The sequence below is a fragment of the Pseudomonas sp. GXZC genome, assembly GCF_026967615.1.
In the GTDB taxonomy this organism is placed as follows: domain Bacteria; phylum Pseudomonadota; class Gammaproteobacteria; order Pseudomonadales; family Pseudomonadaceae; genus Aquipseudomonas; species Aquipseudomonas azotoformans_A.
Genome location: NZ_CP114115.1, coordinates 4,441,806 through 4,496,600, shown reverse-complemented (window position 1 = coordinate 4,496,600; position 54,795 = coordinate 4,441,806). Strand labels below are relative to the sequence as shown.

The window sequence follows — 54,795 nt, the reverse complement described above, 5'->3', positions numbered from 1 at the left end:
CCGGTGGTTTGCACCAGGGCAGTTCCCTGGTGCTCGACCAGCCGGTCTATACCCTCGGCGCCGACCTGGCGGCCGACTTGGTGCTCACCGATCCCGGCATTGCCGGCCTGCACCTGCGCCTGCGGTTTGAAGGCGACCAAGTGGCGGTCGAAGCGCTGGGCGGTGACGTGTTGCTCGCCGGCAATGTGCGTATTCCCCACGGCAACGGCCATCGCGCGCGATTGCCGTTGCAACTGCGGATCGGCACGGCGGGTGTGAGCCTGGCTGTGCCTGGTGGCGCTGAAAAACCGTCGGACGCCCCACGCAAAATCACCCCCTGGATTGTCGCGACCGTCCTGCTGTTTCTCTGTGCAGGGGCGCTGGCGGTTCGTAGCGAAGCGCCACTGGTGCCCGCAACGGTCGCGGCCGACGAGGTTGCGCCGCTGAAAAAACCGTCCCGCGAGCAAGCCAAAGCCTGGTTGGAGCAGCAGCTACAAACCGCCCGCTTGGATACCGTGAAAGTCAGTGACAGCAATGGCCAGCTCAGCGCCACCGGCACCTTTGAACAGTCGCAAAAGGCACAGTGGCTGGCCTTGCAGCAGGCGTTTGACCAGCGCTACGGCCAACAGGTCGTGCTCAACCCGCGTGTGACGGCCCGCGCCGATGCCGCCGCGCCGCGCGTGCGCTTCCAGGCCGTGTGGTTTGGCGCCCAGCCCTACGTGATCAACGACAGCGGCAAGCGCCTCTACCCCGGCGCAGCCCTGGCGGACAACTGGGTGCTGGAACGCATCGAAAACAACCAAGTGATCCTCGCCCGTGGCGAGGAGCGCTTCACCTTCACGCTGTGACCATGCTTTTAAGCTAAGGCCCTGGGATGAAAGTCGAACCCCGCCCGTTGATTCCCAGTGATGTGCGCAGTGCGCCGGTCGAAGCGGTTCGCCCGGTCAACTCGCGCCAGGCCACCGCCTTCGAAGCGGTGCTCAAGACCCGCAAGACCCAGACCCGTCGCTCCCTGCGCAGTGACCTCGAAGCACTCACCGCGGCCGCCGGCGTCGACTCGTTGCTGTTCGGCGGCGCGCGTTCGCTGGAGTTGTTGGAGCATGTGATGGAACACATCCTGCCCGGCCTGGACGCCGAGCCACACATCAAGGCACTGGCCATCGAGCTGATCGGCGAAGAGATCGAGATGCGCCGCAACCTCGAACAGCAACGCTCGGAGGTGCATACCTGATGGCCCGCGAAAACGACGACGCCGTGCAACTGCTCAAGGGCATTGGTGAACTGTATCGGCGCAATGGCCAGTCCCAGCGCGCCCTGGTGATGTTGCTGATTGCCGTCAGCGTCGCACCCCACGACGGTGTGTTGCTGCGCTCGCTGGTGCTGGCCTTCACCGACAGCGGCGACGCCGCCCGCGCCCTGAGTGCCCTGGATCGACTGGTGGCAATGGAAGGCGAATCTGCCAGCCTGTTGCTGCTGCGCGCCCGTGCCTTGTGGTACGGCGAGCGCAAGGACGAAGCGCGCCAATGCTTCAAACGCTACCTGGCCGCACGCAGGGCTGGCGCATGAGTGCACTCAACCGCCTGAACAACCTGGCGCGCCTCGCTGCGCAGCGTACCGACGTGATCATCGTCGCGTTCATGCTGATGGCGATCGTGATGATGATCATCCCGCTGCCCACCTACCTGGTGGATGCGCTGATCGGCCTTAACATCGCCCTGAGCATCCTGATCCTGATCGTGGCGTTCTACATCGGCCATTCGGTGGAATTCTCCGCGCTGCCGCCGCTGATCCTGCTGAGCACATTGTTTCGGTTGTCGCTGTCGATCACCACCACGCGTTTGATCCTGCTGCACGGCGACGCCGGCCATATCGTCAAGGCCTTCGGTGACTTTGTGATTGCCGGGCAAGTGGTGGTGGGCATGGTGGTGTTCCTGATCATTACCGTGGCGCAGTTCGTGGTGATCACCAAGGGGGCCGAGCGTGTGGCGGAAGTGGCTGCGCGCTTCACCCTGGACGCGATGCCCGGCAAACAGATGAGCATCGACAACGACCTGCGCAACGGCGACATCGATCAGGCCGAAGCCCGTCGCCGTCGCTCGCGCCTGGAGCGTGAAAGCCAGATGTTCGGCGCGATGGACGGCGCCATGAAGTTCGTCAAAGGCGATGCCATCGCCGGCCTGGTGATCCTTGCGGTCAACCTGCTCGGCGGCATGTTGATCGGCATGATCGAGCGCGACATGCCCTTCGGCGTCGCGGTGCACACCTACTCGTTGCTGACTGTGGGTGACGGCCTGATCGCGCAGATTCCGGCGCTGCTGATTTCCGTGGCGGCGGGCACTGTGGTCACTCGCGTCAACAGCGACGGCGAAGCGGGGGACCTGGGCAGCGAGATCATCAAGCAACTGGGCGCCAGTTACCGTGCGCTGGGCTTGACCGCCTTGATCATGATTGGCGTGAGCCTGCTGCCAGGGTTTCCGACCTGGGTGTTCCTCGGGCTGTCTCTGGTGTTTGGCGGTGCGGCGTTCATGATGTATCGCCGCCATCATCGCCAGCCAGAACTCGAAGCGCTGGTCGAGACGCCGGAACCGGTGGTCGAAGTGCAGGCCGAACTGGATGACAACCTGCTGCCCGATACCCGTGTGCTGTTGACCCTCGGCAGCGGTGTGTCCCAGAGCGCGCCGCGCCAACTGCTGCGCCAGCGCGTAGAAGCGCTGTGCCACGACCTGCGCACCGAACTCGGCGTGGACATGCCGGTGCCGGGCATCTACATGGAGGCCAAGGCCACGCCGGGCAGTTTTCGCGTGTCCCTGGAAGGCGTGCCGGTGAGCGAGGGCGAATTACCGATCAACTGCCTGCTGGTGCAGGACGATCCGGTGCATGTGCAGCTGCTGGACATCGCCACTGTGCAAGCCGATTCCCCCCTCAATGGTCGCAGCGCCCACTGGGTCGAACGCCAGCACGAAGACACCCTGCGCAACGCCGGCATCGGCTTCCTGCTGCCCGACGAAGTATTGCGCGGCGTGCTGGAACGTAGCCTGCGTCGCTATGCCGCCGACTTCCTCGGCATCCAAGAAACCCGTCTGCTGCTGGAGCGCACCGAGGCGACCTACGGTGAACTGGTCAAGGAGGCCTTGCGCCTGGTGCCGCTGCAACGGGTGGCCGAAACCTTGCGCCTGTTGGTTGGCGAGGGCGTGTCGATCCGCAACCAGCGCGCTTTGCTGGAAGCCATGGTGGAGTGGGGCGCCCGCGAAACCGACGCCGGGCGCCTGGCCGAACACTTGCGCGCCGCGCTGGCGCGGCAGATCAGCCATCAATACGCCGACCGCAACCGCGTGATCGGTGCGCTGGTGCTGGCGCCGGGCCTGGAAGATCAACTGCGTGCCTCCTTGCGTCGCCAGGAGCCGCAGCGCGAACTGATCCCCGAAGAAGTCAGCCGCGCCTTGCTCGCCCAACTGCGCCAGGCCTGTGACAACACCCGCGAGGTCAACAGTGCGGTGTTGCTGGTGCACCCGGAACTGCGTCGCAGCCTGCGCCGCCTGGTACTGCGCGGTGAGCTGGAACTGGCGGTGCTGTCGTTCCGCGAGCTGGCCACCGAGTACAACCTGCAAGCGCTGGTGACCATCAGCCTCACCGAAATCTCCAACCGCCGCGCGCCTGCCGCGGCTTCCGTCACCCCCCTGGCGTCCGCCTCATGATGCGTTTTTGTGTGCTGTTGCTGAGTGTTTTTGCGTGTGTGAGCCAAGCTCAGGAAATCGCGGCCGGTGCCGGGGGCTCGATTGCCCTGGCCTCCGGTGAAGGGCGCATCCTGCATTTTGTCGCGCCGGTGGATTCAGTACTGGTGGCCGAGCCGAATGTGGCCGACCTGCAAGTGGTGTCGCCGGGCACGATCTATATTTTCGGCAAGGCGCCGGGCAACACCAGCCTGATTGCCCTGGGCAGCGACGGCAAACAACTGGCGAGCCTGACCCTGGCCGTGAGCAGTGGCAGCCAGGCGGTGAGCACGCCTATGCAGGCGCTGCACCCCGGCAACGGCGCACAGATCAGCGGCGCCGGTAACCGCCTGGTCGCCAAGGGTACCCTGGGTTCGGTGGCGGAAGCGACCGACCTGAATGCCTTGCTCAACCCTCAGGGGCAAGGTTTCCAGAGCGCGATCAACACCACCGAATACGCAGGCTCCGCCCAAGTGAACCTGCGTGTGCGTTTTGCCGAGGTGTCGCGCTCCGAGCTGCTGCACTACGGTGTGAACTGGAACGCCATGTTCAACAACGGCACCTTCTCCTTCGGCCTGATCACCGGCGGACCACTGGCCGCTGCCACGGCAGGCGGCTTGGCAGCAGCAGGTGCCGGTTCAGGCAACGTGAATATCGACGGCATGCTCGATGCGTTGCAGGCCAACGGCGTGTTGCAGATCCTTGCCGAACCGAATATCACCGCCATGACCGGCCAGACCGCGAGTTTCCTTGCGGGTGGCGAAGTGGCGATCCCGGTGCCGGTCAATCGTGACCTGGTGGGCATCGAATACAAGTCGTTCGGCGTGTCGTTGTTGTTCAACCCGACCCTGCTGCCCAACGGCCGCATCGCCCTGCAAGTGCGCCCCGAAGTCAGCAGCGTGGTCAGCGGCGGCACCGTGGATTTCGGCAACTTCCACGTGCCGTCCTTCAGCGTGCGCCGCGCCGATACGCGGGTGGAGGTCGGCAGTGGGCAGACCTTCGCCATTGCCGGGCTGTTCCAGCGCGAAAGCAGCCAGGACATCGAGAAACTGCCATTGCTGGGCGACCTGCCGATCCTCGGCAACCTGTTCCGCTCCAAGCGCTTCCAGCGCAATGAAACCGAACTGGTGATCCTCATAACCCCATACCTGGTGGAGCCGGTGCGCGGTCGCACCCTCGCCACGCCCCTCGACGCACAACCGGCTACCGCAGCGGCCACCGGACCGCGCAGCGGCGGGGCGTTCGGTTTCTACATGAATTGATCAGGGGGACTGCCATGACTGCTTTACGCGTATTGATGCTGTTGCCCCTGGCGCTGATGGGTTGCCAGACCCACCTGGCGCCGACGTATTACTCGTCCGAGTACCGCGCGGATGGCTTGCCGACCCAGTGTCAGCAGCCTCCGGCCACGGACACCATCGGCGTGGGCGAAGACTTCAAGCCGACCCTGGCGTTGGGCTGCGCGAACAACCTGAACCTGATGCAAATGGTCGAGCGCAAGCAAGACCTGACCCAAGGCCGCACAACCGGCCCGGTGATGGCCGCGCCCGTGGGCCGCGCTGCCCAGGTGTACATCGAAGGTTTCGACCGCGAGCAATTGCAGCGGCGCAAGGACCAGCAGGAAGCCAAGGCCGGCGCAGCGGGAGGCCAGCAATGACCCGTGGTTTTCTTAATGAGCACGCTTCCTGTGTTGACCACGCGTCCTGTGGTGAGCGGGCTTGTCCCGCGCTGGGCTGCTTCGCAGCCCAGCGCGGGGCAAGCCCGCTCACCACAGAAATTTCATTCACCAGAGAAAGCCCATTCAAAACAGGTTGCCCACTCACCACACAACCCTCACTCATCACCGGCTCAACGCGGATCTACCAACCCCAACTCCCGAGCCTGCGCCACCGGATCACTGATAGCCTTGATGCGCTTGGCCTCCACCACCAACCGCTCCCGCTCGGCAGCAGGGATGTCATCCAGCGGCAACCCCGCCACCCGCTGCTCATAGCCCGCCAACACCATCACCAACAACTCATTACGCTGATGCCGGGGCAAGGCGCGGGGCGACTGCGCGACCGGTGCGATGGTCTCCAACGCCAGCTGCGACTGCCCACCCAACGCATACGCCAGGGCCAGGTTGCAGCGGTTGTCGAGGTCGTCGGGCTTGAGGCTCAGGCTCTTGGCGAACGCGGTTTGCGCCGCAGCGGCCTGGCCATTGAGGATCTGCGCCACACCCAGGCGGGTGTAGGCCACTGGCAACCCGCCAATCTCCGCCGCCTGGCCCAGGGCAGTGACGGCACGCTGGGTTTTGCCCAACTGCAATTGCGCGGTGCCCAGGCCGAGCAGGGCGTCGGCATTGTGCGCATCGAACCCCAGGGCTTGCTGGAAAGCCCGTTCGGCGCCCAGCGCATCCTTGGCGTCGAGCTTGGCTTGGCCGAGCTTGAGCCACAACTCGATGCCGGCACCGGGTTGCTGCGCCGCACGCTCGTACAGCGCGGCCGCACTGGCGTAGTCGCCGCGCTTGCTCAGGTCATTGGCCAGTTGCAACGACTTGTCGGAATCGGTCGCGGGCTTGCTGGAGCAGGCGGCCAGCAACAGGGTGCTGGCGAGCAGAAAATTCTTGGACATCGTCACAACTCGTCTGGCGAAGGCGGACGCCATGTAAGCATATTTTTGCTGGCTGTCCTATGCCTGTTCGGCAGCCGTTTTGCCAATGCCGCCGAAGAACCGGCGTGGTTCTCCCAGCCCTATGCCTACGTGCTGGTGGACCAGGATGTGCGCAGCGCCCTGGAAGAATTCGGCCACAACCTCGACGTGCCCCTGGTGCTTTCCGACAAGGTGCGCGGCAAGGCCCGCAGCACGATTCGCGGCGCCACCGCCGGTGAGTTCCTGCAGACCCTGTGCAGCACCAACGGCCTCACCTGGTACTTCGACGGCAACCTGCTGTACCTCAATGCCAGCGATGAAATCAGCACCAAGCTTTTCAAGGCCAACGCCCTGGACCTCGACCAGTTGCAGGCCTACCTCAGCAACCTCGATGTGTTCGGCCAGCAGTTGTCCATGCGCAACGGCCCCGAGGGCGATGAAGTGTTCGTGTCCGGACCACCGCCGTACCTGGCGTTGGTGCAGCAGCATGTGGATCACCTGCAACCCAAGGCCGTGGCCGCCCCGGTGGCACGCGAGCGCGGGGTGCGGGTGTTCCGTGGCGCGCAAGTCAGTACCGAAACCCCAACCCAGTAAAGGAGCAGCACCATGTCCGTAACGGCCGTAGACAGCAATCTCGCCCCTGGTGGCGCCAGCCCTGAAGCCAAGTTCAATGCCGCAGTGGATAACGCCAAGGCCGCCGACAAACCCAACGAAGCCGATGACCCCGAGTTCACCGATGCGTTGATCACCCAGGCGGTCACCATCGGCGGTCAGTTCATCATCATGCCGAAGATGCAGGAACTGCTGAACGACGCCATGTCCGATGACGACGAAGAGTAGGAAGCCCCTATGACTATCAGTCTCGCCGCCGGCGCTTCGGCGCTGCCGCCGTCTGCCGGCGCGGGGCCCGCCGGGGCCTCGCAGAACCTGTTCGAGCACATGGCCAACACCGCCAAGGGCATGCCCGAAGGCGCCAGCCCGCACCAGATCGGCTCGGGCCTGATGGAGCGCATGAACAGTTTCATCGACCGCACGCGGGCGTTTTCCGAGCGCGCCGATCTGCTCACCAACAACCCGTCGGCGCCGCCACCGGCTTCGGCAGAGATCCGCACCGCCAGCGCTTCACCTCAAGGCGAGCCGGGGAAAAAGGTCGGTGAGCAACAGGTCGACCAGATCGTCCACTCCCTGGGCAAGATGTTCGACTACTCCATCGAAACCCAGATGGTGGTGCGCGGTGCGACGCAGATTTCCGGTTCCGCCAACACACTGCTCAAGGGCCAATAACGCCATGCCAAGCCCCAACCGCGCCTTGCGCCTGCTGCTGATCGGCCTGCTCGCCAGCCTGTTGCAAGCCTGCAACACCGACCTCTACACCAACCTCAGCGAGCGCGATGCCAACGCCATGGTCGCGGTACTGCTGCGCGGTGGCATCCCGGCGGAACGCAAGGCCCAGGACAACGGCCAGCTCAAGGTGGTGGTCGATGAGTCACGCTTTGCCGAAGCCATGACCCTGCTCGACAACGCCGGCCTGCCGCAACAGAGCTTTTCCAACATGGGCGAGGTGTTCAAGGGCAACGGCCTGGTGTCGTCGCCGGTGCAGGAGCGGGCGCAGATGATCTATGCGCTGAGCGAAGAGCTGTCGCATTCGGTGTCGCAGATCGACGGCATCGTCGCCGCCCGCGTGCACGTGGTGCTGCCGGACAACGACTTGCTCAAGCGCGTGATTTCGCCGTCTTCGGCCTCGGTATTGGTGCGTTACGACCCAGGCACCGACATCAATACGCTGATCCCGCAGATCAAGACCCTGGTGGCCAACGGTATTTCCGGCCTGAGTTACGACGGCGTTTCGGTGACGGCAATCAAGGCCGCTGTGGCCATCAGCAATAACCCGGCACAGCCGCGCCTGGCCCGCTTCATGGGCCTGTGGCTGCTGGAAGACAACCTGCCCCAGGCGCGGCTGATGTTTGGTGCGCTTCTGTTGATCGCCCTCGGCGCCGTGGGAGTGCTGGCCCGTCAGCAATGGACGCGTCGCCAGTCCCAGGCGCTGTATGTGCTCAAGGAGGGTGAATGAGTCTGTTCGAGCGTTGGCAGGGGCTGATCGCCGAGCCCCTGCAGTTCGTGCGCGGGCCGAGCCTGGGCGCGTGTTTTGCCGATGAGTTGCCCGACGCCGTGCTGCAGGCGATGCACGGCCAGCCGCGTTTTCGCCAGCGCCTGGAGCAGTTGCTGGTCAGCCATTATCAACTGGCGCCCATGGACCAGTTGGTCACGCCGTTGGCGGCGGACTTGTCGGTCTTGCTGCTGTCACCCGCGCAGTTCGCCCGCTTGCCGAGGCTGTGCGGGGCGATCTGGCATGCCGCGACCCTGAGTCGGGAGATCCGCCGCGAGGTGGTCAATGAGCTGCGCGAAGGCCTGGGTGCTGAAGTCTTCGTTTCAGCCCTGGCCTTGCGCCAACTCGGCGGCGCAGCGGATTTACTGCGCGATCCCGGCGAATTGATCGAGGCCATCGACCGCGACGGCCAAGGCTGTGTCGCCGCCTGGCTGCACGCCCAGCATGCCGATTGGCAGGGCTGGTTGCGTTTGCGCTTCGCCTTCCCCCAGGGCCACAGCGCCCGAGTGCCCCGTGACCTGGAAATTGTCCAGGCCGCCGCCGCGTGCCTGCTGGCCGAGGAGATGACGCCATGAGCGAATTGCCGAGCCGTCCCACCGCACGCATCCTGCGCGCCGAAGATGCCGCGTTATGGAGTGACGGCTTTGCCTTCCTGCAAGCGGCCAAGCAACAGGCCGAACAGATCAAGGCCGACAGCGAACAATGGCTGAGCAGCGCCCGCGCCGAAGGCTTCGAAAGTGCCCGCCAAGCCGGGGCTGAGCAGGTCGCGCAGTTGCTGCTGCACACCCAGTCCCAGGTGCAGCACTACTTGAGCAGCCTGGAAGCGTCCCTGGCCGACCTGGCCTTGGGCATTGTGCGTGAAGTGCTGGGTGAACTGGACAACGCCGACCGCGTGGTGCGCAGTACCCGGCAGGCCTTGAGCGCGTTTCGCCAGGACCAGGCGTTGACCTTGTGGGTGCCGCCTGCGGAGGTCGATGCGTTGCGTCAACGCCTCAAGCTGGAAGGGCTGGCGATTGCCGTGGATGCAGACGAACAGTTGCACGCCGGCCAGGCGCGCCTGAACAGCCCGGCCGGATCAGTTGAACTGGGCCTCGAAGCCCAATTGCAAAACCTGCGCCGCAGCCTGTTGCCCTTCGCCGAAGAGGGCGTGGTATGAACCTGGAACAGCTGCTGCCACGCCTGTCCGGGCGCTTGGCGCAAGCACGCTTGCGCCCCATGCACGGTACGGTGTTGAGCATTCGTGGTGTACTGCTGCGAGCCAGTGTGGCCGGCGCGAGCATCGGTGAACTGTGCCAACTGCGTGATCCCGGCAGCGCCCGCAGCCTGAGCGCCGAGGTGATTGGCTTTGACGGTGACGAGGCGATCCTGTCGCCCATTGGCTCCATGGAAGGGCTGTCCACCCGCACTCAAATCACCGCCACCGGCGAGACCCTGGGTGTCGCCGTGGGTGATGCGCAACTGGGCAGGGTGATCAGCCCCATGGGCGATTTTCTCGACGGCGACGGCCTCCCGCCGACCGTGGCCCTGCAGCATTACCCGCTGCACGCCGAACCCCCGGCACCGTTTTCCCGGCAGTTGATCGTGCGTTCCATGGCGCTGGGCATTCGTTCCATCGACGGCCTGCTGACCCTGGCCCAGGGCCAACGCATGGGTATCTTTGGTGAGCCCGGCGTGGGTAAGTCTTCGCTGTTGGCCAGCATCATTCGCAACAGCGAAGCCGATGTGATCGTGATCGGCCTGATCGGCGAGCGGGGTAGGGAAGTGCGCGAACTGCTCGACGTGCAGCTCGACGCCCAGGCCCGTGCGCGCACCGTGGCGGTGGTTGCCACCTCGGATCGCCCGGCGGCTGAGCGGGTGCGCGCAGCGTTTGTCGCCACCACCCTGGCCGAATACCACCGTGACCAGGGCCGCAACGTGTTGCTGTTGATGGACAGCCTGACCCGCTTCGCCCGTGCCCAGCGCGAAATCGGCCTGGCCGTGGGCGAACCGCCGACACGGCGTGGTTATCCGCCGTCGTTTTTCTCGGCCTTGCCGCGCCTGCTGGAACGCGCCGGCCCCGGCCCCACCGGCAGCATCACCGCGTTGTACACCGTGCTTACCGAGGGTGATGCCGCCAGCGATCCGGTGGCCGAGGAAGCCCGTTCGATCCTCGACGGGCACATCGCCCTCAGCGCCGAGCTGGCCCAGCGCAACTACTTCCCGGCGGTGGATGTGTTGCGCAGCCGCAGCCGTTTGATGGAGCAGGTCGCCGGAGAAGAACACAAGCGCCTGGCGATGCGCATTCGCGAATTGATGGCGCGGTATGGCGAGATCGAAATGCTGATCCGCGTCGGCGAGTACTCCGCCGGCAGCGACCCCCTGGCCGACGAAGCGATCAACCGCCACGCCGCCATCGAAGCCTTCCTGCGCCAGAACGCAGGCGAGCCGAGCAACCTGGAACAGACCCTGGCCCATATGCGCCGGGTGTTGGCATGAACAAGGAGCAAACCCAATGAAAACCGAGCAACTGCGCACCCTGCAAACCCTGCGGGTCTTGCGTGAACAACGTGCCGCCAGCCAACTGGCCGCCCAGCAACAACGCTGCGAACAGACCCACGGCGTGCTCACCGACGCCAAGGAGCAACTGCGCCTGCACCGTGAAGCCATCGCCGAGGAAGCGCGGCAGGTGTATGCCTCGCTCACCGAAGGCCTGTCGGTGGCCAGCTGGCAGGCGGCCCAGGATCGGTTGCGCGGGCTGTCGGATGACCAGCAGCAACTGGAAAACGACGTGACTCACGTGTCCACCACGCTTGAAAGCCAGGAGCGCGAGCGCGACCTGTTCCGCCAGGAGCGCCTGAGCCGCCAGCGTCAATCCGACGCCTGGCAAAGCCTGCTGGAAGGACGCGAGAGCGATGAGCGCCGCGTGGGCGAGCTGCGTGACGAAGGCGTCGGCACATGATCGCAGCCCTTGCCGACCCGTTGTCGTCGTGGCTGACCCACTACGATCCAGCGTTGCTGGCCCTGCATAACCTATTGCATCGCCGCTGTCGCCCTTGGCAAGGCCGCCTCGCCGGGCAGGATCTGCGTGTGCGCTGGGCCACCGAACCGCAAGCCCTCGCCGCGCCGCGTGACGTGCTGCTGTTACTCGGCCGCGCACCCGCGCGCCTGCGTTTGTCCGCCGCAGCGATGGAGCAGTTGTTGCTGCCGCTGGCGCTGTCATTCGACGTGCAGCCGTTGCCCGCGCTGGCGCGTTCGCTGTTGCTGGAACTGGCACTGCTCGACCTGATCGAGACCCTGGAACCGCTGCTCGGCCATCCCGTGCAGTTGCTTGATGTGAGCGAAGGCCAAGACCCGTTTGCCGTGCACGTGGCGCTGGAACTGACTTTCGCCAACCAACCGCCTATGAGCGCCCAATTGGACCTGAGTGAAAGCGCCGCCGTGCTGTTGGCGCAGTTGCTCGCGCACTACGCCCAGCCCGAACCCGAGCCGTTGCTGGCCCTGCACCAGACCCTCACGGTGGTGGCGGGGCGGCAGTGGCTGAGCCTCGGCGAACTGCGCAGCCTGCGCCCCGGCGATGTGCTGATGCTGGACCAAGGCCCCGGCCTGCTGCTCGACCTCGACGGCCGCCTGCAGGCGCGCTGCCAATACCAAGGTGAAGTCCTGCGCCTGCAGGAAGCCTTGAAAGCCCCCTTTGTGGAACCGGAGAACCCCATGACTGATGTTGATGCCGCCGCGGCGCTGGATGAGTTGCCGTTGAAACTGGTGTGCCAGGTCGGCACGCTGGAGCTGACCCTGGCGCAATTGCGCGAACTGGGCGCGGGCAGCCTGTTGCAGCTCAATACGCCGGGCGTGGACAGCGTCGACCTGATGGTCAACGGCCGTCGCGTCGGCCAGGGCCAATTGGTGAAAATCGGTGACGGCCTGGGCGTGCGCCTGCTGAGTTTCGCCACCCCATGACCGGTTATCAGCCGAACCTGATCGAGATCATCCTGGTCGTTGCGACGATCGGGCTGATCCCGTTGGCGGTGGTGACGCTCACCGGGTTCATGAAGATCTCGGTGGTGCTGTTCCTGATCCGCAACGCCCTGGGCGTGCAACAGACGCCGCCGAACCTGGTGCTGTACGGCATCGCATTGATCCTGTCGGTGTACGTGACCACGCCGTTGATTGGCGACATGTACCGGCAAGTGGAGGGGCGCGACCTCAACATCGAGCATGTCGAGCAACTCAAGGATTTAGGCGATGCCTTGCGCCCGCCGCTGCAGGCGCACCTCAAGCGTTTCGCGAATGAATCCGAGCGCGGCTTTTTCGTGCAGGCCACCGAGACTATCTGGTCGCCGGAAGCCCGTGCCGACCTGCGCGATGATGACCTGGTGGTGTTGATTCCGGCGTTCGTCAGCTCGGAACTGACCCGCGCCTTCGAGATCGGCTTTCTGTTGTACATCCCGTTCCTGGTGGTGGACTTGCTGGTGTCCAACGTGCTGATGGCCATGGGCATGTCGATGGTCTCGCCGAACCTGATCTCCATTCCGCTGAAGATCTTTTTATTCGTGTCCCTGAGCGGCTGGTCGCGCTTGATGCACGGTTTGATTCTGAGTTACGGCTGAGGCACGACCCATGGGCCAGGACGTATTCCTGTCATTGATGAAACAGGCACTGATGACCGTGCTGATGCTCTCCGCGCCAGCGCTGGGCGTGGCAATTATCGTGGGGTTGAGCGTGGGCCTGTTCCAGGCGCTGACGCAGATCCAGGACCAGACCCTGCCCCAGGTGGTGAAGCTGGTGGCGGTGCTGCTGACCATTGTATTCCTGGGGCCAGTCCTCGCCGGGCAAGTAGCGGAACTCGGTGGCCAGGTGCTGGACAACTTCCCAATGTGGACGCGCTGACCGCCCATGGATGCCAGCCTGACCGCGCAGTTCCTGGAGGTCGCCTACCCGGTGATCAGCTCCGCCTCGCTCGCCGCCTGCCGCGCCATGGGCGTGGTGGTGATCACCCCGGCGTTCAACCGCCTCGGCCTCACCGGCATGATTCGCGGCTGCGTGGCCGTGGCCATTTCCATCCCGATGTTTTTCCCGGTGTTCGAAGCGCTGACCTCGATGCCCGAACACGGCAGCGTGTTTATCGCCGGGTTGCTGATCAAGGAGTTCCTCATTGGCATTTTGATCGGCCTGCTGTTTGGTATTCCGTTCTGGGCCGCTGAAGTGGCGGGGGAATTGATCGACCTGCAGCGCGGCTCGACCATGGCGCAACTGGTGGACCCGTTGTCGTCCGGGGAATCCAGCGTGATGGCGACGTTGCTGACGGTGATGCTGATCACGCTGTTCTTCATGTCCGGTGGGTTCATCCTGATGGTCGACGGGTATTACCACAGCTACCAACTCTGGCCGGTCACCTCGTTTACCCCGGTATTCGCCAGCTCGGCATTGCTGGCGGTGTTGTCGATCCTCGACCAGATCATGCGCGTCGGCGTGCTGATGGTCTCGCCGTTGTTGATCGCACTGTTGGTGACTGACCTGATGCTCGCCTACCTGTCACGCATGGCGCCGAACCTGCACATCTTCGACCTGTCGTTGCCGGTGAAGAACCTGTTTTTCACGATCCTGATGGTGATCTACATCGGCTTCCTGATCCCCATGATGCTTGATCAACTGGCGGAGTTTCGCGGCACCGTCGAACTGCTCAAGACCCTGGCCGGCATGGAGTAGCCCATGGCCGATACCAGCGAAGAGAAATCCCAGCCGGCCACGGACAAGAAGCTCCAGGACGCGCGCAAGAAAGGCCAGGTCGCCAAGAGCCAGGACCTGGTGTCGGGCATGGTCATCCTGTTCTGCACGCTGTGCATCTCGATCCTCGCGCCCCGGGCCAAGGCCCAGGTCACGGCGCTGATCGACCTCACCGCACAGATCTACATCGAGCCGTTCGCCACGGTGTGGCCACGGGTACTCGACCATGCCGAGCAACTGGTGATCGGCATCACCTTGCCGGTGATGGCGGTGACCACTGGCGTGGTGATCCTGACCAACATCATCACCATGCGCGGCTTTGTGTTCTCAGTGGACCCGATCAAGCCCGAGTTCAAGCGCATCAACCCGGCGGAGGGCATGAAAAAGATCTTTGCCCTGCGCAACCTGGTGGAGTTCATCAAGGGCCTGATCAAGGTGCATGTATTGGCGATCGCGTTCTATGTGGTCGGCAAGCATGCGTTGCAGGCCTTGATGGAGTCGTCGCGTTGCGGCGCCGAGTGCATGGAATCGACCTTCTTCCTGGTGCTCAAGCCGCTGGTATTCACCGTGCTCTGCGCGTTCATCCTGGTGGGCGGGGTGGACGTGATGATGCAGCGCTGGCTGTTCGGCCGCGACATGAAGATGACCCGTAGCGAGACCAAGCGTGAACGCAAGGACATCGACGGCGACCCGTTGATCAAGAGCGAACGCCGGCGCCAGCGCAACGAGATGCAGGCCTTGGCCACCAAGCTGGGCTTGAACCGCGCGTCGATGATGATCGGCACCACCGACGGCTGGGTGATTGGTGTGCGTTATGTGCGCGGGGAAACGCCGGTGCCGGTGATTGTGTGCCGGGCCATGCCGGAGGAGGCGCTGTTGATGTTGCAGGAGGCGTATGACCTGGGCATTCCCCATGCGCCGGACAAAGGGCTGGCGGCGGAGATTGCGCGCAAGACCGTGCCGGGTGATCCGGTGCCGGATGCGTCGTTCCAGGCGGTGGCGGATTGGTTGGTCGCCGCGCGCCTGATCTGATTCAACGCATTTGAGCGGTGGTGTGTCAGTGTGTTATGGCTTGTCTACATCGTGATAGTCGCCGCCATACCCGTCGCCAACCCGCCAGATGATGTCGTGGTTGTCGTTGGTCCACTCCGACGGTTTCAGCGAGTACTTGTAGTCTTCCGAATTGCGGTTGTTGCCGTCGCCAATGTAATCCGGGTGATCGCGCCGATGATCGCCGCCACGGATACTCGAGCGCGCATCCCATTCTTCCTTGCGAAAGTCAAAGATGCTCTGGTCCTGTGGTGCATCGCGCTGGCCCCAGTCGGACAGGTAAGTCTGCAGCCACACATAAGCCTCATCACCGTTCGGCTTGAGCAGCCCGTCCTGCTTGAAGTCCTGGATCTGGTCCCAGTTCTGCATCGAAATCTTGTGCAGCTTGTGCGACTGCACGGTGCTGAGGATGGCGCCGACAAACGACAACGCACCGGAAATCAGGAAGCCCACCGGCCCGAGAAACGGAATGATGCGCCCCGTGACGCCGAGGGTGGTTAGGACACCGCCGCCTGCCGCGACTAGGCTGCTCACGCCACCGGCCATCGACAATGAACCCGAGGCGATTTTCACCGGGTCTTTTTCGCGCACGCCATCACGCAGGGTGAAGGCCGCCTGCACCACACTGATCACGCCGCCGGCGACGTCGGTAGCCATGCCAATCACCTTGATTGCACTGCTGGCGAACTTGGCGCCAAAGCCCGCACCGGCCACGCCGCCACGGCTGGCGATGCCTTTTTCGATGCCTTCCTGGACCTTCTTCGCGCCCTCATCGCTCCAGCCGCCGCTGTTGAGCACTTTGCCCACGTCCTTGCCGTCATCCATGGCCTGGTCGACGATCTCGAAGTATTTCTTCTGCACCGCTTCGGCGTCCTTGGGCAGGGCGTGGTAACCCTCGCCAGGCTTGGCCCACAGGTCGGGCAGCGAGCGGTCGAAGCCCATCAGTTTGTAGGCGTTGGTGCCACGCAGCTTGTCGTAGACCTTCAGGCCCAGGGTGGCGAAGTGGGAGCCGGTGCCGAGGAAACCGAGGAAGTCGTTGGCGATCCCCAGGCGTTTCATCGGCGTGTCGGCCAATTTGCCGCCTTGCCCCGCCAGTTGGTAGACGATCCGGCCCATGCCGATGGCGCCACCCACCGAGCCGAGCACGCCGTTGTCTTTAAGGAAGGTCAGGTTCTTCACGAATGCGCTGCGGTTCTCTTCGCTGAGGCTCGGCATGATCTCCTTGCTCACCGCGTGTTCGATGTCGCTGAAGCTGATCACGCCGTTTTTCTGCCAGGTATCGCCCAGGGAGATCATCGCCTTGCCGAAGTCGGCAGCAGCGCCTTTGTCCTTGAGCAACTGGTCGACGAACTTGGAATACACCCCCAGCGCCTGGCGCGGCAGGCCATCGGCACCGCCCTTGAGCATGGAAAGGATGGCCATGGTGTTGTCGGTGGTGGCCAGGGCGGTGTTGTCGTCGCTGATCTTGCTTGGGTCGTCCATCAGTTTTTCGACGGCGTCGGTGTAGCCGTCAATCTGCAGGTTTTGCAGGAAGTTGTCGGCCTTGGCCGGGTCGATGTCGGCCAGGGCGGTGTAGGCGGTCTGGATTTCCTGGGTGGCCAGCTCGGTCTTGCCGTCGTCCTGCAGGGCCTTGATGTATTGGGTGAAATTCTCCGAGGAGGTACTGTCGATCAGCTTCTGATGCACCTCGTCGACCTTGGCCTGGCCGCCGTCGACTTTGCCCAGGGCCGCATCGTGGTTGGCCTTGATGTCGGCCTGGATAGTGGAGTCGCCCAGCAGTTCGCTGATGGTCTTGTCGATGGATTGGGTGTCGAAGATGTTGTCGCGCACATCTCGCGAGGTCACGTCGATGGGCGTGGTGGCGATGCCCTGGTTGCCGAAACCATGCTCGGGAATGATCGACATGCCGTTGTCGGCCATGCTCTTGGCTTCCACCGCGCGCAGGAATTTGGCGCGCGGGTCATCCTTGCCGATGCTGCCGTCCTTGACCCCGGCGCGGTAGCTGTCCACCAGGGTTTTCATCGACAGGTCCTGCACGCTCAACGGGTTGCCGCTTTCGTCTTTTTCAGTGGTGGCGAGGTTGTCGACAGATACGTCCTTGAGCGGTGGCAAGCCGTTGTCGGCGCGCAGTTTGTCGACGTCGGTGGTCTGTTGGGCGATGTCGGTGCGATAGCCCGAAATCTGTTCGAACATCTGCGGGTTGGTGTCTTCGCTGACGACAATTTTCTCTTCGGCGCCACCCGGTTTGTGTTGGGTGAAGGCGATCAACCCTGGGCCGTAATCGCCCACGCCGCCGACGCTCATGATGTCTTCGGTGGATGCCAGGTAAGCATCCGGCCCTGCCAGGCTGTAGCCGTCGCCCTTGGCTTTTTCGATACCGGCCAGGCTCTGGCCCTTGGTGGTGTAGGCCGCAAAGGCTTCGGGGGTGATGTCCTTGGACACCACCAGCAGTTTGCCGTCGGCACCGTTTACCACCAGGATGCCGTCCATGGGCGCGTCGACCTTGCTGATGTCGCCCAGCTTGAGTCTGGCTTCGTCTTTGCGCAGCAGTTCCTGGCCGGGCAGGGACTGCGCATTCTTGATGTAGTCGAACGCTGGGGTGCCTTCGCTTTTGTGCACCGCCTGCAGGAAAGTGTAGAGGCTGCTGCCGGCGTTGGGGTCGGGGTTGCTCAGGTCCGCGCCGGGCTGCGGCAGGGCGGCCTCGGACTGGCTGATCATGTATTTCTTGCCCTGGTGTTCGAACAGGATCACTCCGGACTTGGGGTCTTCGGACACCACTTTGAGCTGGCTGAAATCCAGGTCGCCGGGCAGACGGGTGACTTCTTCAAAGCCCTTGGCTTTGCCGTCGTTGAGGGCCTCTTTGGTCACGCCGGCGTTGTTGTAGCTGGCAAACGCCTCGTGCGTGAGCGATTCGGCGATCACCAGGGTCTGGCCGTTTTCCATCTCGACCTTGACGACCCCGTCCTTGGCTTCGCCCACCGACTTGATGTTGGCCAGGCGCACGGTGGGGTCGTCTTCGCGCAACAGCTGCTGGTCAGGGTTGCCCAGGGCTTCACGGATTGCCTTGCCGGCCGGTGTGTCCTGGGTCTCGGCCAAGGTGTGCAGCAGGTCGTAGAGCGGTGTGCCCTCATCCGGCCCACCTTGGTTGACCGGCGCCACGGCATGGCCGAAATGCAGGCCCTTGAGCAGGTCGAAGCCTTCCTGGACCTTGTCCGCGCCTTCGCGGGTGATCTTGAATTTGCTGCCGTCCTGCTCGAAATAGATCACCCCGGCGTCCTTGTCTTCGGACACCACCTTGAGCTTGTCGATATCCAGCTTGGCGGGCAGGGCGGTGACTTCCTTGTAGTCGTCCGGCTTGAGCTGTTGATTGCTGGCCCCGGTGGCCGCCAGGGTCTTGGCCTTGTTCAGCGCCGCATCAAAAACGCGCTCCGACGCACGGGTTTCACTGACGCGGGGCGAGGCGGCTTTCTCGGGTCGGTTGATCATTCTTCAGTCCATGTGAGTGGGGGCGCACGAGGACTCGATACTAGGTGTTGGCGGGGGGTAAAAAGACGGCTTTTGGCAAGATCGCACAAGCTTTCACAGCTGTGAAATACCCCTGTCATCTCTGTAGTGAACGGGGCTGTTGTGGTGAGCTGGGCTGTTGTGGTGAGCGGGCTTGCCCCGCGCTGGGCTGCGAAGCAGCCCCAATTCAGTCACCACATATTTCCAGTTAGAACCGGGCCGTCTTGTTTTAGGGCCGCTTCGCGCCCCAGCGCGGGGCAAGCCCGCTCACCACAACAGCCCCGCTTACCACAGAAAGCCCGCTCAAGGACATCGAGATACATCCAGTCACCAAGTGACACTGGCCCATCTCAAATCAGCCGCTAGCGTTAATGTTCTCAAGGACTTCCCCAGGAGCAACGGATTTGCGCCCAGCCCCTCAATCCCACCGCCTGCGTCACGGACGCTATTCGGAACACGGCCGCAGTTACCTCGTCACCATCGTCGTCCATAACCGCCAATGTCTATTTACCGACTTGTTCCTGGGGCGCTTGCTGGTTGCCGAATTCCGGAACACCCACGAGTTGGGCCTGATCGAATCCCTGGCTTGGGTCATCATGCCCGACCATATCCACTGGCTATTCGAACTGAAGCAAAAGACCCTGAGCGATGTAATTCGACGTATCAAGTCACGTAGCACGCTGACCATCAACCGTCGTCGACGAAGCAAGGAGCGTGTCTGGCAACCCGGCTATCACGATAGAGCGGTGCGCGTGGAGGATGATCTTCGCAAGATGGCCCGTTACATCATTGCCAATCCGTTGCGGGCAGGGTTGGTTGAGCGGGTTGGGGATTACTCGCTGTGGGATGCGGCTTGGCTTTGATTGAGCTCCAGTTGAGGGTGGTTGGGGCTTGAGGCTTGGGGCTTGTAATTGTGGTGAGTGGGGTTGTTGTGGTGAGCGGGCTTGCCCCGCGCTGGGCTGCGAAGCGGCCCCAATCCGGTCACCGCATGTTTCCAGGTAGAACCGGGCCGTCTGGTTTTAGGGCCGCTTCGCGCCCCAGCGCGGGGCAAGCCCGCTCACCACGACAGGCCCGCTCATCACAACCACAACAGCCCCACTCACCACAACAAGCCCGCTCACTACAGAAAATCATTCCAGATTGACGTTTCTAGCGGTGCTGGAAGCGGGGCAGGGAGGCGATGCGCAATTTGGGCTCCTGAAGCCGCGCCAAATCCGTCGCAATCTGCGCCCGCCAAAAATGCGCGCCGGACAATTGCGCATCCACCCACGCCTGGCGCAGCAGCACTTTGGCCTTGTCCACCGAGCCGAAGTGCGCCTGGCGCAGGGTCAGTTGTGCCTTGATGCGCAACATCTGCGGTGCGAACCAGCGTTCGTGGCGGCCGACGGCCAGTTGCAGGGTGTCTTCCAGTACTTCCAGGGCGAGTTTTTCCAGGCCCAGGCGTGCCAGGCCCAGGGCGTATTCACAACGCAGCAAGCTATAGAGCTGGCTGTCACCCTGGCCTTGCAGGTGATGCAGGGCTTCGCCCAGTTGCGGCACGCCGGCTTCCGGCGAGCCTTCGCGGATCAGCAGGATGCTTTCAAAGCACAGGCGAAATTGCCGCCAGATATGCAGGTCCTGGCCGGTGGTGCTGTCTTGCAGCAACCCCAGGTAGTAGCGCACTTTCGGCAGGTTGGACGCCAGCAACGCCAAGGGGATTGCGCCCAGGCACAGCGTGTACCAGAGGGTTGCCGGGTGATCGAGGGAGATGGCTTCGTCGACGCACTGGCCGATCAGGCGCAGTGCCGGGTCGACATCGCCTTCGAGCAGCTGCACCTTGGCCTTGAGGCAGCGCGCGGCGATGCGTTGGTCGAAGTGCACGTCGATGATGTGCGAGCGCGGCGCCGACGGTGAGCCGAGGGCTTCGTCGATATTCTGCCGAGCGCCCAGCAGGTCACCCATGTGGAACAGCGCCACGGCGCGCATGCGCTTGCCGAGCAGTTGGTGGCTGCCGCTGCTGTTCAGGGCGATGTAGCGCTCGGCCAGTTCCAGCGCTTCGGTGTACTGGTTGCAGCCGCAGCGGTCGGTCCACAAACCCCACAACGCGCGCAATTTGTGCTCGGCATCACCGAGGTCGCGGGCGTCTTCGCGCACCTGGCGCCAGGCTTCGCGCATTTCGCTGCCGGTGCCGTAGGTGAGCATCAGCACACTGGCCAGGGCGGTCTGCAACAACATGCGCTGGCGCAACGGCAGTGGGACGAGGCCGTCGCTGGCCAGGCCTTTATCGACCCAGGTGCGGCACTCGCTGACCAGGGACAAACGTAACCACAGCGGCACGCCACCCAGGGTCAGTTCAATACCCAATGCCAAGTCGCCGCTGGGCGAATAGGCCCAGTCGAGCGCCGCACGGATGGTGTTGATTTCCGGGCCGTAGAGCGCCAGCCAGGTTTCCGGCGACAAGCCGTCCAGGGTCTGCCCGGCTTCCTGCAGCATGCCGAGGGCATAGCGTGCATGGCGTTGGCAGGTTGAGCGGGTTTCGCCTTGTTCGCTGAGTTTTTCCAGGGCGTAGGCGCGGGTGGTTTCCAGCAGGCGATAGCGTTTGAGCGCCTTGGACTCACCGGCGATCAGCAGTGACTTGTCCATCAGGCTTTCGAGCAGGGGCAGGGCGTTGCGCGGGTCGAGGCTGCTGCTGGCGGTCATCGCCTTGACCGCTTCCAGGGTGAAGGAGCCGGTGAACACCGCGAGCTGACGCAGCATCGCCTGTTCATCGCCACTGAGCATGGCGTAGGTCCAATCCAGGGTGGCGCTCAAGGAGCGATGGCGGGCGAGGGCGGTGCGTCGGCCAGTCATTTGCAGGCGGAAGCTACCGTCGAGCAGGCCCACCAGGTCCTGGATGCCAAAGGTGCGCACGCGGGCGGCGGCGATCTCGATGGCCAAGGCGTTGCTGTCGAGCTTGCGGCAGATCGCACAGACCGCCGCGACATCGGCATCACCGAACACAAAGTCGGGGTCGAGGGCGCGCACCCGCTCCACAAACAGGCGCACACCGGACCAGGCGAGGGCTTCATGGGCGCTGAGGCTGGCGTGTGCGTCGGGCACTTGCAGCGGTGCCAGGTCGTGAACCCGTTCACCGTCGGCGCGCAGGGGTTCGCGGCTGGTGGTCAGCACATGGCATTGGGGCGCGCTGCGCAGCAGGGTTTCCACGGCGTCGGCGGTGGCCGGCAGCACGTGTTCGCAGTTGTCCAGCACCAGCAACAGACGCCGATTGGCCAGGCTGGCGGCCACGCCGTGCAGTGGGTCTTCGCTGACCGTCTGGATGCCCAGGGCGCTGGCGAGCATACCGGCCACCCATTGCCCGCTGGTGGCGGGGGCCAGGTCGACAAAACAGCTGCCCAGGTTGAGTTCACTGGCCAAGCGCTGCGCCACGGCCATGGCCACGGTGGTCTTGCCGATGCCGCCGGGGCCGGTGAGGGTGACGAAGCGCTGGCTCATGACCTGGTCGGCCAGGCTGGCGATCAAGGCGTCGCGGCCGATCACTTCAGCTGTCGACGTCGGCAGGTTGGGCTCATCCACCCGCACATAAGGCACCGGCAGGTGCTCTTCACCGGGAGCCAGTACCGTGACGGGCGCCACAAAACGATAACCCCGACCCGGCACCGTGACGATGTAGCTGAAGTTGCCATCGTCACCCAGGGCCCGGCGCAGCGCGACGATCTGCGCGCGCAGGTTGCATTCCTCCACCACCACCTTGGGCCAGGCGAAGGAGATCAGTTCGGATTTCTCCAGCAGTTCGCCGGCGCGGGTCACCAGGGCAATGAGCAGGTAGAGCGCACGGCTGCCGAGGGTCACCGGCTCGCCGTTACGCAGCAATACGTGCTGCCTTGCCAGGAGTAGGAAAGGGCCGAAGCCAATGGTGCTGTCCGGTGTGGCCGGCGTGGGGTGGTCTGCGTCCAGGAAGGACACTGCGTGGTTCTTGCTCGAGCTCATCAAATCGTCCTTTTTATAGTCGGGCTTGTTTTCGGCGATCAGGCCGTTCGCCCTTTTTGGGGTGCAGATGTGCAGCAGCAGTCTTGGAAAGTTGATGTCGATCAAAAGGTCGGAAGGCCGCCCTCCTTTGGGGCGTGGTGGTTTTTATAGGTGGATCGCCGGCCATGCTTCAGGGGATGAGACTGTCTCAGAGCTGAAACATTTTATTACCAGAAACACGGATAAAGCAGAATGTATGCCAGTTGGCATGTAACAAACATGACAACAACCGTATGAAATTTATGGTGATTTTTGCGGTCGTCGGCGGCCCGTAAGAGCCGTCGTTCGGAAAGGCGAATATTTCTAATTGTGTCGTTCGGGATGCCGAATAAACCGCCGGGGTTTTGGCAATGTTTTATTGACTGTGTATCGAACTGTATCCCCGCCCCATCCTGATACACCCGCATGACGTTCTATCGCGTTCGCGACACAGACCGGATACACGCCTGGCTTTAACTCTGCACACCAGCTGGCGCAGGCGGTCACCGACCCCAAGGCGCCCTGGCCACACTCAGTCAAGCCAGGAGACTCACCCCATGAAGCGTCCTTACGCAGCCCTCGCGGCAACCCTCGCCCTGTCCCTCAGTGCCTTCGCGGCCGTGGCCCATGCCGATGAACCCAAGCCCCAGGAAAAATGCTTCGGCGTGGCCCTGGCCGGTGCCAACGATTGCGCCGCAGGCGCTGGCACCTCGTGCGCCGCCACCTCCACCACCGACTACCAGGGCAACGCCTGGGTGCTGGTGGACAAAGGCACCTGCACCCAGATCAAGACCCCTAAAGGCTTCGGCAGCCTGACGGAGCAGCCGTGATCCAGCGCCTGCTCCCCGAAGCCCTGCTGTTGCTGGTGGCGCGGGTGGCGATTGCGGCGGTGTTCTTCCTGTCGGGGCGCACCAAGGTCACGGGGTTTCTTGAGCTCAAGCCGTCGACCTACACCCTGTTCCGTTCGGAGTACGCCTTGCCGCTGATCCCGCCGGACTGGGCTGCGCACCTGGCGACTTATGCCGAGCACCTGTTCCCGCTGTTGCTGGTGCTGGGCCTGCTGACCCGTCCGGCCGCCGCCGCGCTGCTGGGCATGACCCTGGTGATCGAGGTGTTTGTGTACCCCGCCGCCTGGCCGGTGCACCTGACCTGGGCGGGCTTGTTGTTGCCGCTGCTGGCGTACGGCGGTGGAGCCTGGTCGTTGGACCGCCTGATCTTGGGCAAACGTTCTTAACTTTGATGGAGATTTCCAATGCGTATGCTTTCTTCCCTGGCCATTGCTATGGCCCTGACTGTCCCGATGCTGGCCCAGGCGGCCGATGCTCCGCAGCCTGGCACCGGTAAAAGCGTAGTGATCGTGCCCGGTTCGTTTGTCGACGGTTCCGGCTGGCGGGTGGTGCACGACATCCTGATTCACAAGGGCTACAAGGTCACCGTGGTGCATCAGGGCCACGAGAGCCTGGCCGCCGATGTGGCCGAGGCCCGCGAAGTACTGGAGCAGCAAGTCGGCCCGGTGGTGCTGGTGGGGCAAAGCTCCGGTGGCGGGGTGATCTCGATTGCCGGCGACCGCGACAAGGTCAAGTCGCTGGTCTACGTCTCGGCGTTGCAGCCGGAAGTGGGCGAGAACATGGCCCAGTTGATCGGCTCGATGCCGGCGCCCAGCGATGACATCAAGGCCAGCCGCGACGGCCATCTGTTCTTCGATCGCACCAAGTTCAACGCCGACTTTGCGGCCGACCTGACCACCAACCGCACCGACTTCATGGCCGCCTCCCAAGTACCGGCGACCGCTGCCTTGTTCGGCGGCACCGTGTGGGCCGCGGCCTGGCACAAAAAACCGACCTACGCCGTGGTCTCCACCGAAGACCGTGCCCTGAGCCCGGACCTGCAGCGCTGGATGTACAAGCGCGCCGGTTCCAAGGTCACCGAAATCAAGGCCAGCCACTCGGTGTACATCTCCCAGCCTGAGGCTGTGGCGAAGGTCATCGAAGACGCTGCGTCCGTTATCAAGTAATTCACCCCAACCCCGGAGAAACACCCATGAACACTGCACTCAAATCCCGCCTGAGCCTCGCTGCCGCTGCTGCCCTGATCGCCATGGCTTCGGCTTCGTTCGCCACCGCTGCCAGCGCTGCTGATCAGCAGGAAAAACCCGGCCGCTGCTACGGCGTCAACACCTGCAAAGGCACCAGCCTGTGCGCCACCGCCAAGAACGACTGCAAAGGCCTCAATAGCTGCAAGGGCGAAGGCGTGATCGTCAAGACCCCGTCCGAGTGCCTCAAGGCCGGCGGCACCCTGACCGAACCGAAGTAATCCACCCGGCGGGCCCTGTGTGGGCTCGCCACTTATTCTTTGCGGAGATCCGCCATGTCGACATCCAACCCGCACTTTTCAGGCTACGGCCTGGGCCTGCGCAAGGAGCATTACTGCGACTTCCTGGAGACCTCGGTGCCCGTGGATTTCGTCGAGGTGATCTCCGAAAACTTCATGGTCGCGGGCGGCCAGCCCCGGCACATTTTACGTCAGGTGCGCGAGCGCTACCCGGTGGCGCTGCACGGTGTGTCCATGTCCATCGGCACCGCCGAAGGGCTGGACGGGGATTACTTGAAGCGCCTCAAGTCGCTGGTGGATGAAGTCGAACCGCTGTTCGTGTCCGACCACCTGAGTTGGTCGCGCAGCGGCGGCTTCAACTCCCATGACTTGCTGCCAGTGCCGTACACCGAAGAGGCACTGGACCGGGTCTGCGCCAACATCCAGCAAGCCCAGGACGTGCTGGGCCGCACGATGTTGTTCGAGAACCCGTCGAGTTACCTGGCGTTCGAAGGCGCCTCCATGACCGAGTGGGAATTTATCGCGGCCATGGCCCGGCGCACTGGCTGCGAGCTGCTGCTGGACGTCAACAATGTGTTCGTCAGTGCCAGCAACCACGGTTTCGACGCCCAGGCGTTTCTCAAGGGTATTCCCGCCGAACGTGTGCGCCAGGTGCACCTGGCTGGCCACAGTCAAGGCCGTGACATCTTGATCGACAGCCATGACAGCCCGGTGTGCACCGGCGTCTGGGAGCTGTACGCCCAGGCCATGACCCGACTGGGGCCGGTGGCGACCATGATCGAGCGCGACGATGAGATCCCGCCACTGGCCGAGCTGCTCCAGGAATTGGCCATGGCGCGCACGTTGGGAGCGCAACGATGAACCTGGCACAGCTACAACAGACCTTTCGCAGCTGGTTAGTGAGTGCCTCGGATGAATCCGCGCAGGCGCTGGGCAATCATCACGCCGGCCTGGCGGTGTACCAGAACAACTACCGCGCGCAGTTGGTGGGGTGCCTGGAACAGGCATTTCCCAACCTGCGCCGTTGGGTCGGGGAAGAGGCCTTCCTGGCGGCGAGCATCACCCATATCGACAACCATCCGCCCCACGCCTGGACGCTGGACGCGTATCCGGAGGGCTTCTACGCCACCTTGAAGGCGGTGTTCCCGCGCAACCCGGATGTTCATGAACTGGCCTGGATCGAGTCGGCCCTGAACGAAGCCTTTGTCGCCGCCGATGCACAGCCGTTGGCCCTGGAGGTCCTGGCCGAGCTGGATTGGGACACGGCCGTGTTGCAGTTGACGCCGTCGTTACGCTGCCACGCCCTGACCACCAATGCCGAGGCCATCTGGTCGGCGCTGTGGCAGGAAACGCCCACGCCGGAAGCGGTGATGCTGGAACAGGCGGGTGGCTTGCTGGTGTGGCGACGCCAATTCACGTCGCGTTTGCGCCAGGTGGATGCGCTGGAACTACTGGCCGTGCAACAGCTACAGGCCGACGGCAGTTTCGCCGGGCTGTGTGAGTTCCTGGTGCAGCGCCTGGGGGAAGAAGCGGGTGTGATGCAGGCAGGGGAATACCTGGCCGGTTGGCTGGGCAGTGAATTAATAGTGGGAGTCCGTCATGTTTGATCGTCGTGGTTTTTTGCTGTTGGCAGCGGTGGTGATGGCCGCACCGGCATTGGCCGTGCAGCAGGTGAGTACCGATGACGGCGAGATCCGTTATGAAGCCTTCGGGCCGGAGGAGGGCCGGGCGATCATCTTGCTGGCGGCGGATGTGAACGCTTTTGCCACGGTCAGCGGACCGTTGGCGGCCCAAGGTTTCCGGGTGATCGTCCCCAACCTGCGCGGGCAGGATGAGGCGGCGCAAGGCCAGGATGTGCTGGAACTGATGAACGCGCTGCATATCCCCGAGGCGGTGTTGGCGGGTGTGGAGGCGGGTGGGCGCGTGGCCGTGCGTGCCGCTGGGTTGAAACCGAGCCGCTGTGTGGGCCTGGTCACCTTGAACAGCGCACCCCAGGCCGGTTTCGCCGAAACGGTAGAGGTGATGGCCAAGACCGGGCACTGGCGAACATGAAAATACTGACAGCCAGCCAATCCAGCACTGAAAAAATTCGCCGCAGCCCTTAATCTAAACGCCTTTGTCACCTGCGCGGATTGTCCATGTCTTCTGTTGCCGATGGGTTGCCCCTCAATAAACGCCTGCCGGCCGTGATGGCGATCTCCCTGGGGATCGGCATGGCGACCCTGGACACGGCCATCGTCAACACGGCGTTGCCGACCCTGGCCGAGGGGATTGGCACCGATTCCGCCTCGGTGATCTGGGTGGTGAACGCCTACCAGTTGGCGATCATCGCCACGGTGTTGCCGTTTGCGTCCCTCAGTGATGTGTTGGGGCATCGCCGGGTGTACCTCGGCGGGTTGCTGCTGTTTATTGTCTCGTCGCTGTTTTGCGGGCTGGCCGGGTCGCTGGTCACCCTGACGGCTGCGCGGGTGGTGCAGGGGCTGGGCGCGGCGGCGATCATGAGCGTGAACACGGCGCTGCTGCGGCATATCTACCCGTCAAAAATGCTCGGTCGGGGGCTGGGTTACAACTCGCTGGTGGTGGGGTTGGCGTTTACCCTGGGGCCGACCGCCGCATCGGCGATTCTGTCGGTGGCGACCTGGCACTGGCTGTACCTGATCAACGTGCCCTTGGGCTTGCTGGCACTGGCGTTGGGCCTGCGTTCATTGCCGACCCTGCCGATGACCGGGCACGCGTTCGATCGCCTTGCCGCTGTGTTGTGCGCGGGACTGTTTGCCTTGCTGGTGCTGGGTTTGGGCACGGCGGTGCACGGCGCCCAGGGCGCCTTGACCTTGGGCCTGATCGCCGTGGCGCTGGTGTGCGGCGCATTGCTGCTGCGGCGCCAGGCCGGGCACCCGGCGCCGATGCTGGCGCTGGACCTGTTCAAGCGCCCGGTGTTTGCCTTGTCTTCCCTCACTGCCATTTGCGCGTTCAGCGCCCAGGGCCTGGCCTTTGTGTCGCTGCCGTTCCTGTTGCAGGCGGTTCTTGGGCATAGCCAGGTGGAAACCGGTTTCCTCATGACGCCGTGGCCAGCGGTTGTGGCAGTAATGGCGCTGGTGGCGGGGCGCCTGGCCGACCGCGTGAACCTGGGCGTGCTGTGCGGCATTGGCCTGTTGATGCTCAGCGTGGGCATGGCCGCGCTCGCGACCCTGGGCAGCGGTGCTTCGGCGTTTGATATCGGCTGGCGCATGGCACTGTGTGGCGCGGGTTTCGGCTTCTTCCAGTCACCCAATCTCAAGGCCTTGATGACCAGTGCGCCGTTGGCCCGCAGCGGCGGGGCCAGTGGCATCGTGGCGATTTCGCGGTTGTTGGGGCAGACGTTGGGCGCGTCCTTGGTGGCCTTGTGTTTCCACCTGTCCCTGGGCAGCGGGCCGCAATATGCACTGTGGCTGGGCTGCGGGTTTGCCTTGGTCGGTGCGGTGGCCAGTGGTCTGCGGTTGTTTCCCTATGGGAAAAAGGTCTGATTAAGGCTACCGTGGCGACCTGAATATTTCGGGATGTTTCCAGATTTATGTCCAGCCTGGCCCTCCGCACCGCTGATACCCACTCCCGCCGCGCCGCGCTGACCCTGGCGTTATGCCTGCCCAGCGACGTGTTGCTCTACCTGCTGCTGCCGATGGAATCCCAGGCCTTCGGCATCACCCTGGCCCAAGCCGGTGTGCTGCTGGCGGCCAACCGCCTGGTGCGGATTTTCGGCTACCGCCATGTGCTCAATTTTTACGCGCGTAACGGCGACCGCCTGACCTGCATGATCGCCGCCGGCGCCGCCACCCTGTGCGCCGTGGGCAACTCGCTGCTGTCCGGCTTCGCCGCCTTGCTCTGCCTGCGCCTGGTGTGGGGCCTGTGTTTTGCTGCGTTGAACCTGTCGACCCAAGTATTGGCCACCTCGGAACCCGCCGGTGCCGCACGCCGGGCCGGGCGTTCCCGCGCGCTCATCGCCCTGGGGCCGATGCTGGCGTTGCCCCTGGGCGGCTGGCTGACATTGATGGCCGGCCCGCGTCCGATCTTTCTGATTCTGGCCGGCTGCTGCCTGGTGGGCTTGTGGATGGCGCGCGGCTTGCCTACGGTCGGGCATGACTTGCACAGCACGCCGGGGCGGCGCTTCAAGTGGCCGGACAGCGTGGCGATGTGGTCGTTTATCGAGGGGGTGGCGCTGGACGGCCTGTTTATCTTCGGGCTGTCGATCCAGGCGCAGAAGCTGCTGGGCGGCGATGCGGTGCTGATCGCCGGTGGCCTGATGGCGCTGCGGTACGTCTCGGAAATGCTCCTGAGCCCCCTGGGCGGTCGCGCGGCCCAGCGGTTTGGCGCGACCTCGATGCTGTTGCTGTTTTCGTTCCTGAGTGCCCTGGCCCTGACCGCGTTCGGCAGCTACTGGGTGATTGTCGGCGCGGCGGCGGTGCTGGTGCTGCGTGCGCTGCAACTGCCGCTGGTGACGACCCTGGTGGCCGAGCGCAACCCCGGTTCCATGCGCGTGTCGGCGCTGGCTTCGAATGCCGTGTGGCGCGATATCGGCGCAGGCCTCGGGCCCTTGCTCGCCGGCTTGCTGCTGCCGATCGCCTCGGCGCCGTGGGTGTTTGGCCTGGCCGGTGCGGCGATTGCTGTCAGCGCGGTGTTCTGCTGGCGGGCAAAGATTTCCAACTGACGATGTGAGGGTGTGCGTGTCCCATCAAGAAGACTTCGTAGGCGTGCTGGACAAGGCGTATCGACACTGGACCGGGCAGGGACTGCCGGCCCCCGACCACCTCGACCCGCAACAGCGCCTGGCCTGGCTGCACCGCGACGCGCCCTACAGCCTGCTCGCCCATGACGGCGCCGCAGACCCGCGTTTTACCTACGTGAATGACTGCGCGTTGCAGTGCTTCAAATACCCGCGCGAGCGCTTCATCGGCATGCCTTCACGCTTCAGCGCCTCGGAACTCGACCGCGCCGCGCGCCAGGTGCTACTGGAGCAAGTCACCGCCAACGGCATCGCAGCCGGTTACAGCGGTTGGCGCGTAGATGCCTTTGATCAGCCCTTCATGATCCACGCCGGGGTAGTCTGGACCCTGCTCGACGACGCCGGGCAACTCTGCGGCCAGGCCGCGCTGTTTTGGCCCGACGCGCAACGCATCGGCGTGCTGGCCTAAGCGCTTTTAAAGGCCTGCAGCCAGGCGGGGTCGAACCGGGTCTGCTCGGGATCGATCCCCAGCGCCTGCATCTTGGCCTTATGCGCCTCGACCTCAGCGACCAGTTGCACCTGGGCGCTGGAGTTGGCGTCCAGCTCATGCATCTGCGTCAGGCCCAAATGATAAAAACGCAGCACCTTGATCGCCGTCGGGTCATTCGCCTGCACCCGCTCGGTGACCTTGTGCATCACATTGGTCACGCTCATCAGGTTGCGCTTGAGCTGCCAGCCATACACCGCCGCCGCCAGCCACGGCTGGCTCCAGAACGGCCCGCGCACCAGCGCCACCGTAATCAGCACCCCGGCGAACACACCGCCGACATTAAAGCGGAAATTATCCCCGCCAGGCTCGCCAAACAGCATCACCGCCAGGCTCGACAGCAACATCGCCAAGGCCAGGAACAGCACCGCCACCATCAACGTGCTGCGCCGGGTTTGTTGGCGGAAGGTGACAGGGTCACAGGGTTTGAGCTCGAACATCCGGTTCATGCCTCCAGAAGGGGCGGGCATCATCTCACGCCTGGGCAAACAAGTTGAACGATGGCGCAAGGCGGTTTCTCTAAACCTGTGTAGACCCTTTGAGGTGAACCATCATGTCCGAGTACAACCAGCCACCGCCCGGCACCCCAAACCCTGACCGCACACCCGGAGAAGAAGAGCGCGACAACGATGCGTTGCGCCCCAACGACCCGGCGGAGCGTCAGGACGACGACGTGGAACGCGTCGAGGAAGACCTGGAAAACCTGCACGACAAGGCCCGCCCACTCTGAACGAGGAGAACCCCGTGAGTAACCCCCCCAAAGGCCCGGCTTCGGGCGAGCATGCCAGTGGCAAGGATGAATTGGGGTTCGACCCGGATTCGCCGGATGTGGCGGATCCGCAGGTGGACCCGGTAGGACCGGCGATTGCGCCGTTGGATAAGGAAAAGAAGGACAAGGAGGGGAGGAAGCCGCCATATGACCCGTTGGGCGACTTGAAGCCTTGAGTCTGTGCGACCTTCCCACACCTGCATCCTGCATGAGGTAAGGAGTTGACCTGCACCAGTCAGTCACTGACCATTGGTCGCCCACATGCCAGACGGCTGTAGCGGGGAGCGCGACCTGGAGTTCCTGACCTTCCTGCGCTATGTGTGGAATTTCGACCGTGACTCGCGCCCTGGCATCGAGAAAACGCGTCCGGCGGTGGGGCCAGAGGTGCCTACTGTCCAGTTGCAAAATCGCCGGCAAATAGAGGCGTTGCTCAAGGGTTTTCCAGCCGCGCCGCCAGTGTTTTTTGCCAAGCCAGGGAGTACGGATGAACCAGACGGAGATTCAACCGATCGCTCACCTACCGCCACAGATCGCTGACCTTGAGAACGCGGCGTTGGCTGAGGGTTTCAGGTTTCTTACCCGATTGATCTCGGAGTGGCACTCAGGCGCCAATCGCTTCGATGCGCCTGGAGAGTGCCTGATGGCAGCTTATTTGAACGAGCGATTGGTGGGGATCGGGGGGCTTTCAGTTGATCCCTACGCTGGGGCCAGTGTCGGGAGGTTGCGACGTGTATACGTGGTGCCTAGTTCTAGGGGGCAGTATGTTGGTCTGAGGATGGTGAATGCGCTGGTTGTTCATGCTGCTTTGCACTTTAGAAGCGTGAGGCTTAATACCGATACTGTTGAGGGAAGCCTGTTTTACCTGCGTTGCGGCTTTGTCGGGGTAGAGGATGGGGATGCGACTCATAGGATGGAGTTGGGCAATGATTGATGTTGGTAGGTTTCGGCCAGAAGCTGACATTTGCGAGCTGATAAATGTCACCGTTCGCAGTGGCTGCTTTTCCGCAACTGCGAAATCAACGCTTCGAGTGGCGATGCTTCTGTTAACTCTGAGGATACAACCTCGCCGCCACGAGCAATGACATCCAAGGTTGTATCCTGGAACGTAACCACCCAATGCCTCGCGCCCAATGTCCGCCAGTAGTTCGTTTCTTCAGTGCCTGTCAGTTCGTTGAAAGAGTATGGCTGCAAGCCGCTCGCCACGTAGCGATGGTGCCCCAAGCCTTGATCATTGATGGGGGCCAGGCGATGGTCTATAAGCCCCGTAAACCTCACAACGGCAATCGTTTCGTTTCCCGGTCGGAAGTATGCCACCCAGAGGCTACCTGACGCTGCCAGTATCGCGGGTGATTCAGGAGTACCCAACTCGGGAGCGATGCACCAGATTGAGGATGTGACGTTTGGCATTTTTCCTATCACCTTAATGCCAGAGCCAGGAGGGGGTTCAGCAAGGTAATAGTATGTCTTTTTGCGACGTTTTCTACCTCTCGCGAAAGGCTGAAATCGGCCAGCTGTGACCTTTGATAGAGCAGGCTTACCCACGAGGAGGCTTATTCAGCAGCGCACATACTCTTTGAGTTGTGTCATCTGCGCTATCGGGAACGACTATGGAAATGCCTAAATAGTGTTCAAGGTGCAGCGTAAGCGTGTGTTCGTCCACCAACAGATCCCAGTAGCGCTGGTCTAGACCATCAAGCTTCTCCTTCCAGCGACCGCCCAGCCCTTGCTCAAGAACCTGGGCCACCTCCTCGAAAAGCTCCCAGTCGGCTTTTCCTGATACTTCAATTGTCGCCATTCTTCACCTCACTACTGGCAGTCCCCGATTCTGCTGGCTTCTGCGGATAGCCGCAACGTATCGATAGTCGTCGTTAGGATTTGGCTGCTCTTGGCCGATTTCTGCCCATTGCGAGAGGCAGAAAACGGCCAAAAGCAGACACTGACGTCGAGGTACAGGACCCGCATTTTAGCCTGACAGGATTCAGCATCGCAGGTGATAGACACGCTAGTGGCCACATAGTAGCATCGAGCAAGAAAATCATAATAATGTATTGGAAGGGAGTCTGATATGGCGTTAACCAACTCTTATGTGCAAGTGTATGGGCAATTACCTGATCTTTTCAGCCGCATACGCGAAGCTGGCGCTCCAGACAAGTTTACTACTCAGCATTTGAAAGACTGGGGATATACGTCATCAAATTTCCGCGCTGTTATTCCTTTGTTAAAATCTTTGGGTTTTCTAGCTCCCGATGGCTCTCCCACAACCAGATATCACGACTATCGTAATAACGCACAATCGGCAAGTGTAATGGCGGAAGCATTAAGAGAAGCTTATGGTGATTTATTCAATATCAAAGCTAATCCAACGCAAAGTGATAGGACCCTAATCGAGGGGAAATTCAAAAGCTCGCACAACGCCACACCAAACACCGCAAAAATGATGGCGAGCACTTTTTATTCTTTATTAGGCCTCGCGGACTTGTCCAGCTCTGCAAATCAGAGCAGCAGTCCACTGGAGAACACTCGAGCACAGCCTGCGGATCCACAACCAGTTCAACTGAGTGAACACCAACACAAGTCCACACGACCTTCTCTTCATTACAATATTCAGATCCACCTGCCTGCGACGAAAGACATCGAGGTTTTCAACGCAATTTTTAAATCCCTAAAGGAGCATCTGCTTGACTGACCTCAAAAAAGATCTGCGGGACTTTATGTTTAGGGGGATTATGTTTGAATCTGAGGCTGGCCAATTTCAATCGGCTGGCATACAGGTCGGTGCCGATCAAGGAGATGCAGAAGAAAGACTGTTGTCCGAGGGGCTGTCCGTTTTCGGTATTTCCAGAAGAAATAATGCATTAGAAATGGCTAGATTATATGCAATTTTGCATTGCTTTGAAAACGAAGTTCGATCATTGATTAGTGAGACCCTAGAAGAAAAAGAAGGACCTGACTGGGCAGACAAACTACCCGCCAAAGTCCGCCAACATGCTACATCCAGGCAAAATACCGCACTCACTGATTCATGGCTAGAAGGAGAGAAGTCAGACATTTTAGGCTTCGTTGATTTTGGGCAGCTATCCTCAATCATTTTAGAGAAATGGATCTATTTTGAAGCCCTAATGCCCTCCCAGCATTGGTTAAAGCAGAGAATGGATGAGCTGGAAAAGTCAAGAAACTTTATAGCCCATAATCGCATGCTCTTACCTAGTGAGTTCCAACGAATTTACATGTATATAGCTGACTGGAATAAAGTTATTGGACTATAAAAAATAACCCAGAAAAGCCAATAGAATAGATTGTGTATCATCGGGAAGCCGTAATTTTTAGATAGCGTCTCACAATCGCTCTGGACGTTTTCTGCTTCTGGCCAACGACTTCAATGGCAGAAATTTCCCTAGTTTGGTAAACATCTGGCGGCGGATATTGGCCGAGAGCTGTAACTTACGAACGACTGCTTTCGGCCATATAACGGACCCTTGGATTGAAAACATAATTCGGTACTTCAATGACAGCCATTTCCATCGTACGGATAAGAATTACGTAGCTAATGAGAGATTCGACAGTTGCCGTTTAGGGTAAACCTGAATTAGATTAGCTCTATAGCGAAGCGATATAAAATACAACCATTAGTCACCACAGCCATGCAGGGAGCGCTCAACGTATGGAAAAAAGATATCAAGTATTTGTAAGCTCGACATTTATAGATTTACAAGAGGAGAGGCAGGAGGTTATGCAAGCCCTCCTTGAGTTAGATTGCATGCCGTCTGGTATGGAGTTGTTTCCAGCGACTAATGACGATCAGTGGAGCTTAATAAAGCAGGTTATTGATGATAGCGACTATTACATTGTTGTTCTCGCAGGTAGATATGGATCAATCAGTTCGACCGGACTAAGCTATACAGAAATGGAGTACAGATACGCGCTAGAGACAGGAAAGCCAATCATAGGTTTTGTTCATAGCGCTGTAGAAGATCTACCTGCAAAATACAGTGAAGCGAATGCAGAGGGGAAAGAAAAGCTAGAAAGTTTCAGAGGCCTAGTACAAAAAAAACTTTGTAAGTTTTGGAGTAGCCCTGCCGATCTTGGAAGCCAAGTAAGTCGAAGTTTGATGAAGCTTATCAAAAGCCACCCCGCCGTCGGTTGGGCGAGGGCAAATTTGGTTCCAAGTGAAAGCATTGCGCAAGAGATGCTAACACTTCGTAGGAGGATAGAGGAACTTGAGCAGGAAATTGCGTCTGCAGGTGTGACGGAACCACAGAGAGCCGCTAACTTAGCCAAAGGAGACGACGAATTTAGTATATCTTATAGTTTTTTCGCCGGAACCGACCCTTGGGATAAAGCCGAGTACGAGGCTTCCTCAAATATAAGCTGGAATGAGATATTTGCGGCCGTATCTCCCATAATGATAAATGAAGCATCTGATATCGAATTTAAAAATTCTCTTAGCCAAGTTGCAATGGAGTGCGCAAAAGCAGAGTATGAAAATAAACCCGGCTTTGAGAGTAAGTATCTTGATGATTTTGAAATTTTCGAAGATGATTTTCACACTATAAAAATTCAATTTAGAGCTCTTGGACTAATAATGCAAAACGTTAGAAGCAGGCGAACCCAGGACTCTATGACATATTGGACTTTGACGCCATATGGGGATACTGTAATGACAATGCTGAGAGCCATTGAAAAAGAACCTGCTACATTATCAGAAAAAATCTCAGCCATATGACTCTAGATGCCTCAGCATCGTTCGCCGCTGGAGTCTAAAGTCGGCCGTTTCTCGCGACTTACTGAGGGTTGAAATCGTCCAAAAACGGACAATTACGCAGGATGAGCAGCTCTCCCTTTACGGCTAGAGGCGTCTACAAAAGTAGTTGCGATTCATTGTGACAATAAACGAGTATCAGTAAGACGCCAAAAAGCCATTAATTTTTTCGTATGATGTCGAAGCATTTCTAAGCTGAAGGAAGCACTTCGAGTTGCGTTGTAGCACAACTTAAACGACTGCCACGCCAAAGCAATGTCAGTTGCAGTCAGTAAGTTTATATTCTTAATAATGACAAGGATAGTTAAATTGCTAAAATTCGATAAATCGTGGCGTTTCAGTTCTCCGGGACCAGTCCCGAAAGGTGTTATTCGTGACTTTTATGAGCTGATTGACAAAATTGTGGCACAGGGAAATGTGTGGCATGCAGTTGAACAATGCAAGGATAGTTTCGGCGGGTCGGGTAGAAGCAGTAATCTGAGTTGGGCCTGGACAGATTTATCTGATCTCATGGACAACTTGGCTGAGAATGCCCCTTTGTTTATCGAGGCTTTCTGTAAATGCTGCGTAAACCTTGAGAAGTCCGGCTTAGCCGTGCCAGATATTCAACATATCAACTCTATCTTGGCTAAGCATGATGCGGGGTATGAAATACAACTGCCTGATTTGATTGCAACGCGTGCCTATACTCCAATCACTGTACCGCGCTTGGCACCTTCGCTTGATGAGCAGGCCCGTAAGCTTATCGACGATTGCTTAGCGGAGTCTGAACGGTTGCTCGATACGGGCCAGGGCCGGCGTGCGGTCCAAGAGATTCTGTTCCTTCTCGAGTCGATCACGACAGCCTTTCGGGGTATGGGCGAGGACACCGTTACAATTCAAGGGAAGTACTTCGGCCCAATCATTAGCGAGATGAAAAGGCGAGAGCGGGGCAAGGCACAGGAAAATATTCTCAATTGGATGACGACTTTGCACGGCTACCTTTCGTCGCCGACGGGAGGTGGGGTTCGCCACGGAACCGATCTGAAAGAGGGGATTGCAATTCAGTCACACGAGGCGCGCCTGTATTGCAACCTTGCGCGTAGTTACCTTACTTTTTTGTTGGAAGAACACGATCAGCAAAGCAATTAAGCTACCTCTAGACTTGGCCGCAATAACTTTATCTGAACTATTCTACCAGTCTGTGACTGTGGGCCGACGACATGGAAATATACAAGTTTTCGCATCTGTATCGATATGGACCTAAATCATGAAAGACGATAGCCCATTTGTCAAAACCAGCTCCACTGGAGTACTCCGCACCGCCGGAAATTCACGCAATTCTCGTAAGTCTTAACAAGCTAGAACGCGGTGCACGGGCAGGTCGGTTGAACTACCTTGCGAAAGGACATCCCGATAACACTGCAGACTTTAACTTGGGTCTGTGCGTTGGGTATACCCATGTACTCTTTATCACTGGAAGAAAAGATTGCTATCAGCGAGATGACTTGGCGAATCACACCGAGCAAATGCGCTCACGCTTTGGCATCAGAAATTAATCGCCCTTGCTCCTGTAGACGCATTCAAGAGTCAAGGAAGCGCTGCTAAGCCTGCGAAACTGTCCGCTTCTGGCCGAAAGCAGTCGTTCGTGAGTGGCAGCTCTCGGCCAGAATCGGTCATTTAGACTCAAAGAACTCCACCCACTAACCCCGCTTTTTAATCGGCACAGCCCAATGCCTCAGCCCTTCCTCAGCATACTTGCTAAGGCCTGTGTCGAACTGCTGCGCCATAAGCTCCAACGCTACCTTCGAATCGCCAGAGCCAATACGCGCTAATGCATAAGCGCACTTGCGCTGAAACTCTTCCAGGTTGCCCCACCTGACCAGGTATTCGAAATTCTTCTGCGCGGCTTGCGCAATCGCGGACGTCGCGCAGTTTTCCCCGATTAACCCCAACTCAAAAACGATATCTTCATGCTCTTCATGCCAGTCTTCCAGCAGGAGCTTCGCCAAAAGTGGCGCGGTTATTTTTGCATCGACGCCGGCGAGTCCAGCCCAGAAGGACGCACTGTCTTTGGCTCGCAAGGCGAACTCGGCTTTCTCATACAGCCCGCTCATGGGAACGTTGCTCCTGGCTATAAACAGAGGTGTGGAAAACTGTTGGGGTTTGGATTTACGTAGCCCACTCTAATCCATTGCCGTCGTCCGAGTTGAACCCTCGGGTAAGTCTGGACGAAACGTCGCAGGATATCGCTGAGGAAATGTTCCCCCTGAAGCCCGAGGCGTATGGTCGCGGGGGTTTGGCTTTCACGTAGGGTCTGAAAGATGCCGTCGTTCAGCTCCAGCAACCGGCGGGCATTGCTGAGCAGTGTTTCTCCGTGGGGGGTTACGCATCGCCTGTACGGATGGCCGAAAGGCGTGATTTGCGAATAGCCGCTGCTGCCCAGAAAGCCCCGCCTCACCCAGCGGGGCTTTCCCCCCTCACTTCGGCGCCACCCACGTCACCTCCGTAATCCCAAACTTCTCCGCCCACGGTCGGGTCGTCTTCTTCACTTGTTCATGCCCAACCCGCCCCACGCGGCTCACGTGGGCGATATCGGCATCCACCGCCGCCCAGTGCCAGGCTTCGGCGTTGTTCATCACTTCGGCGCGCACCACAAAGGATTTCGGTTTGCCGTGCAGCTGATAATTGATGGTGTAGATTTTTGCGGTACTCATGTTGCCTCCCTGTGTTGTTATAGATGGATAGGGCAGCGTTCAAAAAGGTTCATTCAAAATGACAATCTGCCTGTCGGCGCGGCATAGTGTCGCCTTCCTCCCGCGCCCAAGGATTGCGCCATGTCACTGTTGACCCATAGCCGCCTCTATCTGCAATGCCTGGGTTATGACTCGCCGCCAGCGCCGACCTTGCACACCTTGCGGGAGCTGCAACTGCGCCATGTGTGCACCTTTGCGTTCGAGAACCTGTCGAGCCTGATGCGCCTACCGGTGCCAATCGATTTGGCCAGTGTCGAGCAGAAAGTGCTGCTGGCGGGGCGGGGTGGGTATTGCTACGAGTTGAACCAGATGTTCCTGGCGTTGTTGCAGGAGCTTGGTTTTGACGCGCGCGGCATCACCGGACGGGTGGTGATGGGTGGGCCGCCGGATGCGCGGACGGCGCGTACTCATCGTTTGAGCCTGGTGACGTTGGATGGCGTGCGCTATATCACCGATGTCGGCTTTGGCGGCATGGTGCCCAGCAGTCCGTTGCGGTTGGACACCGAGGCGGTGCAGGACACGGCCCATGAGCCTTACCGACTGAGTTTCGACGGGCAGGGCAGTTACACCCTGTGGGCGCAAGTGGCCGAGGAGTGGCGCGGCCTGTATGTGTTCGACCTGCAGGTGCAGGCGGCCATCGATTATGAAATCGGCAACTGGTATGTCTCCACCCATCCGGACTCGGTATTTGTTGGCCAATTGAAGGTTGCACGATTGGCTGCGGGTAGACGGCACACGCTGAACAATGCCAACTATGCAATTCACTCCCTGGACCGACCGAGTGAAAAGCGCGCCCTCACCCGTGCCGATGAGATGTTGGACGTGTTGACTGAAACCTTCGGCATTCGCGTGCCGGTCACGCCGGCGCTGCGTACTGTGCTTGATGGCTTGGTAATGGCTAATTGATAGAAGTGTTGAGCTAGAGCCTTCGCTGAACCGTTTTACCTCCAAATCGACGCAAATTAATTCGAACCTTTGGCGCTTGCCGGGGTTCGAAGCGGTTCCTGAATAATTTGCTCACCAGACAAGGAGATGTAAAACGATGTCCAAGCTATTCGGAAAATTCCTCAAGGGTTCCTCGCTGCTGGTGCTGGTCGCTGCGCCTGCTGCGGTGTTCGCTGCTCCGTCCACCGATCCGATTTCCACCTTCGGGATCCTGGGCAGCTACAACGATTTCAAATTCGAAGGCGGCAGCGAGAGCGACAAGAGCCGCATGCCTGAGGCGGGGCTGTTCTATAACTTCGGCAACAAGCTCACCGCTGAATCTGGCTTTATCTACCAGGCCGGTATCGAAGCCAAGTACGGCGAAAAAAGCGACAACAAACTCAAGGAAGGCCAGGCTGACCTGGACCTCGGCTGGCGTGCCGCGCTGGATGCGCGCAACTTTGTCGACGTGATCGTCGGCGGTGGCTACAGCTGGACCCGCTACGAGCCAGAGATCAACGACCTCGACGTCAAGCTCACCAACAAGTCGCCGTTCGCCAAGGCAGCCCTGGGCTACAACCACCAGTTCGATGACATGACCCTGCGTGTCGAAGCCGGCGCCCGTCGCACCATCGATGGTCGCACCAAGCTCAAGGTGGAAGATTTCGGCAGCGACACCGTGGATCTCAAGGACCGCACCAACCCCTACGCCGAAGTCAGCCTGCTGATGAACCAGAAGGGCGACCTGCCGGTGGTCGCGGGCCTGTACTACACCCGCACCGAGTACAAGCTCGACGGTGATTCCGAAGTGGCCGACAACACCAAGCTCAAGCGTAACGAGTACGGCTTCAAGGTCGGGATCGCGTTCTAAGCATATTGTGGCGGGCGTTCAAGGTGAGTGCCTGCGCCTTTCACGATGAGGAAGGAGAGGGGGCTTCGTCCTTAGGGTGGTCCCGTTCAGGACGCCAGTTTAGAGCGGTTTCAGCTCGCGGAAGAACTCTCCGGTCGAGCGCGCAAAGGTTTGCTTTTCGGCGAATCAAAAAGCGCGCCGATCGCCTGACGCGCACGGGACAGCCGGCTCATGATGGTGCCGATCGGCAGGTCGAGCATTTCGGCGGCTTCCTTGTAGCTGAAGCGCTCCACGCCCACCAGCAGCATCACTTCGCGTTGGCCATCGGGGAGTTTTTGTACCGCTTCGATGATCTGGCGATGCATCAGGTCGGACTCCGGGTTGGGCGCCTCGGGGTCGCTGACGGTCTCGAGGAATTCGTCGTTCCAGTCCATGCGCGAACGGCTGCGTACTTTGCGTGAACGCAGTTCGTTGATCCAGGTGGAGTGCACGATGGAAAACATCCAGCTCAGTACCGAGGTGTCGGGCTGCAACTGATGGGCCCGTTCCAGCGCGCGGACACAGGCGAGCTGCACCAGGTCCTCGGCATCATGCTTGTCGCCGCAAATGCGCAACGCAAAGGCCCACAGGCGTGGCAACAGTTCGGGAAGCAGTGCGGGTAAATCAGCACCGGTGATCGACATATTTCCTCTTATTATTTCTTGATGCCTAAAATGGAGCGGTCAGGCTACGAGGTCGATACCGTAGCGGATGCCTGTGTCGCGGCGTCCTTTTTGCGGTGCTGAGGGTCCTGGGTGTCGAAGAATTGTATCAAGATGCTGACAAAGTGTACCGATTTGGATCGTCATTGAAAGGTTAATGACAGCCTATGCAGGTTACAGGCCAATGATTCTGGCAGCCGTGTCAGGAAAAATACCCTGACACGGAGTGAAACATATAAGATTTATCAGGCCCTGGGAATATTTTAGATTCCAGGGTGTTCTCTTAAAGTATTTGTGCGTGTCACCGAGTATTCGCCGCTTGCTTTAAAGTTTTTTGACTTGTTGCAACCGTGAAGCTGATATCAATATGATGGCTTGTCGCTACCCACCGGCTCGCCGCTTCGGCCCACAAGGCTGAGAATCACCCTGCAGAAACTGATGAATACAAACGGAGAGAAAAACCCATGGTAGCGGATGATGCCTTGCTAATGGCCTATGTTGACGGCGAGCTTTCGTCGCAACAGAACCAGGAGCTAGAGCGGCTCATAGACGCTTCACCGGACCTGGCTGAACGAGTCTCCCGGTTGATGGCTTCGTGCCTGCCTTATGAGGAAGCCTTTGCCCGGCAGAACCTGCCGCCGGTGCCCGAAAGTCTCAAGCTCAATATTGCGGCGTTGGCGGCTCAGCACACGGCTGAACCGGCTCCTTCCCGTAGCGCTGAAGTTTCCGACGAAAAGACAGACAGCGTTTTCTCCCGCCTGTTCGCATTCTTCCAACCTAAATTTGCATGGCCCGCGCTGACGTTCGTTGCCGGTGCAGCCTGCTATGCCTTGGTGCTTCAAGTTGGTGCATTCGGCGGTGCGCTGAAGCCGGGTATCGAGACCACCGCGCCCGCCGTTGCCCAGGCCTCGCCATGGGTTCAACAGGCGGCTGCCTACCAGCATCTGTACACCCGTGAAACCGTGGCCTACGGCGCGCAGCCGACGGATGCCATCACCAAGACCCTCGCGGATATCCGGGATATCGACGGCCTGGCCCTGCGCGTTCCCGACCTCAGTTCCGCCGGCCTGACGTTCAAGCGCGTGCAGCGCCTGCGCTTCAACAACAAGGCGCTGATCCAGCTGGTGTACCTGCCGGCCAATGGTGCGCCGGTGGCGTTGTGCGTGATGAAAGAGCCCAAGCCTGATCAGTCCATCACGCAGCAAAGCGTCGCGCAAATGAACGTAGTAACGTGGCGCCAGTCTGAACTGGGCTACGCCCTGATCGGCGAGCCCGAAGGTGTGGACCTTAACGCCGTTGCCCGACTTGTCGCCGACCGAAGTGCCGCCCAGTTGTTTGCCGGGGCGCCGTCACCGATGTGGATCGCCGCGCTCCAGAAATAACCATGCTGGGGTCGGGCATTGGTTCCCGATGCTGTGATCCCAGATAGCGTGATGAAAAGAACTTTTCCGCTGCAAAAACACCTCCGTTTGTCCTTCGCCCTGGCTGTCGCAGTGTTCGCCGGCATCGGTGTGTGGCTGCTGTATTCGCCGTCACCCTCCGCTGTACAGATCGTCGATGAAATGGAGGCCGTCGCGGGCGGTGCCCACCCCGGGTTTCGGCGTAACCATGCCAAGGGCCAGTGCATCAGCGGCCACTTTGAAAGCAACGGCAATGCGACAGAGGTTTCCCACGCCGCGATGTTGCAGCGCGGCACAGTGCCGTTGATCGGTCGCTTGTCCGCTGCCGGGGGTGATCCGGCCCAGGCCGACGTGCACGGCATGATCCGCAGCATGGCGTTGCGCCTGGCGGGCTCGGAGGGCGACGCCTGGTACATGGCGATGAATTCCGTGCCGGTGTTCCCGGTCAACACCCCCGAAGGTCTTTACCAGCAGTTGCGCGCCTCGATGCCGACCTATGGCGATAACGCTCCGGACCCGCAAAAGATGCAGGCCTTCAAGCGCGCCCATCCGGAGATGCGCCCGTTCGAACAATGGCTCGCTGACCATCCAGGCTCTTCCGGTTTTGATAACACCACGTACTACAGCGTCAACGCCTTTCGCATGATCAACGCCCAGGGCCAGGAACGGTTCGTGCGTTGGAGCATGGTGCCCGAGACACCGTACAAAGCAATCACCGCCGCGCAGCGCAGCGACCCCGACTTCCTCGCCTTCGGCTTTGCCACGCAACTGGAGCAGGGGCCGGTACGCTGGCACCTGATTATCACGCTGGCCGATCCTAGCGATGTCACCACCGATGCCACCGTGCGCTGGCCCGAGGGGCGTCGGCAGATCGATGCCGGTGTGCTGGTGATCGATGACCAGCAAGCCCAGGTCGACGGTGCGTGCCGCGACATCGACTTCAACCCGCTGGAGTTGCCAGCGGGGATTGCGCCTTCGGATGACCCGCTGCTGCTGGCGCGCAAGGCGGCCTATGCCGAATCCCATCGCCGGCGCATCAGCGAAGAGCGCCTGCGTTAAGAATTTTTCCAAGCCCTCGGAATAAATCATTTCCCTCGCTTGTTCTATTCCCAGAACAACTTGAACGAGGGAACTGCGATGGGTCTGCCCACCGACGCTCAACCACTGGATTTCGCCGCGTTTGCCTTGCCCTTGGGCGAGGCAAACGGCGGCGGCGTGAACGTCGAATACGACCCTGAATTCCTCGAGCTGGAAGAAGAAGCCCTGGGCAAGCCCGAGGTGCAATACGGCGACACCATCACCCAAGCCATCGAACCCAACTGGAAGCGGGTGATGCTGCTGGCCTTGCCGCTGCTGGAGCGTAGCCGCGACCTGCGCGTGGCAATCTGGCTGACCCGCGCCCAGCTCAACCTGCACGGTCTCTCCGGCCTGGCTGCGGGCCTGCAGCTGATCCATGGGTTGCTGGAACACTGCTGGGATGGCCTGCATCCCCAACTCGATCCCGATGATGACCACGACCCTCTGTTGCGCATCAACATCCTGGCGTTTCTCTGCGAGCCGTCCGGGCTGTTGCGCGACCTGCTGGGCACGCCGTTGATCACCGCGCGCAGTGTGGGCAGCTTGAGCCTGCGCCAGATCGACCTGGCCACCACCGAACCCAGCGGTGACCTCAGCCCGGCCGTGATCGAAGGCGCGTTGGCCGAGGCGGACCCGCTGGCGCTGGACGCCACCGAAACCGCATTGGCCCAGGCCCTGGCGCTGAGCGTGCAGATCGAGCAGTTGCTCACGGAGAAAGTCGGCGTCGGCCGCGCTATCGATCTGAGCAGCCTGGCCACACTGTTGCGGCGTGCCGGTGAGGTGATCCGTCGTCCGCAACTGGATGTGGCAGCACCGGTTATCACAGCCGATGCTCCGGCATTAACGCCGCAACCCAACCGTGGCGAGATCAACAGCCGCGAAGACGCGCGCCAGACGCTCGACCGCCTGTGCACCTATTTCCAGACCCACGAACCGGCCAGCCCCGTGCCGTTTTTGCTGCAACGGGCGAAGAAACTGATCGACAAGAATTTCATGGAATTGCTGCAAGACCTCGCCCCTGATGGTCTTGCGCAACTGGCGCTGGTCAGCGGTATTCGCAACAGCGACAACTGACCCTTTTGTATCAAACCCACTCACCGGAGCTCGTCCTGTGGCCAAAGAAAGCAGTCAGAAGTTTATCGCTCGCAACCGGGCGCCACGTGTGCAGATCGAATACGACGTGGAGATCTACGGCTCGGAAAAAACCGTGCAGTTGCCCTTCGTGATGGGGGTGTTTTCCGACCTCTCCGGCAAACCCGCCGAGCCGTTGCCGCCGGTGGCCGAGCGCAAGTTTTTGGAAGTCGACATCGACAACTTCGACGAGCGCCTCAAATCGATGAAGCCGCGCGTGGCGTTCCAGGTGCCCAACACCCTGAGCGGCGAGGGTAACCTGCCGGTGGAGATCACCTTTGAAACCATGGACGATTTCAGCCCGGCCGCCATCGCCCGCAAGGTCCCGAGCCTCAACCAACTGCTCACCGCACGCAGCCAATTGTCCAACCTGCTGACCTACATGGACGGCAAGGTGGGTGCCGAGGAACTGCTGGCCAAACTGCTCGCCGACCCGAGCGTGATGCAGGCCTTGAGCACTGCGCCCAAACAGCCTGAATAACTGAATAACCGCTGACTCTGCCGGAGCCTCGTTTGCCCCGGTACGGGGAGGCTTTGCCCAAAATTCGAGGAAACCGTCATGTCCACTCCGCAATCGGAACAGGCCGGACAGCCGCTGGTCACCACCGAGTTCGACGCCGGCGACTTCGCCAGCCTGTTGCAAAAAGAGTTCAAGCCCAAGACCGACAAAGCCAAGGAAGCGGTGGAAACCGCCGTGCGCACTCTGGCCGAGCAAGCGTTACAAGGCACTCAGCTGATGCCCCACGACGTGTTGGGCACCATCGAAGGCCTGATCGCTGCCCTCGACCAGAAACTTACCGAACAGGTCAACCACATCCTGCACCACGAGGAATTCCAGGGCGTGGAAAGCGCCTGGCGCGGCCTGCATTACCTGGTCAACAACACCGAGACCGACGAGTCGCTGAAGATCCGCGTGATGAACATTTCCAAGAACGAAGTGCACAAGACGTTGCGCAAGTTCAAGGGTGTGGCCTGGGACCAGAGCCCGATCTTCAAGAAACTCTACGAAGAGGAATACGGCCAGTTCGGCGGCGAGCCCTATGGCGCATTCGTGGCCGACTACTACTTCAACAACAGCGCCCCGGACGTGGAGCTGCTGACCCAGATGGCCCGCGTCAGTGCGGCGGCGCACTGCCCGCTGATCACCGCCGCCGACCCCAGCGTGATGCTGATGGAGTCGTGGCAGGAACTGGCCAACCCACGCGACCTGACCAAGATCTTCCAGACCCCGGAACACGCGGCTTGGCGCAGCTTCCGCGCCAGTGAGGATTCGCGTTACGTGGGCCTGGCAATGCCGCGCTTCCTGTCCCGTGCGCCTTATGGTGCCAAGACCAACCCGGTGGAAGCGTTCGACTTCGAAGAAACCACCGACGCCGCTGGCGCCAAGGACTTCACCTGGGCCAACGCCGCCTATGCCATGGCCGTGAACATCAACCGCTCGTTCAAACACTATGGCTGGTGCTCGCAGATTCGCGGCATCGAATCCGGCGGCGTGGTGGAAGGGCTGCCGGTGCATACCTTCCCGACCGATGACGGCGGTGTCGACATGACCTGCCCGACCGAAATCGCCATCAGCGACCGCCGCGAAGCGGAGCTGGCCAAGAACGGTTTCATGCCCCTGGTGCACAAGAAGAACAGCGACCTGGCGGCCTTCATCGGCGCGCAGTCGATGCACAAGCCGGCCGAGTACGAAGACCCGGACGCCACCGCCAACGCCAACCTGGCCGCGCGCCTGCCGTACCTGTTCGCCACCTGCCGGTTCGCCCATTACTTGAAGTGCATCGTGCGCGACAAGATCGGCTCATTCAAAGAGCGCGACGACATGCAGATCTGGCTCAACAACTGGATCGGCCGCTACGTGGAACACAACCCGGCCACCGCCACCGACGCTGACAAAGCACGCAAGCCACTGGCCGGCGCTGAAGTGGTGGTGGAAGAAATCGAAGGCAACCCCGGCTACTACGGCGCCAAGTTTTTCCTGCGCCCGCACTACCAGCTCGAAGGCCTGACCGTGTCCCTGCGCCTGGTCTCCAAGCTGCCGTCCACCAAATCCAACTGATCAACCCTGAAAGGTAACCACCATGATTTTGCTGAACTTCAAAGGCACCCAGATCAAAGGCACTTCCACCGTCGACGGGCACAAGGACTGGATCACCATCGATGCAATCCAGATGGGGGTCGGCCGGGCGATCTCCACCAGCGGTGGCGGCGCCGACCGCGACACCAGCAACCCGTCGTTCTCGGAAATCTCCATGACCAAGGTCACCGACCTGGCTTCCGCGGACCTGTTCATGCAGGCCGTGTGCGGCAAGAGCCTGGGTGATGCCGAGATCCACTTCATCCAGACCGGCGGCCCGGACAAGAAGCAACAAGTGTTCCTCAAGTTGATCCTCGGCAGCGCGATCATCAGCTCTTACTCCGCCAGCAGCAACGGCGAGCGCCCGAGCGAAACCATCTCGATCAACTTCACCACCATCAGCTACGAGTTCGACTCCTTCACCGGCGACACCGTGATCACCGGCACGCCGAAGAAGTGGGACCTGGAAAAGAACCAGAAAATCTGATGTTGACACCCCGGTGGATGTGGCGAGGGAGCTTGCTCCCGCTGGGGCGCGAAGCGGCCCTAAGTTTTTGGGGCTGCTGCGCAGCCCAGCGGGAGCAAGCTCCCTCGCCACAGTGGAGAACATTGTGAACCTTACTCAAGGCCTTAACCATGGCTGAACTCACCAGTCGCGAACGCCTGCAACCGTCGTTGCTCGACCGCTTGAGCGATGACGACACCGAGCATGCCGTGGAGCCTCGGGACAAGCGCGTGCTGTCCATGCGTGGCCTGCGCCAGGCGGTGTTGCGTGACCTGGGGTGGCTGCTCAACAGCACCAGCCTGGGCAGTTTTCGTGACTTGAGCGCCTACCCACTGGCGATGCAGTCGGTGGTCAATTTTGGTCTGCCGGATCTTGCCGGCAAGACCGCCGCCGGTTTGGACCGTGATGAGCTTGGGCGGCGCATCCGCCAGGCGATCTGGGATTTTGAACCGCGGATTTTACGCAACAGCGTGCGGGTGGTGCCGGTGGCGCCCTCGGGGGCTACGGCCAGTCCTAACCAGATGGCCTTTGAAATTCATGGCGAACTCTGGGGCCAACCGTTGCCCGAGCGCCTGTACCTGAAGACCGAACTCGACCTGGAAGCAGGCGAGGCCAGGGTCTTCGATATCGAGACAAGGGACGTGCGGTGAACGCCAAACTGCTGCGCTATTACGAACGTGAACTGGCTCACCTGCGGGAAGTCGGCGGTGAATTCGCGCGTGACTACCCCAAGGTCGCCGGACGCCTGGGGCTGGAAACCTATGCCTGTGCCGACCCTTATGTGGAGCGGTTGCTGGAGGGGTTCAGCTTTCTGGCGGCGCGGGTGCAGTTGAAGATCGACGCCGAGTTCCCACGCTTTACCAACCACTTGCTGGAACTGGTGTACCCGCAATACCTGGCGCCCACGCCGTCGATGGCGGTGGTGCAATTGCAGCCGGACATGGGCGAGGGCAGCCTGGCCTCTGGGTTCAAGGTGCCACGCGGCACCGCGTTGCACAGCCAATTGGGCAAGGGCGACCAGACCGCCTGCGAATTCCGCACTGCCCATGATGTGACCTTGTGGCCGATCGAGCTGGCCGAGGCGCGCTACTTTGCCTGCGGTGCACACGTGGCGGGTGTTGATCTGTCGCGCCTGGGCGGGGTCAAGGCGGCCCTGCGCCTGCGCCTCAGGGTTGGCGCCGGCCTGACTTTCAGCGACCTGTCCCTCGATAACCTGCCGCTGCATATCCGTGGCGGCGACGCCATGCCGTCGCGCATCCTTGAACACCTGCTGGCCCAGGCCGTCGGCGTGCTGGTGATGCCGGTGCAGGAGCATGTCGACTGGCACCAATTGCTGCCCAAGAGCGCGATTCGCAGCCTGGGTTACAGCGACAGTGAAGCGTTGCTGCCCACCGGCCCGCGTCAGTTCCAGGGCTATCGGCTGTTGCAGGAATACTTCGCCATGCCGCAGCGCTTCATGTTTGCCGACGTGGTGGGACTGGCCAACAGCGTCAGCCGCTGCAGCGCTGAACAGCTGGACGTGATCGTGCTGTTCAAGAAGCTCGATCCGCAGTTGGAACAAAGCCTCAGCGCAGCGAATTTCGGCCTGTACTGCACGCCAGCGATCAACCTGTTCCCGATGCGCGCCGAGCGTGTGCACCTGTCCGATCAGCAGGCGGAGTACCACGTGATTGCGGACCGCACGCGGCCGATGGATTACGAGATCTACCAGATCGAAGGCGTGACTGGCTACGGCAGTGGCGCGGAAGCCAGCCAGACCTTCGAGTCGTTCTACCGCGCCAATGACCTGCACGCCCGCAAGCCGCCTAACGCCTTTTACCAAGTGCGCCGGGATGCGCGGGTGTTGTCCGAGCAACAGCACCGCCAAGGCCCGCGTTCCAGCTACATCGGCAGCGAGTTGTTCCTGTCCCTGGTGGACGCCCAAGAAGCCCCGCACCGCAGCGACCTTCGCCAGTTGGGCATCGACACCCTGTGCAGCAACCGTGACCTGGTGTTGAGCATGCCGGTAGGCAGTGGCCGCAGCGACTTCAGCGTCGAGTCCGGCGCGCCGGTGCAGGCGGTGCGTTGCCTCACCGGGCCCACGGTGCCGGCGCCATCCTTTGCCGAGGGCGAAACCGCATGGCGGCTGGTCAGCCATTTGTCCCTCAACTACCTGTCGTTGCTGGACCAGGACAAAGAGCAGGGTGCCAGTGCCTTGCGCGAGTTACTGCGCCTGTATTGCCGTATTGAAGACGAAGCCGCCCACAAGCAGATCGAAGGCCTGCGTTCGGTGACGGCCGAAAGCATCGTGCGGCGCCTGCCGTTGCCAGGGCCGATCACCTATGGCCGTGGCTTGCAGGTCTGTGTGACCCTGGATGAAGCCGCGTTCGAAGGCGCTGGTGTGTTTGTGCTGGGCTCGGTGCTGGAGCAGTTTTTTGCCAAGTACGTGTCGCTCAACGCGTTCACCGAAACGCTGATCAAGAGCACCACGCGTGGCGTGATCATGCAATGGCCGGCGCGGGTGGGCAGATGCGAGATCCTCTGACCCTGCTCGGCGCCCTGGAGGCGCACCCGGCGCGCTTCGATTTCTACGGCGCGCTGCGTCAGTTGGAGTGCGCGTTTGCGCACTTGCCGCGCATCGGCCAGGCCGCGCGCCCGGCGGATGAGGCCGTGCGGTTCGGGCAGCAGCCGTCGCTGGCGTTCGAGCCAACGATGATCGCTGCGCTCACGCCCGGCGCTGTGCCCAAGTTGTTGTTGAATTTCTTTGGCCTGATGGGCGCCAACGGTCCGTTGCCGATTCACCTCACCGAATACATCCGCGACCGCCAACGCAACCGCAATGACCCCACACTCGCGGCGTTCTGCGACGTGTTCCACCACCGCATGATCAGCCTGTTCTACCGCGCCTGGGCCAGTGCCCAGCCGGCGGTGAGCCTGGACCGCCCGGGAGCGGACCGTTTTGCGCAGTACCTGGGCTCCCTGATCGGCATCGGCCAGACTTCACTGTTGGATCGCAACGCAGTGCCCGACGTGGCCAAGCTGCACTTCGCCGGACGCTTGGGCCCGCAGACGCGCAATGCCGAGGGCTTGGCCGCGCTACTGACCGACTACCTCGGCGTACCGGTGCGGGTCGAGCAGTTTGTCGGCCACTGGATGAAATTGCCCGCTGACGGCTTGTGCGCCCTGCGCAGCGGCCCCGATGCTGCCGTACTCGGCCAGACCACCGTGATGGGCAAGAAAGTCTGGAACACCCAGCACAAGTTCCGCCTGTTGATCGGCCCCCTTGACCTGGCGCAAACCCGTCGCCTGCTGCCCGGTGGCGACAGCCTGCAGCGCGTGCAGGACTGGGTGCGCCAATACGTCGGCCTGGCGCTGGACTGGGACGTCAACCTGATCGTCAAGAAAGAACAACTGCCTGGCTTGCGCCTCGGTTCTGCGCCCCTGGGCTGGACCAGTTGGCTGAGCAGCCAGGCCCCCGAGCAGGATGATCGGCAGTTGCTGATCAACCCGCGCCTCTCCATTACCCCTCAAGGACCTGCCCATGGCTGATATCAGTCGCTTCGCGCTTTTCGGCAAACTCAACAGCCTGTGCTACCGGGCGATTGAAAGCAGCACCGTGTTCTGCAAGCTGCGCGGCAATCCCTATGTGGAGCTGGTGCACTGGTTGCAGCAGATCCTGCAACTGACCGACTCGGACCTGCTGCGACTGATCCGCCATTACGGCATCGACCCGGCCGTACTGGCCCGTGACCTGACGGCGGCCCTCGACCGCTTGCCCCGTGGCTCGACGTCGGTCACCGACTTGTCGTCGCAAGTGGAAGAGGCCGTCGAACGTGCGTGGGTGTATGCCACGTTGATGCTCGGCGAGTCCCAGGTGCGCTCCGGCCATTTACTGTTGGCGCTGTTGAAAACCCCCAGCCTGCGCAACGGCTTGTATGGGGTTTCCCGCGAGTTCAACAAGGTCGGTATCGATGACTTGAGTGAGCGATTCGCAGCGTTGCTCAAGGACTCCCCCGAAGCCCGGATGAGCGCCAGCGACGGCTACCAGGCGCCCGGCGAAGACCTCGGCGCGCTGGCCCCGAGCAAACCGCAGGAAGCCCTGAAGCGCTTTACCGTCGACCTCACTGAACAAGCGCGTACGAGCAAGATGGACCCCATCGTCGGTCGCGATGAAGAGATTCGCCAGGTGATCGACATCCTCATGCGTCGCCGCCAGAACAACCCCATCCTGGTGGGCGAGGCGGGCGTCGGCAAGACCGCCGTGGTCGAAGGGTTTGCCCAACGCATCGCCCGTGGCGACGTGCCGCCCAGCCTCAAGGACGTACAGCTGCTGGCCCTCGACGTCGGCCTGTTGCAGGCTGGCGCGAGCATGAAAGGCGAGTTTGAGCAGCGCCTGCGCTCGGTGATCGACGAGGTCCAAGCCAGTGTCAAACCGGTGGTGCTGTTCATCGACGAGACCCACACCCTGGTCGGCGCGGGCGGCGCTGTCGGCACCGGCGATGCCGCCAACCTGCTCAAGCCGGCGTTGGCCCGAGGCACCTTGCGCACGGTAGGCGCGACGACCTTTGCCGAGTACAAGAAGCACATCGAGAAAGACCCGGCGTTGACCCGGCGTTTCCAGACCGTGCAGGTGGACGAACCGGATGAAGCCCGCGCGCTCCTGATGCTGCGCGGCATTGCCGAAACCATGCAGAACCATCATCAGGTGCACATCCTCGATTCGGCGCTGGAAGCGGCGGTGCGCTTGTCCAACCGCTACATCCCGGCGCGGCAGCTGCCAGACAAGGCCGTCAGCCTGATCGACACGGCCTGTGCTCGCGTCGCTATCAGCCTGCATGCGACCCCGGCCGAGGTGGATGACAGTCGGCGCCGTATCGAGTCCCTGGAAACCGAGCTGGCAATTATCGAGCGCGAGACCGTTATCGGCGTGGACACCGTCAGCCGTCGCGCCTCGGTCGAAGCCTTGCTGGCCAGTGAACGCGAACGCCTGGACGAAGTGGAAGGGCGCTGGGATAACGAGCTGGCGCTGGTGGAACAGATCCAGCGCCTGCGCAGCCAATTGGCCGAGTCCGATGACCGCGAAGCCGGCCTGGCCGAGTTGCGCCAACTGCAGGACGAACTGATCGCGCAGCAGGGCGAACATCCTCTCGTACTCATCAGCGTTGATGAACAGGCCGTGGCCTCGGTGGTGCAGGATTGGACCGGCATTCCCGTGGGCCGCATGGTCAAGAACGAGATCGAAAACGTACTGCGCCTGGCCGAGCGCCTGGGCCAACGCATCATCGGCCAGGACCATGCGCTGGAGATGATCGCGCGACGCATCCAGACCTCCCGCGCCGGCCTCGACAACCCCGGCAAGCCCGTGGGCGTGTTCATGCTCGCCGGCACTTCCGGAGTGGGCAAGACCGAAACCGCGCTGGCCCTGGCCGAGTCGTTGTATGGCGGTGAGCAGAACGTCATCACCATCAACATGAGCGAGTACCAGGAGGCGCACACCGTCTCCACCCTCAAGGGCGCGCCGCCCGGTTACGTGGGCTACGGCGAAGGCGGCGTGCTGACCGAAGCGGTGCGACGCAAGCCTTACAGCGTGGTGCTGCTGGATGAGGTGGAAAAGGCCCACCCGGACGTGCACGAGCTGTTTTTCCAAGTGTTCGACAAGGGGTGGATGGAGGACGGCGAAGGCCGGATCATCGACTTCAAGAACACCCTGATCCTGCTCACCACCAATGCCGGCACCGCGTTGATCAGTCGTCTCTGCCGCCATCCGCAAACCAGCCTGCCCGCGCCGGACACCATCGCCAAGGCGCTGCGCGAACCTTTGCTCGACGTGTTCCCGCCGGCCCTGCTCGGGCGCCTGGTGGTCATCCCCTATTACCCGCTGAGCGACGCCATGCTCGGCAGCATCATCCGCCTGCAACTGGGGCGTATCGAGAAGCGCATCGCCGAGGGCCACAAGATCCCGTTCACCTTCAGCGAGGACGTCGTGGAGCTGATCGCCAGCCGTTGCACCGAGCTGGAAAGCGGCGGACGGATGATCGACGCGATCCTGACCAACTCGATGTTGCCGGCGATCAGTACCGAATTTCTCAAGCGCTTGCTGAACGGCACTCCCCCCACGCAGGTACGGGTCCGCGTTGAAGCCGGCGAGTTTGCCTACGCATTTGAATAAGGAGCTCCACCATGCCCAACATCAATAGCGCGTTCGACTGTCGCAAAGTGGACTTCATCACCTTTCGCGAAGCCCTCGGTGAAGCGGCCATCCTGGCGACCTCCCAGGCAGGTTCGGAGGTGATTGCGATGATGAATACCGTCAGCACCGCACGCTCCAACGATACGCCCGCGGAGCAGGCCAAAGTCGCCTACTTTGTTGCCTATCAAAGTGATGATGACGACGCGGTGGGGTTGATGGTGATGTTCAAGGAGGGCTCCACCTGGAAGATCGAAGACGTCTTTGCCGGGGTATCCGGCAGCGGGCTGGGATCGACTCTGGCGAGTTTTGGCATGGACTACGCGATTCGCGATTACGGCAACACGCCCAACTGCGAAATCCGCTTGACCTCCCTGGATGAAGCATCTTGCGCGTTCTGGAAGAAGATGGGGTTTGTAATGCTTCCCGGCGTGCAGAGCGGTCATGGCGGGATGGTGTATCGGGTGTCTAACTCGCGTCCGACGACGCCGCTTGGATCGGTGGAAGGTAGATAAGCCATGGCCACCCTCCAAGCCCATCGTGAAATCCAGGTCACCAGTGTGTTGGGAGCCGACGTGTTGCTGTTCCGGCGCATGCAGGCCCTTGAGGGCCTGTCCCAGCTCAGCGAATACCGGCTGGAGCTGTACAGCGAGCGCGCCGACCTGAATATCGATGACCTCCTGGCCACCCAGATGACGGTCGCGGTGGACCTGCCCAAGGGCGGCAGCCGCTACTTCAACGGGCACGTCAGCCACTTCGCGTTCACCGGTCGCCAGGGGCGTTACGCCACGTACACGGCGGTGTTGCGACCGTGGCTGTGGTTCCTGACGTTGGCCAGCGACTGCCGGATTTTCCAGGAACTGAGCGTGCCGGACATCCTCAAGCAGGTGTTCGCGCCCTACAGCATTGCGGATGTCGACACCTCGGGCTTGAGCGCCAGCTACAAGGCGCTGACCTACTGTGTGCAGTACCGCGAGAGCGACTTCAATTTTGTCAGCCGCTTGATGGAACAGCAGGGCATCTACTACTTCTTCAAGAGCGCGGCCGGGCGCCACACCTTGGTACTGGCTGATTCTTACGGTGCCCATTCGCCCGCGCCGGGGTACGCCCAGGTGCGTTTCATGCCCGCCGAAGACCACGCCATGCGTGAAAGCGAAGTGATCTACGACTGGCGCATGAGTGGCGAGGTGGAACCGGGCGGCTACACCCTGCAGGACTTCGACTTCGAAAAGCCCAGCGCCAACCTGTTGGCCAAGTCGACCCTGGCCGGCAGTTACCCGCAGTCGCGTCATGAACGTTACGACTACCCCGGCAAGTACACCGAGCGCAAACAGGGCGAAACCTACGCACGCACGCTGATCGAGTCGCTGCACACCGGCACCCAGCGCGTCACTGGCGCCACCCGCGCGCGCGGGTTGTTTCCGGGCGCGCTGATGACCTTGACCGAACACCCGCGCAG

The 54,795-nt window shown here is 61.3% G+C and carries 60 protein-coding genes and 1 pseudogene (2 of these 61 running past the window's edge); 52 read left to right on the top strand and 9 right to left on the bottom strand.

Annotated elements, in window-relative coordinates:
* The 6 genes in view from OZ428_RS21055 to OZ428_RS21030 are tightly spaced (at most 26 nt apart) and all read left to right on the top strand, a layout consistent with a single transcriptional unit that may run on beyond the window.
* A protein-coding gene (locus OZ428_RS21055) for a SctD/MshK family protein (protein ID WP_269131162.1) crosses the window boundary here: on the top strand, positions 1–827 show its 3' portion. 61 nt of this gene lie to the left of the window's left edge; the window shows 827 of its 888 coding nt (coding positions 62–888); its start codon lies beyond the left edge, outside the window; its stop codon occupies positions 825–827.
* Between the two features lie 26 nt (positions 828–853).
* Complete coding sequence (locus OZ428_RS21050) at positions 854–1,210, top strand: hypothetical protein (protein WP_269131161.1); 357 nt, start codon at positions 854–856, stop codon at positions 1,208–1,210.
* Positions 1,210–1,545, top strand: coding sequence for a tetratricopeptide repeat protein (locus OZ428_RS21045; protein ID WP_033901344.1), 336 nt, complete (start codon positions 1,210–1,212; stop codon positions 1,543–1,545). The genes OZ428_RS21050 and OZ428_RS21045 overlap by 1 nt, the downstream gene beginning before the upstream one ends.
* On the top strand, positions 1,542–3,674 hold the full coding sequence (sctV, locus tag OZ428_RS21040) for a type III secretion system export apparatus subunit SctV (RefSeq protein WP_269131160.1): 2,133 nt from the start codon (positions 1,542–1,544) through the stop codon (positions 3,672–3,674). Before OZ428_RS21045 ends, sctV begins: the two co-directional genes overlap by 4 nt.
* Complete coding sequence (locus tag OZ428_RS21035) at positions 3,671–4,951, top strand: type II and III secretion system protein family protein (RefSeq protein WP_033901346.1); 1,281 nt, start codon at positions 3,671–3,673, stop codon at positions 4,949–4,951. Before sctV ends, OZ428_RS21035 begins: the two co-directional genes overlap by 4 nt.
* Before the next feature lie 14 nt (positions 4,952–4,965).
* Positions 4,966–5,346 (top strand): hypothetical protein, encoded by a 381-nt coding sequence (locus OZ428_RS21030; RefSeq protein ID WP_269131159.1) that lies wholly within the window; start codon positions 4,966–4,968, stop codon positions 5,344–5,346.
* A 191-nt stretch (positions 5,347–5,537) separates the two neighbouring features.
* Here OZ428_RS21030 and OZ428_RS21025 read toward each other — a convergent pair whose 3' ends face one another.
* Positions 5,538–6,302 carry a tetratricopeptide repeat protein gene (locus OZ428_RS21025; RefSeq protein WP_269131158.1) on the bottom strand — a complete coding sequence of 255 codons (765 nt, stop codon included), beginning with the start codon at positions 6,300–6,302 and terminating at the stop codon, positions 5,538–5,540.
* A 48-nt stretch (positions 6,303–6,350) separates the two neighbouring features.
* On the opposite strand from OZ428_RS21025, the gene OZ428_RS21020 reads away from it, so the two are divergent.
* Genes OZ428_RS21020 through OZ428_RS20960 form a run of 13 tightly spaced genes read left to right on the top strand, consistent with a single transcriptional unit; the run spans position 6,351 to position 15,162 of the window.
* Positions 6,351–6,914 (top strand): type III secretion protein, encoded by a 564-nt coding sequence (locus tag OZ428_RS21020; protein ID WP_269134210.1) that lies wholly within the window; start codon positions 6,351–6,353, stop codon positions 6,912–6,914.
* A 12-nt stretch (positions 6,915–6,926) separates the two neighbouring features.
* Positions 6,927–7,160, top strand: coding sequence for a hypothetical protein (locus OZ428_RS21015; protein ID WP_028616832.1), 234 nt, complete (start codon positions 6,927–6,929; stop codon positions 7,158–7,160).
* Between the two features lie 9 nt (positions 7,161–7,169).
* Complete coding sequence (locus OZ428_RS21010; protein WP_016978397.1) at positions 7,170–7,604, top strand: hypothetical protein; 435 nt, start codon at positions 7,170–7,172, stop codon at positions 7,602–7,604.
* Between the two features lie 4 nt (positions 7,605–7,608).
* The gene (gene sctJ, locus OZ428_RS21005) at positions 7,609–8,391 is read left to right on the top strand and encodes a type III secretion system inner membrane ring lipoprotein SctJ (RefSeq protein WP_269131157.1); all 783 of its coding nucleotides are present in this window, start codon (positions 7,609–7,611) and stop codon (positions 8,389–8,391) included.
* Positions 8,388–9,002 (top strand): hypothetical protein, encoded by a 615-nt coding sequence (locus OZ428_RS21000; RefSeq protein ID WP_038846093.1) that lies wholly within the window; start codon positions 8,388–8,390, stop codon positions 9,000–9,002. Before sctJ ends, OZ428_RS21000 begins: the two co-directional genes overlap by 4 nt.
* Positions 8,999–9,583: a FliH/SctL family protein gene (locus OZ428_RS20995; protein ID WP_061448930.1), complete on the top strand. Its 585-nt coding sequence runs from the start codon at positions 8,999–9,001 to the stop codon at positions 9,581–9,583. Before OZ428_RS21000 ends, OZ428_RS20995 begins: the two co-directional genes overlap by 4 nt.
* Positions 9,580–10,902 (top strand): FliI/YscN family ATPase, encoded by a 1,323-nt coding sequence (locus OZ428_RS20990; protein WP_033901351.1) that lies wholly within the window; start codon positions 9,580–9,582, stop codon positions 10,900–10,902. Before OZ428_RS20995 ends, OZ428_RS20990 begins: the two co-directional genes overlap by 4 nt.
* Before the next feature lie 16 nt (positions 10,903–10,918).
* A complete protein-coding gene (locus OZ428_RS20985; RefSeq protein ID WP_016978393.1) occupies positions 10,919–11,365 on the top strand; it encodes a hypothetical protein in 447 nt (148 codons plus the stop codon).
* Positions 11,362–12,363, top strand: a complete 1,002-nt coding sequence (sctQ, locus tag OZ428_RS20980; protein WP_269131156.1) for a type III secretion system cytoplasmic ring protein SctQ — start codon at positions 11,362–11,364, stop codon at positions 12,361–12,363. The genes OZ428_RS20985 and sctQ overlap by 4 nt, the downstream gene beginning before the upstream one ends.
* Entirely contained in the window at positions 12,360–13,013 is a 654-nt protein-coding gene (gene sctR / locus OZ428_RS20975) for a type III secretion system export apparatus subunit SctR (protein WP_017137580.1), read from the top strand. Before sctQ ends, sctR begins: the two co-directional genes overlap by 4 nt.
* 10 nt (positions 13,014–13,023) lie before the next feature.
* On the top strand, positions 13,024–13,293 hold the full coding sequence (locus tag OZ428_RS20970) for an EscS/YscS/HrcS family type III secretion system export apparatus protein (protein ID WP_016969171.1): 270 nt from the start codon (positions 13,024–13,026) through the stop codon (positions 13,291–13,293).
* Between the two features lie 6 nt (positions 13,294–13,299).
* Positions 13,300–14,112: a type III secretion system export apparatus subunit SctT gene (sctT, locus tag OZ428_RS20965; RefSeq protein ID WP_016978389.1), complete on the top strand. Its 813-nt coding sequence runs from the start codon at positions 13,300–13,302 to the stop codon at positions 14,110–14,112.
* A gap of 3 nt (positions 14,113–14,115) precedes the next feature.
* The gene (locus OZ428_RS20960) at positions 14,116–15,162 is read left to right on the top strand and encodes an EscU/YscU/HrcU family type III secretion system export apparatus switch protein (protein ID WP_269131155.1); all 1,047 of its coding nucleotides are present in this window, start codon (positions 14,116–14,118) and stop codon (positions 15,160–15,162) included.
* Between the two features lie 33 nt (positions 15,163–15,195).
* Here the strand turns inward: OZ428_RS20960 and OZ428_RS20955 are convergent, their stop codons facing one another.
* Positions 15,196–18,666, bottom strand: a complete 3,471-nt coding sequence (locus OZ428_RS20955; protein WP_269131154.1) for a hypothetical protein — start codon at positions 18,664–18,666, stop codon at positions 15,196–15,198.
* Between the two features lie 422 nt (positions 18,667–19,088).
* Between OZ428_RS20955 and OZ428_RS20950 the strand changes: the two genes are divergently transcribed.
* On the top strand, positions 19,089–19,547 hold the full coding sequence (locus OZ428_RS20950) for an REP-associated tyrosine transposase (protein WP_269131153.1): 459 nt from the start codon (positions 19,089–19,091) through the stop codon (positions 19,545–19,547).
* 286 nt (positions 19,548–19,833) lie between these two features.
* Here the strand turns inward: OZ428_RS20950 and OZ428_RS20945 are convergent, their stop codons facing one another.
* Positions 19,834–22,650, bottom strand: coding sequence for an ATP-binding protein (locus OZ428_RS20945; RefSeq protein WP_269131152.1), 2,817 nt, complete (start codon positions 22,648–22,650; stop codon positions 19,834–19,836).
* A gap of 575 nt (positions 22,651–23,225) precedes the next feature.
* Between OZ428_RS20945 and OZ428_RS20940 the strand changes: the two genes are divergently transcribed.
* The 10 genes from OZ428_RS20940 (at position 23,226) to OZ428_RS20895 (ending at position 30,164) form a co-directional block, all read left to right on the top strand.
* Positions 23,226–23,498 (top strand): BufA1 family periplasmic bufferin-type metallophore, encoded by a 273-nt coding sequence (locus tag OZ428_RS20940; RefSeq protein ID WP_010209548.1) that lies wholly within the window; start codon positions 23,226–23,228, stop codon positions 23,496–23,498.
* Positions 23,495–23,902 (top strand): DoxX family protein, encoded by a 408-nt coding sequence (locus tag OZ428_RS20935; RefSeq protein WP_033901356.1) that lies wholly within the window; start codon positions 23,495–23,497, stop codon positions 23,900–23,902. Before OZ428_RS20940 ends, OZ428_RS20935 begins: the two co-directional genes overlap by 4 nt.
* An 18-nt stretch (positions 23,903–23,920) precedes the next feature.
* Positions 23,921–24,682 carry an alpha/beta fold hydrolase gene (locus OZ428_RS20930; protein ID WP_269131151.1) on the top strand — a complete coding sequence of 254 codons (762 nt, stop codon included), beginning with the start codon at positions 23,921–23,923 and terminating at the stop codon, positions 24,680–24,682.
* A gap of 26 nt (positions 24,683–24,708) precedes the next feature.
* A complete protein-coding gene (bufA2, locus tag OZ428_RS20925) occupies positions 24,709–24,981 on the top strand; it encodes a BufA2 family periplasmic bufferin-type metallophore (protein ID WP_016979675.1) in 273 nt (90 codons plus the stop codon).
* Between the two features lie 54 nt (positions 24,982–25,035).
* Positions 25,036–25,860: an MNIO family bufferin maturase gene (gene bufB / locus OZ428_RS20920; RefSeq protein WP_038850271.1), complete on the top strand. Its 825-nt coding sequence runs from the start codon at positions 25,036–25,038 to the stop codon at positions 25,858–25,860.
* On the top strand, positions 25,857–26,606 hold the full coding sequence (locus tag OZ428_RS20915) for an HvfC/BufC N-terminal domain-containing protein (RefSeq protein ID WP_269131150.1): 750 nt from the start codon (positions 25,857–25,859) through the stop codon (positions 26,604–26,606). The genes bufB and OZ428_RS20915 overlap by 4 nt, the downstream gene beginning before the upstream one ends.
* Positions 26,599–27,051, top strand: coding sequence for an alpha/beta fold hydrolase (locus OZ428_RS20910; RefSeq protein ID WP_269131149.1), 453 nt, complete (start codon positions 26,599–26,601; stop codon positions 27,049–27,051). The genes OZ428_RS20915 and OZ428_RS20910 overlap by 8 nt, the downstream gene beginning before the upstream one ends.
* Positions 27,052–27,137: 86 nt before the next feature.
* Positions 27,138–28,502, top strand: a complete 1,365-nt coding sequence (locus OZ428_RS20905) for an MFS transporter (RefSeq protein ID WP_269131148.1) — start codon at positions 27,138–27,140, stop codon at positions 28,500–28,502.
* A gap of 47 nt (positions 28,503–28,549) precedes the next feature.
* Entirely contained in the window at positions 28,550–29,680 is a 1,131-nt protein-coding gene (locus OZ428_RS20900) for an MFS transporter (protein WP_016979669.1), read from the top strand.
* Between the two features lie 16 nt (positions 29,681–29,696).
* Positions 29,697–30,164: an MEKHLA domain-containing protein gene (locus OZ428_RS20895; protein ID WP_269131147.1), complete on the top strand. Its 468-nt coding sequence runs from the start codon at positions 29,697–29,699 to the stop codon at positions 30,162–30,164.
* Here OZ428_RS20895 and OZ428_RS20890 read toward each other — a convergent pair.
* The gene (locus tag OZ428_RS20890; RefSeq protein ID WP_033901363.1) at positions 30,161–30,682 is read right to left on the bottom strand and encodes a DUF3087 family protein; all 522 of its coding nucleotides are present in this window, start codon (positions 30,680–30,682) and stop codon (positions 30,161–30,163) included. The genes OZ428_RS20895 and OZ428_RS20890 overlap by 4 nt on opposite strands.
* Before the next feature lie 113 nt (positions 30,683–30,795).
* On the opposite strand from OZ428_RS20890, the gene OZ428_RS20885 reads away from it, so the two are divergent.
* From OZ428_RS20885 to OZ428_RS20870, 4 genes are all read left to right on the top strand, one after another.
* Positions 30,796–30,972, top strand: a complete 177-nt coding sequence (locus tag OZ428_RS20885; protein ID WP_163825853.1) for a hypothetical protein — start codon at positions 30,796–30,798, stop codon at positions 30,970–30,972.
* A 14-nt stretch (positions 30,973–30,986) separates the two neighbouring features.
* On the top strand, positions 30,987–31,187 hold the full coding sequence (locus OZ428_RS20880; RefSeq protein ID WP_269131146.1) for a DUF6021 family protein: 201 nt from the start codon (positions 30,987–30,989) through the stop codon (positions 31,185–31,187).
* Between the two features lie 85 nt (positions 31,188–31,272).
* Complete coding sequence (locus OZ428_RS20875) at positions 31,273–31,548, top strand: hypothetical protein (RefSeq protein WP_269134250.1); 276 nt, start codon at positions 31,273–31,275, stop codon at positions 31,546–31,548.
* On the top strand, positions 31,496–31,942 hold the full coding sequence (locus OZ428_RS20870; RefSeq protein ID WP_269131145.1) for a GNAT family N-acetyltransferase: 447 nt from the start codon (positions 31,496–31,498) through the stop codon (positions 31,940–31,942). The genes OZ428_RS20875 and OZ428_RS20870 overlap by 53 nt, the downstream gene beginning before the upstream one ends.
* Positions 31,943–32,545: 603 nt before the next feature.
* Here the strand turns inward: OZ428_RS20870 and OZ428_RS20865 are convergent.
* Positions 32,546–32,806, bottom strand: coding sequence for a DUF3630 family protein (locus OZ428_RS20865; RefSeq protein WP_269131144.1), 261 nt, complete (start codon positions 32,804–32,806; stop codon positions 32,546–32,548).
* A 270-nt stretch (positions 32,807–33,076) separates the two neighbouring features.
* Here OZ428_RS20865 and OZ428_RS20860 point away from each other — a divergent pair, with 270 nt between their 5' ends.
* The 4 genes from OZ428_RS20860 to OZ428_RS20845 all read left to right on the top strand — a co-directional run bounded on the left by OZ428_RS20860 (position 33,077) and on the right by OZ428_RS20845 (position 36,901).
* Positions 33,077–33,697: a DUF5343 domain-containing protein gene (locus OZ428_RS20860; protein ID WP_269131143.1), complete on the top strand. Its 621-nt coding sequence runs from the start codon at positions 33,077–33,079 to the stop codon at positions 33,695–33,697.
* Complete coding sequence (locus OZ428_RS20855; RefSeq protein ID WP_269131142.1) at positions 33,690–34,277, top strand: Swt1 family HEPN domain-containing protein; 588 nt, start codon at positions 33,690–33,692, stop codon at positions 34,275–34,277. The genes OZ428_RS20860 and OZ428_RS20855 overlap by 8 nt, the downstream gene beginning before the upstream one ends.
* A gap of 395 nt (positions 34,278–34,672) precedes the next feature.
* Complete coding sequence (locus tag OZ428_RS20850) at positions 34,673–35,734, top strand: DUF4062 domain-containing protein (protein ID WP_269131141.1); 1,062 nt, start codon at positions 34,673–34,675, stop codon at positions 35,732–35,734.
* Between the two features lie 345 nt (positions 35,735–36,079).
* On the top strand, positions 36,080–36,901 hold the full coding sequence (locus OZ428_RS20845) for a hypothetical protein (protein ID WP_269131140.1): 822 nt from the start codon (positions 36,080–36,082) through the stop codon (positions 36,899–36,901).
* Between the two features lie 551 nt (positions 36,902–37,452).
* Here the strand turns inward: OZ428_RS20845 and OZ428_RS20840 are convergent.
* From OZ428_RS20840 to OZ428_RS20830, 3 genes and pseudogenes are all read right to left on the bottom strand, one after another.
* Entirely contained in the window at positions 37,453–37,866 is a 414-nt protein-coding gene (locus tag OZ428_RS20840) for a hypothetical protein (protein ID WP_269131139.1), read from the bottom strand.
* Positions 37,867–37,955: 89 nt separating this feature from the next.
* Positions 37,956–38,138, bottom strand: a pseudogene (locus OZ428_RS20835) (LysR family transcriptional regulator); the annotation flags it as partial.
* Positions 38,139–38,229: 91 nt separating this feature from the next.
* Positions 38,230–38,466 carry a DUF6555 family protein gene (locus OZ428_RS20830; RefSeq protein WP_016979650.1) on the bottom strand — a complete coding sequence of 79 codons (237 nt, stop codon included), beginning with the start codon at positions 38,464–38,466 and terminating at the stop codon, positions 38,230–38,232.
* Positions 38,467–38,586: 120 nt separating this feature from the next.
* Between OZ428_RS20830 and OZ428_RS20825 the strand changes: the two genes are divergently transcribed.
* Positions 38,587–39,411: an arylamine N-acetyltransferase family protein gene (locus OZ428_RS20825; protein ID WP_269131138.1), complete on the top strand. Its 825-nt coding sequence runs from the start codon at positions 38,587–38,589 to the stop codon at positions 39,409–39,411.
* Positions 39,412–39,547: 136 nt separating this feature from the next.
* Positions 39,548–40,300: an outer membrane beta-barrel protein gene (locus tag OZ428_RS20820; RefSeq protein WP_269131137.1), complete on the top strand. Its 753-nt coding sequence runs from the start codon at positions 39,548–39,550 to the stop codon at positions 40,298–40,300.
* Between the two features lie 110 nt (positions 40,301–40,410).
* Here OZ428_RS20820 and OZ428_RS20815 read toward each other — a convergent pair whose 3' ends face one another.
* Positions 40,411–40,962: an RNA polymerase sigma factor gene (locus OZ428_RS20815; RefSeq protein WP_082461389.1), complete on the bottom strand. Its 552-nt coding sequence runs from the start codon at positions 40,960–40,962 to the stop codon at positions 40,411–40,413.
* A 482-nt stretch (positions 40,963–41,444) separates the two neighbouring features.
* Here OZ428_RS20815 and OZ428_RS20810 point away from each other — a divergent pair, with 482 nt between their 5' ends.
* From OZ428_RS20810 to OZ428_RS20755, 12 genes are all read left to right on the top strand, one after another.
* Positions 41,445–42,362 carry an anti-sigma factor family protein gene (locus OZ428_RS20810; RefSeq protein WP_269131136.1) on the top strand — a complete coding sequence of 306 codons (918 nt, stop codon included), beginning with the start codon at positions 41,445–41,447 and terminating at the stop codon, positions 42,360–42,362.
* A 51-nt stretch (positions 42,363–42,413) separates the two neighbouring features.
* Positions 42,414–43,439, top strand: a complete 1,026-nt coding sequence (locus tag OZ428_RS20805) for a catalase family peroxidase (protein WP_269131135.1) — start codon at positions 42,414–42,416, stop codon at positions 43,437–43,439.
* Between the two features lie 78 nt (positions 43,440–43,517).
* Complete coding sequence (gene tssA / locus OZ428_RS20800; protein ID WP_269131134.1) at positions 43,518–44,531, top strand: type VI secretion system protein TssA; 1,014 nt, start codon at positions 43,518–43,520, stop codon at positions 44,529–44,531.
* A gap of 37 nt (positions 44,532–44,568) precedes the next feature.
* Positions 44,569–45,069, top strand: coding sequence for a type VI secretion system contractile sheath small subunit (tssB, locus tag OZ428_RS20795; RefSeq protein ID WP_033896857.1), 501 nt, complete (start codon positions 44,569–44,571; stop codon positions 45,067–45,069).
* 78 nt (positions 45,070–45,147) lie between these two features.
* The gene (gene tssC / locus OZ428_RS20790) at positions 45,148–46,647 is read left to right on the top strand and encodes a type VI secretion system contractile sheath large subunit (protein ID WP_033896856.1); all 1,500 of its coding nucleotides are present in this window, start codon (positions 45,148–45,150) and stop codon (positions 46,645–46,647) included.
* A gap of 22 nt (positions 46,648–46,669) precedes the next feature.
* Positions 46,670–47,152, top strand: coding sequence for a type VI secretion system tube protein Hcp (locus tag OZ428_RS20785; protein ID WP_016978511.1), 483 nt, complete (start codon positions 46,670–46,672; stop codon positions 47,150–47,152).
* 149 nt (positions 47,153–47,301) lie between these two features.
* The gene (gene tssE, locus OZ428_RS20780) at positions 47,302–47,820 is read left to right on the top strand and encodes a type VI secretion system baseplate subunit TssE (RefSeq protein WP_038850289.1); all 519 of its coding nucleotides are present in this window, start codon (positions 47,302–47,304) and stop codon (positions 47,818–47,820) included.
* On the top strand, positions 47,817–49,694 hold the full coding sequence (gene tssF, locus OZ428_RS20775; protein WP_269131133.1) for a type VI secretion system baseplate subunit TssF: 1,878 nt from the start codon (positions 47,817–47,819) through the stop codon (positions 49,692–49,694). The genes tssE and tssF overlap by 4 nt, the downstream gene beginning before the upstream one ends.
* Complete coding sequence (tssG, locus tag OZ428_RS20770; protein WP_269131132.1) at positions 49,679–50,698, top strand: type VI secretion system baseplate subunit TssG; 1,020 nt, start codon at positions 49,679–49,681, stop codon at positions 50,696–50,698. The genes tssF and tssG overlap by 16 nt, the downstream gene beginning before the upstream one ends.
* Entirely contained in the window at positions 50,691–53,318 is a 2,628-nt protein-coding gene (tssH, locus tag OZ428_RS20765) for a type VI secretion system ATPase TssH (RefSeq protein WP_269131131.1), read from the top strand. The genes tssG and tssH overlap by 8 nt, the downstream gene beginning before the upstream one ends.
* A gap of 11 nt (positions 53,319–53,329) precedes the next feature.
* Positions 53,330–53,851: a hypothetical protein gene (locus tag OZ428_RS20760; protein ID WP_269131130.1), complete on the top strand. Its 522-nt coding sequence runs from the start codon at positions 53,330–53,332 to the stop codon at positions 53,849–53,851.
* 3 nt (positions 53,852–53,854) lie between these two features.
* Positions 53,855–54,795: the 5' portion of a type VI secretion system Vgr family protein gene (locus tag OZ428_RS20755; RefSeq protein ID WP_269131129.1), read on the top strand. 1,021 nt of this gene lie beyond the right edge of the window; only the first 941 of its 1,962 coding nucleotides appear in the window; its start codon is at positions 53,855–53,857; the stop codon falls past the right edge of the window.

Excerpts from the sequence above, each read along its gene's own strand:
- OZ428_RS21045 (WP_033901344.1), top strand. The coding sequence starts at position 1,210 with ATGGCCCGCGAAAACGACGACGCCGTGCAACTGCTCAAGGGCATTGGT.
- OZ428_RS20815 (WP_082461389.1), bottom strand. The coding sequence starts at position 40,962 with ATGTCGATCACCGGTGCTGATTTACCCGCACTGCTTCCCGAACTGTTG.
- bufB (WP_038850271.1), top strand. The coding sequence starts at position 25,036 with ATGTCGACATCCAACCCGCACTTTTCAGGCTACGGCCTGGGCCTGCGC.
- OZ428_RS20825 (WP_269131138.1), top strand. The coding sequence starts at position 38,587 with ATGTCACTGTTGACCCATAGCCGCCTCTATCTGCAATGCCTGGGTTAT.
- OZ428_RS20870 (WP_269131145.1), top strand. The coding sequence starts at position 31,496 with ATGAACCAGACGGAGATTCAACCGATCGCTCACCTACCGCCACAGATC.
- OZ428_RS20760 (WP_269131130.1), top strand. The coding sequence starts at position 53,330 with ATGCCCAACATCAATAGCGCGTTCGACTGTCGCAAAGTGGACTTCATC.
- OZ428_RS21010 (WP_016978397.1), top strand. The coding sequence starts at position 7,170 with ATGACTATCAGTCTCGCCGCCGGCGCTTCGGCGCTGCCGCCGTCTGCC.
- OZ428_RS21025 (WP_269131158.1), bottom strand. The coding sequence starts at position 6,302 with ATGTCCAAGAATTTTCTGCTCGCCAGCACCCTGTTGCTGGCCGCCTGC.
- OZ428_RS20805 (WP_269131135.1), top strand. The coding sequence starts at position 42,414 with ATGAAAAGAACTTTTCCGCTGCAAAAACACCTCCGTTTGTCCTTCGCC.
- OZ428_RS20860 (WP_269131143.1), top strand. The coding sequence starts at position 33,077 with ATGGCGTTAACCAACTCTTATGTGCAAGTGTATGGGCAATTACCTGAT.
- OZ428_RS20830 (WP_016979650.1), bottom strand. The coding sequence starts at position 38,466 with ATGAGTACCGCAAAAATCTACACCATCAATTATCAGCTGCACGGCAAA.
- tssE (WP_038850289.1), top strand. The coding sequence starts at position 47,302 with ATGGCTGAACTCACCAGTCGCGAACGCCTGCAACCGTCGTTGCTCGAC.
- OZ428_RS21030 (WP_269131159.1), top strand. The coding sequence starts at position 4,966 with ATGACTGCTTTACGCGTATTGATGCTGTTGCCCCTGGCGCTGATGGGT.
- OZ428_RS20850 (WP_269131141.1), top strand. The coding sequence starts at position 34,673 with ATGGAAAAAAGATATCAAGTATTTGTAAGCTCGACATTTATAGATTTA.
- OZ428_RS20945 (WP_269131152.1), bottom strand. The coding sequence starts at position 22,650 with ATGAGCTCGAGCAAGAACCACGCAGTGTCCTTCCTGGACGCAGACCAC.
- OZ428_RS20930 (WP_269131151.1), top strand. The coding sequence starts at position 23,921 with ATGCGTATGCTTTCTTCCCTGGCCATTGCTATGGCCCTGACTGTCCCG.
- OZ428_RS20955 (WP_269131154.1), bottom strand. The coding sequence starts at position 18,666 with ATGATCAACCGACCCGAGAAAGCCGCCTCGCCCCGCGTCAGTGAAACC.
- OZ428_RS20995 (WP_061448930.1), top strand. The coding sequence starts at position 8,999 with ATGAGCGAATTGCCGAGCCGTCCCACCGCACGCATCCTGCGCGCCGAA.
- sctJ (WP_269131157.1), top strand. The coding sequence starts at position 7,609 with ATGCCAAGCCCCAACCGCGCCTTGCGCCTGCTGCTGATCGGCCTGCTC.
- OZ428_RS21050 (WP_269131161.1), top strand. The coding sequence starts at position 854 with ATGAAAGTCGAACCCCGCCCGTTGATTCCCAGTGATGTGCGCAGTGCG.
- sctV (WP_269131160.1), top strand. The coding sequence starts at position 1,542 with ATGAGTGCACTCAACCGCCTGAACAACCTGGCGCGCCTCGCTGCGCAG.
- OZ428_RS20885 (WP_163825853.1), top strand. The coding sequence starts at position 30,796 with ATGTCCGAGTACAACCAGCCACCGCCCGGCACCCCAAACCCTGACCGC.
- bufA2 (WP_016979675.1), top strand. The coding sequence starts at position 24,709 with ATGAACACTGCACTCAAATCCCGCCTGAGCCTCGCTGCCGCTGCTGCC.
- OZ428_RS21000 (WP_038846093.1), top strand. The coding sequence starts at position 8,388 with ATGAGTCTGTTCGAGCGTTGGCAGGGGCTGATCGCCGAGCCCCTGCAG.
- OZ428_RS20985 (WP_016978393.1), top strand. The coding sequence starts at position 10,919 with ATGAAAACCGAGCAACTGCGCACCCTGCAAACCCTGCGGGTCTTGCGT.
- OZ428_RS20970 (WP_016969171.1), top strand. The coding sequence starts at position 13,024 with ATGGGCCAGGACGTATTCCTGTCATTGATGAAACAGGCACTGATGACC.
- OZ428_RS20865 (WP_269131144.1), bottom strand. The coding sequence starts at position 32,806 with ATGGCGACAATTGAAGTATCAGGAAAAGCCGACTGGGAGCTTTTCGAG.
- OZ428_RS20990 (WP_033901351.1), top strand. The coding sequence starts at position 9,580 with ATGAACCTGGAACAGCTGCTGCCACGCCTGTCCGGGCGCTTGGCGCAA.
- OZ428_RS20940 (WP_010209548.1), top strand. The coding sequence starts at position 23,226 with ATGAAGCGTCCTTACGCAGCCCTCGCGGCAACCCTCGCCCTGTCCCTC.
- OZ428_RS21035 (WP_033901346.1), top strand. The coding sequence starts at position 3,671 with ATGATGCGTTTTTGTGTGCTGTTGCTGAGTGTTTTTGCGTGTGTGAGC.
- OZ428_RS20900 (WP_016979669.1), top strand. The coding sequence starts at position 28,550 with ATGTCCAGCCTGGCCCTCCGCACCGCTGATACCCACTCCCGCCGCGCC.
- OZ428_RS20785 (WP_016978511.1), top strand. The coding sequence starts at position 46,670 with ATGATTTTGCTGAACTTCAAAGGCACCCAGATCAAAGGCACTTCCACC.
- tssG (WP_269131132.1), top strand. The coding sequence starts at position 49,679 with ATGCGAGATCCTCTGACCCTGCTCGGCGCCCTGGAGGCGCACCCGGCG.
- OZ428_RS20905 (WP_269131148.1), top strand. The coding sequence starts at position 27,138 with ATGTCTTCTGTTGCCGATGGGTTGCCCCTCAATAAACGCCTGCCGGCC.
- sctT (WP_016978389.1), top strand. The coding sequence starts at position 13,300 with ATGGATGCCAGCCTGACCGCGCAGTTCCTGGAGGTCGCCTACCCGGTG.
- OZ428_RS20910 (WP_269131149.1), top strand. The coding sequence starts at position 26,599 with ATGTTTGATCGTCGTGGTTTTTTGCTGTTGGCAGCGGTGGTGATGGCC.
- sctR (WP_017137580.1), top strand. The coding sequence starts at position 12,360 with ATGACCGGTTATCAGCCGAACCTGATCGAGATCATCCTGGTCGTTGCG.
- OZ428_RS20890 (WP_033901363.1), bottom strand. The coding sequence starts at position 30,682 with ATGTTCGAGCTCAAACCCTGTGACCCTGTCACCTTCCGCCAACAAACC.
- OZ428_RS20875 (WP_269134250.1), top strand. The coding sequence starts at position 31,273 with ATGCCAGACGGCTGTAGCGGGGAGCGCGACCTGGAGTTCCTGACCTTC.
- tssA (WP_269131134.1), top strand. The coding sequence starts at position 43,518 with ATGGGTCTGCCCACCGACGCTCAACCACTGGATTTCGCCGCGTTTGCC.
- OZ428_RS21015 (WP_028616832.1), top strand. The coding sequence starts at position 6,927 with ATGTCCGTAACGGCCGTAGACAGCAATCTCGCCCCTGGTGGCGCCAGC.
- OZ428_RS20820 (WP_269131137.1), top strand. The coding sequence starts at position 39,548 with ATGTCCAAGCTATTCGGAAAATTCCTCAAGGGTTCCTCGCTGCTGGTG.
- sctQ (WP_269131156.1), top strand. The coding sequence starts at position 11,362 with ATGATCGCAGCCCTTGCCGACCCGTTGTCGTCGTGGCTGACCCACTAC.
- OZ428_RS20810 (WP_269131136.1), top strand. The coding sequence starts at position 41,445 with ATGGTAGCGGATGATGCCTTGCTAATGGCCTATGTTGACGGCGAGCTT.
- tssC (WP_033896856.1), top strand. The coding sequence starts at position 45,148 with ATGTCCACTCCGCAATCGGAACAGGCCGGACAGCCGCTGGTCACCACC.
- OZ428_RS20960 (WP_269131155.1), top strand. The coding sequence starts at position 14,116 with ATGGCCGATACCAGCGAAGAGAAATCCCAGCCGGCCACGGACAAGAAG.
- OZ428_RS20915 (WP_269131150.1), top strand. The coding sequence starts at position 25,857 with ATGAACCTGGCACAGCTACAACAGACCTTTCGCAGCTGGTTAGTGAGT.
- OZ428_RS20840 (WP_269131139.1), bottom strand. The coding sequence starts at position 37,866 with ATGAGCGGGCTGTATGAGAAAGCCGAGTTCGCCTTGCGAGCCAAAGAC.
- tssH (WP_269131131.1), top strand. The coding sequence starts at position 50,691 with ATGGCTGATATCAGTCGCTTCGCGCTTTTCGGCAAACTCAACAGCCTG.